Below are 56,711 nucleotides of genomic sequence, written 5' to 3'. Positions count from 1 at the left end.
CTTTCATAAAGTCTTTATCGGAGCTTCTGCCGAACTTAAACCCTGCATGCCAGCCTTCAACCCAGCCTCGTATGTAAATCCTTGAGTCTCTGGCATAGTCCGACACCTTAACATCACGATTTGTTTCCGTCTTAGCTTCTGCCCTAGTGTTTGGCGGCATATCTGTCTGTCCCCAAGTATCGCACTTGAAGGGTTTCTTCCTAGCTGCTCCCTGCTCCTGCACTGTATGTAACAGCTTGAGCGGGTTGGTGCCTATCTGCATTTCTATACCTTTTTCAATCCCTTGAGCTGTGCCTAGCTCTATGCCTGCATTGTAAGCCTCGTTTACTTCAGCCTGAGACTTCATCTTGTGTTCTTGATAGCCTCTCTGGTGTCCAATGCTCAGTCCGTTGTTAAGTGCCTTCGCCTGTCTCTCTTGCGATATGCTTGCTTCCATCTTGCTGTTGAGGCTGTGGAGTATAGGCGAACCTCCGTGCTTATCTATGTAGACTTTTAGCTGCAGATTTTCTGTCCTCATCTCTTCCATCTGCTCTCGCTGTTCAAGTACTGTCTGGTCTAAATGTCTTATCTCTGCCGCCATATGTGCGTCTGCGTCCTCTCTTAAGGCTTGGTTATCTCTTTCCGCAGCTGCGGCTAACGTAACGTCCTGAACCACCCATGCAGCGGAATTTCTCTGCCTGTTCATGCACCGCATTACACCTGTGTTGCCTTGTCCGTCCTGAGGCAAATGCAAGCCTATCCTTAAAGTCCCAAAGTCGGTGCCTACGTCGTTAGGCGTTCTGGTGTCGTCATGCGTGGACGTGTGAAACTGCCGCCTCAGCCATATCTCGTTCATAGCCTGTCCTGCTTCGTATCTTGTCAGAGGCACAGCGTCTTCTGGAAGCAGCATGTTATCCATTCCTCTTTTTATGCTCTCTGGCGGCAACCCTGCAAGCCTCATGGCATATAGGCGACTTTGTCGCACAGCCATATACCGCCCAAGTTTATCTTATGTGCTACGTTCTGGCAGTATTCGTTTCCGTTTTGCATTCCTACAAATATGCCCACGCAGTAAACCAGCAAGGCGGTTGCGGCTACGCCTATTGTGGTAAGTATAACCTTCTTCACTGTATGGCTCTCAGGCTTAGGCTCAGCACCTAACACAGGTCTGGGCGTATCGTTTAAGGCTTTAAGCAGGTTTTCGTTACGCTCTTCTAAGGCTTTAATATCCTGCTCGTATATTTCTTTCTGCTTATCCATTATTTCGTTCATTTCTATGGCTTCCAAATAAGGCTTACCGGCTTTTCCGCAGGCGGCAAACAACAAAACTGCTGTTAATAAAAGGCTTATTAGTTTTCTCATGCGTTCACCTTCCTCGTTATGTCTCTGATTGCAGACTTTTGCTGGAGGGTAAGAGAATTTATGCGCCTTCGGATTGGGTAGAAGCGTCTGTCAGTGATTGCGAACAAGAAGCCCGCCCTGCTTCATATGCGTTTGCCGCAAGTTGTCTACCTGCCTCTCGCAAGTCTGCAGGTATTCCTTCTAGCCTGCCCTTCCCCAGCCCCAACTGAAATCCGTATGTCTGTCCGGCGTCGCGTGCTTTTTGTATCCTTTCTCTGTTTGCGGCCTCATACATTTGCAGGGACGGATTTAAAAGACGAGAGTCTCCGTTGTGTTGCTCGATGTACCTTTGATGCTGGAGTGTACTTTGCTTAGCTTCATATACCTGTTGGTTAAGCACATTGTTTTCTCTTAACAGCTCTGCGTTTTGCTGTTGCAAGAAAGGGTCAGCGCCAGCTCTCAACGCTTCATTTTCTCTTCTTAACGCCGACGCAAGAGACATGTCGGCTTGTACCATATTAGCAGTACGACCTATTTCTTCAGCGTTGTCTTGGTTGTTCAAACGAACTATCCCTACGTGGTTCGCTTGAATTATGAATGTGTTTGCAGCTCGTTGAGCCACCTCGTCTTCTGCCTGCACATCAATACGTCCTCCGTTCCTGTTGAGATTGGTAAACGAAGTGTTTCTTTCTTCTTGCACCGCGTTTTGCACTGAGTTAACCAATTCTTCCTCTGTTATTTGTCTGGTGCCAGAAAATCTGTGTCCTAAGGTTATAAGTCCCCTGCCCATTGCATTCTGTATACCTACTCTGTTTTTCCAAGCATAAACGCATACTGACACTATCACCACAATATAAAACAGATTATTTACGATATTGGCGAGTCTTTTGCCCGTCCACTTGGATTTGGGCTTAGGTTCAACAGTCTGCAGAATTGGCTCTTCTGCTATTGTTTGTTCTTGCTTCGTTTCTGTCTCTTGCAATTCCTTCTCAACGGCTGTCTGCTCGGCAACTTTTGGGGCAACTGTCGGTTTTATCGTTGGTGAATGGGAAGGTGTTGGTATTGGTGTTGACTCGAGATTAACCTCTTTACCAATAGCATTAACAACAGTATCAGATTTGATACCACTCTGACGCTGTTTATCACAGCCCGAGATTAAGCTTACTATTAAGAACACTGCTATTAATCTCTTCACTCCTATCCTATCCTATCCTATCCTATCCTATCCTATCCTATCCTATCCTATCCTATCCTATGCGGACTACTCCGCTGAAATATTTTTTAAGTCTCTTTTTTTATAGTGTCATTCGTAGGTATAAATAACTGTTTTTAAAGTATCGATACCGAGCGCTTGCTTCTTGGTTTCTTTCTTAACCAATTTTTTACATCCTGCTGTCAGAACGAGACACAACAATACCGCAATTACTTTTTTCATTCTTATCCTATGCGGACTACTCCGCTGAAATATTTTTTAAGTCTCTTTTTTTACAGTGTTATTCGTAGGTATAATAAGTATGGATACCGAACGCGTACCCCCTGGTTTCTTTCTTAACCAATTTTTTACACCCTGCTGTCAGAACGAGGCACAACAATACCGCAATTACTTTTTTCATTCCTATCCTATACCAAATTGCCTTTTTCTAGTCTCACGCTCGGCTGCAACCAAAAAAATAAACGCAATGAAATCACCCGCTGCGTCTATTAAAAAGGATAATCTTGATGTAGCAAGGTTAACCATGATAGTCATTTCCATATATTCCATACCCGTTTTTCCTCATATACTCATCGAGCTCCCTAAGTTCTTTTTCACGTTTTGCTTCCAGACGGTCTGCTTCCTTATTACTATTTTTCTCACAATATAAGGCCTTCTGGTCATCGCAACAAATAAAGTGATGACACTTATCAACAATCGTATCTATGAACTCACGACCATCAACAAGACGAGCAAATGCAATTTGAGTAAAGAATACCAGACAGAGTAAAATTACAATATTTCTTTTTATTCTAATAGTCTCTTTTTTATTTCATCTTGACATCCCTCAGTCCTTAGAAGAACCAATACGATACACTGGATGATTTACCTGATGCCCAGCATGATTTATTTGGACTACCATCTTGGGCGCTTGAACTCTATCTCCCAAAGCTTTGCCTCACTATCAGACCGATAAATACCGTAACCCAAAGCAATAACACTAGCAATTGCAATTGCACACCCAACAATCCATTCCACGTCCCGCCAGAAGTAATTAGTATTATAAGCTTTCACTTCATTCTTTGGGTTACTTGCTTTGATATACGAAGTTATAGCAGGCGCTTCTTGTAACGGCTCTGTTTGTACTGATTCGGTAACATTTGTGACAGCGTCCAACGCGGATAGTTGACGAGGCAGAGAAACACAACCCGATATAAGCAACAGCGTTAATACAGCTGCTGATATTGCTTTTTTCACACCTATCCTATAATACCAGATTCCCTTTTTCTAGTCTCACGCTCGGCTGAGACCATGATAATCAATTATTAAAAAACCGAAGGTCGCCTTTTTTTCCAAAACCTGAGACCGATTTATGTCGCAACTGTATTTTAGCCAAAAAGTTGCAAAAAAGTCAAATTCTTGGTTTGTGCGTACAAAAAAAGGAGTAAAAAAAAGCGCGTGATTTGCGGTGTTTCTAAAGCAAATTAGAGGCAATCAATTCAAAAACACACGCCTTTTTTTGCTTCTTCCCAACACACGACAGCGATGTCCTTGTTATACCTACGTATATAGAGGTATCGCTGTCAAAATGGCAAGACGAAGTATCCGTTTTCGAAACAGTTGGTAACTATAGCGAGAAAGAAGATAAAGGCAAAGCTAAATACGACCAACGCGATGTCGAATAGTGGGCGTGGGCATGCTAGTTTGAGTATGGTAAATACTGCGTCTGAGGTGCTTGTGAATATTTCAGGTCGGTGGCGGTATATCGGCACGTCGTCGTCTAAGCAAGAATACAGTAAGGTGACACGGCATATTATCAAGATAAAAATCACGAGCGCCATGCCCAGAATGGCACGACACCATTTCCCGATTTTCTCTATGATTTTCTCTATCAGAACGTACACCAGCCCCGCAAGTTTGCGAATATTGCATCCCCCGCGGTCAATAATCGCCAAACCAAAGCCAACCTCTCGTTTCCTCTTATGCATTTAAATTACCATGTATTTGGCGGCTGTTATATCAGACTCTATCTTTGCAAACTGCGCATCGGATAAATATCCCGTTACGTTGTTTGTGATGGTAGTATTTGTTTCGGTTTTGGTGATGTTTGCAGGTACGTTTTCGCTCTTCGTTAAAGTCGGTTGCGTGTATCTTTCACACCCTGCAACAACTGCCAATGATAATAAAAATATAGATACTTTTTTCACTCCTATCCTATCAGGACAGTCGAGAGCAATAATGGATTTCCTTTTTTTTAGTTTCTCACTACTATATGACTAAAATAATCAATTACTATTTTTCCGAAGGTCGCCTTTTTTCCCAAAAACTGAAATCAGGTTGCTCTGTTTCGCACGCTCGCTACCAAAAAAATAAACGCAACGGAGTTACCCGCTGCGTCTATTCTGAAATAATAATAGGTTATCAGCGTAATCTTGCCATATTGTGAGAACAAGAGTACTATAATTATTATACAAGCTTTTACTAAAATTTTGTAATTATTTAGAGGAAAACTGTTTGATTGTCACAAATGAGAAAGGTGTGATTGGCTCGGCTTGCCTTAGACTCATAATGTATCCTTTATGTATCTTTTGCAGATACCAAAGTCTAGTCTAGTTTAAGTTGCCTCTGACACCTCTGCCTCTGCTTTGGTTCTCATTAGGCTGGGGGACTTAGTTTTCGGGCAAGACCCGAAACGGCACGGGGTTAGGCACCACAAAATCGGGGTTTGCCTGATGAGGAGGCAGGTTCGAATTGCCCCTGAGGTGGATTGAATTGAGGCGGAGGATTGAGTGGTGACGCTCCTATTTCGCCCTGTGGCACTCCCGCGGGCATGTTCGGATTCCATAAGTCCGGCGGTGGCGCTGGGTTAAGGTTAATCGGCGGAGCTGGTTGTGCAAATGGGTTCTGGCGTGGAGCTTGTGCTGGCTGAGCAGGCGCAAATAGGTTAGGCTGAGGGTTAGCAAATGGGTTATCCTGTGGCGGCGGTGCTGGCTGCTGTGCTATAAAAGGGTTAGGGTTTGGATGCCCTGCGTTAGTGTTAGGCTGAGGGTTAGAAAATGGGTTATCCTGTGGCGCTGGGTTTGGCTGTTGTAGTGGTGGCGGCGGTGCGGGCTGTACAGGTGGTGCAAATGGTGGCTGGTTGGGCTGGGCAGGTGGTATCTGATTTACAGGTGCTGGCTGATGATTTATTGTAGAGTCTCTACACAACGCATAACTGAAAACAATAACAGCAAGAATAACAGCATAAACGACAGCATTCAAAGCCCAATATGCAACTGGATTATCTACTAGGTTAATCGTAGGAACATATCCATACCAAGAAAACAAAGAAGAAGACACAGCACTATCGGGCAAGACTGGTGCCGTTTCTTTCGTCGAAGATGTTGGAATGGGAGTATTTGAAGGTTCAGGAGCGGGAACTTTTGGAGACTTAGGTGCAAGAGAGGTGGCATTTAAGGACTGTGGTGCTACAGGACTTACGATATCAGTTAGTTTATCACAACCTGAGATTAAACTCGCTATTAAGAACACAGCTATTAATCTTTTCATTCCTATCCTATCCTATCCTATCCTATCCTATCCGGACGGCAGGAGTAATAACGAATTGCCTTTTTTTGGCCGCTCGCTCCACTACAGCCAAAATAATCAATTATTATTTTTCTAAAGGCCGCCTTTTTCCAAAAGCTGAAATCGTTTTGCTCTGTTTCGCACGTTCGCAACAAAAAATAATAAATAATAAAAGGTCATTAGAGTAATCTTGTCATATTGTGAGAACAAGAATGTCTGTTATCATTATACAAGCATTTACTAAAATTTTACAACTATTTAGAGGAAAACTGTCTGAATGTCACAAATGGGAAACTTGGTATTTGTGAAAAGTCAGGAAAATTCGTCGCCGATAAACGTCTTTAGGTGCGATATTTCTTTCGTCATCTTCTTATCATATAAAACAAGCCGCTCCTGCCACTGTGCCAGTCGCTGCCGACAGTATAAAGAAAAGCTTCTCTATTCCGCCGTTGCTGCCCATGTCCCATGTGAAAATCTCGCCCTTACAAGCAAAAGCAAGCACACCTGCTACCGCCAGCCATGCTAAAGATATCACAGCTGTAGCCCACTTTCCTGCAGTCCATTTGTTCAAGCGAGCCTGCAGAATCTGAGCGTTAATCAGCTCGGTGTAGGCTTTAAGATTTTTTCTTTTGGCTTTCAGCATTGCAAGGGATTCGTCTGCTTTCTCTAGCACCTTGTCATGTGTTTCGTCTGCAGGCTGTACTCCTTCTTCTTTCTGCTCGGCGTCTGTCAGCGGCTTGGATACAACATTCTTCCCGCAACCGACAAGAAGCGTCAATGCAAGAACAAATGATATTGCCCTTTTCATTCTTTCCCCCCTTATTACTGCTGCTGTTCCTGTGAACGTTCTGTTCTTTATTCAATTTTTTCTTTTGCTTATCCGAGTCGCTGTTAGACTTATCTGAACCTAAATCAGCTTTTTTCGCAAAGAGCTTTCTATCCTTTTCAAACGAGAGCTTTACCATTTCCCATGTCCATTTCATTCCCTTTTTAGTCTTTTCCCACGCTTTGCCGTGCAGGTCGTACTTGTAAAGTATAACAGCAGTTGCTATCGTAGTCGCAGTTATTGTGATAGCTTTCCAATGAGCGACACTCCAGCTCATTCCTCTGTCAATGTAAGAAGCAACGCCATTAGAGACACCCACAGTACTATCCCCGTCAGTAGTATTCCCGCTGACGTCTCTTTCGTGGTTTGGGCTAGGACTAACCTCATGGGCTTCGGTTGGTACATCTGCGGACTTCGTCTGCTGTCCACAGCCTAACATCGTTATGCATAATAAAACAGTTATTGTTTTTCGTATTTACTTACTCCGTAACATGCCGGCTTTTCTTTTAAAAAGGCTAAAGCCGTCTCAGCTCTTACAACAATTACTTTCAGCGCTTCGTATAGTTTCATATCGTCGCTGTACTTAACAGAAACTAAATCCAGTACCTCTTTTATCTTCTTTACTTCTTCTGCGGTTAAGGCTTTTACATCTTCCATTGTTCCTCCTTACGCATTCGGTCTTACTGAAGCTGACGGCGACGGAGCTGGCTGGTTATTAGCATTTTTATTATCAGTTTTGTCAGGTTCAGATTGAGATTTGTTAAGCAGTCTATCACAGCTTAAGATTAAGATTACAGCTAACAATAACGATATACTTTTTTCATTCCTATCCTAATCGGGACGGCAGGAGATTTTTACATCTGGCAGTAATGGTATTACTGTGGAAGTAAGTCTTGTTTTTTATGAAATCCAATAGAAACCGCTGAAAGAACCTAAACACAATACCAAAACGAGTGCTTTAACGTACAAATTTGTTGGATTAAGATCTAGCGCACAAATCTCATTTTTTCCCAATTTAGTGGTATATGCAGCCACCGCAAAAGCGGCGAGGCTGATTACTGCCGTTACAATTCTGGCAGTGATACTTCTGTTGTCTTCTGCTGTCACAATGCCCGTCGTTAGGTTTGATGTCGGCGTCGGCGTTGGATTTGGCGTCGGTATCGGCGTTAGATTTTCCTGTTTAGCATTTTGAGTATCGGGCTTGGCAACTTCAGATTTAGATCTATTAAGCTGTTTATCACAGCCTGAGATTAAGATTACAGATAATAACAACGATATTACTTTTCTCATTTTGTTCCTATCCTATTTAGACGGCAGGAGTAATAACGGATTTCCTTTTTTGGGTTCTCGCTCCGATGCGATCAAAATAATCATTTATCATTTTTATCATTTTTTCGGAGGTCGGTTTTTTTTCCAAAACCTGAAATCGTTTTGTGTTGCAACTATACTTTAGCTAAAAAGCCGCAACCAAGTCAAACTTTTGGTTTGCGTGCAAAAAAAGCAGTAAAAAAGTTTACGGGATTTGCGGCGCCTCTAAGATATTTAGAGGCTCCGCTCCTTGTTCCATCGGCGACGCAGAATGTTTCATCTATTTCGCCGATTTGCAGACATCAATAAAAACAAGTTAAACCTTCTTCATCAACACTGAACTGCCGTCTTCATTGTCCGATATCCTATAGCCTTTTTCATTTATAAGCTTTCTAAGCCTGTCAGATTCAGTCCAGTTTTTATTCTTTCTCGCTTCATTTCTCTCTTTTAAAAGTCCATGTACAACTCTATCCGCATTATGCTCTTCAGGCAACGCAATACCCAAAGATGTTCCGGTAAAATCTTCAAAAAGTTTTCTCAATTGAGAAAGTCTTTCTCCGCCCGCGGTAAAAAGCTCTTTTAGCATAAGACTTTTCAATTCGTGAAGATAAGATAAGGCTTTTTCAGAGTTGAAATCATTGTCAAGCGCGCCTAAAAAATCTTTCTGCAAACCTGATAAATCTTTATCAGTTATTTCCGTCGCGGCTTCCTTAGCAGACGAAATAAGCTTCAGATAGGCGTCGTCCATTCCCTGTAAAGCGTTTTTTGCAGCCTCAATGCCATCGTCGGAAAAATCCAACGGACTCGAATAGCGCTGCGTTAAAAGATAATAACGCACGGCACGAGGATTGTATTTTTCAAAAACCGACTTTAACGTAAAAAAATTATTCAAGGATTTTGACATTTTCTCTTTGTTTACAGTGACAAATCCGTTATGTATCCAGTATATAACAAACCGTTTGCCGGTTTTTGATTCGCTCTGAGCAATTTCGTTTTCATGATGCGGAAATATCAAGTCCTGTCCGCCGCCGTGTATGTCTATTGTGTCGCCAAGCAACTCAGACGACATTACAGAACACTCGATATGCCAGCCCGGGCGACCTTCGCCCCACGGACTTTCCCACGCGACTTCGCGCGGCTCGTTTTCTTTTGTTCTTTTCCACAGCGTAAAATCAAACGCCGATGTTTTTTCGGCGCATATGCCTACTCTCGCTCCTGCTTTTAAATTTTTGAGTTTTCTTTTCGACAATTTCCCATAATCTTTAAACTTTTCAACAGAAAAGTAAACATCGCCGCCTGTTTCATAGGCAAAACCTCTATCAACAAGCTCTTTGATAAAATTGATTATTTCCGGCATCATCCGCGTGACGCGCGGGTATTCTTCAGCTCTTAAAATATTTAATTTGTCAGTTTGGACAAAATAATCGTCTATATAAATCTGCGCAAGCTGCGAAGGTTTCATATTTTTTTCCCGCGATCTTTTAATAATTTTGTCATCCACATCCGTAAAATTCTGCACGTGTTTTACTCTATAGCCCCTCCTCAAGAGATGTCTTTTCACAATATCAAACACCACATAAACTCTCGCGTGGCCCAAATGCACTTCATCATAGGGAGTTATGCCGCACACATACATAGAAACAAATTTTTCGTTCTGCGGATGAAATTCTTCTTTTTTATTTGAAAGGGTGTTATGGATTTTTATCGTCATATTTTCTCTCCCGTCGGATAGAAGCAACCGCCATCGCGGCTATGCCTTTGCCTCGTCCGAGAAAACCCATTTTTTCATTTGTAGTCGCCTTTATTCCGATTCTCTCTTTTTTCAATCCAATCGCTTTTGAAATATTTTCTTTCATGCCGTCAATAAAGAGACATATTTTCGGCGATTCGGCTATTACGGCAATATCAACATTATTAACAAAAAAGTTTTGACTCCTTAATTCTTTATAAACAAATTCTAAAAGAGAAATGCTTGAAATGTTTTTATATTTCGGATCTGTATTTGGAAAAAAATATCCTATATCGTTCAATCCCGCAGCGCCGAGCAACGCATCCATCAGAGCATGCGCGAGGACATCGGCATCGCTGTGTCCGTCAAGCCCTTTAGGACCTGCCATTTCGACACCGCCCAAAATAAGCTTCCTGCCTTTTTTAAATCTATGCACGTCATATCCGAACCCAACATACATTTCCATCGCCTTCCACCGCTATATAGAACCTACCGACAAAGAACCGCATTGATTTTTTAAACAACACTGCGCCCTGCGCAATAAATTCCGCGTTAAGTCAAAAATTAAGCATCCGTCCCGCACAACTTTTTTCTTCTTTTTACGAGAGAGCGTCAGGAGCCGCTCTCCGACGGTCAAAGCAGGCAGGGGCAACATAAGAAACAGCATGCCATCATTGCGGAACGGATATTTTCCTTTGCAAAACACAGACGCCGCGTCAAACACGCAACGATGTAAACAAACACCGAGCGGACGACAGAATTTAAAATTTTAATATTTTTTCCGCCAATTCAAAATCCCGTTTTGTCGTTATCTTAAAGTTTGGAAATTTTGTCTCGACGACGGAAACTCTAATTTTTAGATTTTCCACAAGCTTAGAATCGTCAGTCGTATCGGCGGATATTTTTCTAGAATAAGCCCTTTTAAGAAGCTGCGCTTCAAAAATCTGCGGCGTCTGCGCATTTCTTAAAACCGTTCTATCCAAAGTTTTTAATATGCGTCCGTCGGCAGATATTAATTTAACGGTATCTTTTATATTCTCAACCGCAACAGCCGCTTTTGTTTTTACAGCTTCTTTTAAAACCGACAAAATATCTTTTTTTGATATAAGCGGTCTCGCCGCATCGTGTACGGCTATAAAGTCAACATCGTCTTCAACAAGAGCAAGACCATTTTTTACTGAATCAAATCTCTCATTTCCGCCTGCCGCACAAACAAAATCCGCTCTATATTTTAAAGATAAAAACCCAACCTTATCAGACGGCGCAACTAAAATTATTTGCTTAAAACTTTTTATTGAAGCAAACGCTTCGACACTTCGCAAAAACACAGGTCTGCCGCCGAGATTTAAAAACTGTTTTAAAACTTTGCTGCCGAACCTTTTACTGGATCCTGCTGCTACTATTATTGCGGCGTTTTTCATTTAAACTTTCCCGAATATGTTACTCCTTGAGGAGCAAACGTCACGAACATAACCGCCAAAACGACATCTTTCCCGACAAAACTTGCTATGGCAAAAAATTCAGTATTCTTAAAACGGCAGCCGTACGCCGCAGGAAAAAGCGGACAGACACAAACGCCGACTATCCGATAAACTTCTTTAAAAGCTTTTCGGCAACTTCTATGTCGGGATATTTTCCCGTCCATATTTTAAATCCGCAGGCGCCCTGCTGTATAAGCATTCCGTCGCCTGTAAATATTTTCAATCCTTTATCTCCCGCAAGTCTTGTAAAAGGCGTCATCTTATTATAAATCAAATCGTATACGACCAAACTGCTTTTAACTTTATCAACCTTAAACGGAAGAACATCGGTTTTCTTCATCCCGCAGGCAGAAGTATTTACAAGCAAATCTATCTCAGGAAGCAGTTCTCCCGCCCTGCCTATATCAAAGACTTTTATTTTAAATATACTTGCAAGTTTTTCGGCTTTTTCTAACGTTCTGTTCGCTATGTACACATCTTTTGCGCCGCTGCTTACAAGAGCGTGCGCTATCGCTCTTGCTCCGCCACCCGCTCCGATTACTAAAACATTTTTATTCTTTAAATTGACTTTTTTTGCAGCTAAATCCTGACTAAAGCCCAAATGATCGGTATTATATCCGTAAAGTTTACCGTTTTTAAAAGCTATCGTATTTACGCTTCCTATTTTTTCTGCGGCTTCGTCTATAAAGTCAACATATTTCATCACTTCAACTTTATGCGGAATTGTCACATTAACGCCCTGAAACCCGAGAGTCTTTAAAGATTCTATTGCTCTTTCAAGATATTCAGGCGGCGGTTCAAAAGCAAGATAAATACAGTTTAATTTTTCTTTTTCAAACCATTTATTCTGCATTTGCGGCGAAAAGGAGTGCTTTACTGGATATCCTAAAATCGCAAATAACTTCGTTTCGGCATTTAGCATTTTAATCTCTGTATTTCCATATTATAGTAGAGTTAGAATTTCCACCGCATTATTTTACCATAAAGCCAAAACGATTATCAATTACAACGCTGACGAAGCGCGCATAAATTTAATTCCAAATTCCAATTTTACGTTATGGCGCGTTTCCAAACGTACACGCTTGCTAAAATAAATTAACTTTGCTAATATAATCTTAAAATATTTTATCAATGATTACGAATACTTTTTTTAATTCTACAAACTTTGATTTGCAAACTTTCATTACGACCGGCATTTGTATAGTTCTATTTATAGGAACGACTGTTCATATATTGTTGCATAAAGACGATATCAAAAGTTCAATAGGATGGATTGCGGTTGTTTTTTTTTCTCCGTTTATCGGCTCTATATTGTATATATTTTTAGGCATTAACAGAGTAAAAAGAAAAGGCGCGCGTTTAAGAAAAAAGATTATTGTATCCAGCAATTATTCTATAGAAAACGTTTACAAAAATTTACCGGTAAACTATAGGCAGTTTATAACTTTCGGATACAATGCATATCCTCAAAATTTTGTTTTCGGGAATTCGATAGAGCCTCTGCAAAACGGCGTTGAAGCCTACCCCGAAATGATAAAAACCATAAAAAACGCAAAAAAAGAAGTCTTAATCTCAAGTTATATTTTTGACTGCGATAGCGAAACGGATAAATTCCYAGAASCTTTCAAAAACGCAATTAAAAACGGCGCCGCGGTAAAGGTTCTGGTTGACGGCATAGGCACTTTGAAGTTTTTTCATCGCTCAATAGAAAAAAAACTCGTCAGAATCAAAGGTTTGGAATACGCCGTATTTCTGCCTCCGTATATTCCCGTGGCGATGCCTTTCGTAAATTTAAGAAACCATAGGAAAATTATGGTAATTGACGGAGAAACAGCCTTTTTTGGAGGAATGAATCTCTCAAAGAAAAACGTTTTAATCGACGACACCAAAAACGGTATTTTAGACATCACCTTTAAAGTTAAAGGGCATATCATAAATCAGATGTCGGAAGTATTCGAAGACGACTGGGAATTTGCCACCGGAAAAATTTTTCAGTCTTCGTCCAAACGTTTGCCTAATATTGAAGCGGATACAACCCCCGCAAGGATAATTCCCGACGGTCCCGACAATAAAAGCGGAATTATAGAACTTATCGCGCACGGAGCAATAAACGCTGCGACAAAAAAAATCCTCATAACTACGCCTTATTTCTTGCCGGAAAATAATATTTTGACGGCGATTGAAATGGCTGCTATGAGAGGCGTCGATGTTGATATAATAATTCCTGACAAGGGTGATTACGGTTTTATAAACCGGGCTGTCGAACCAAATTTTCTGCGTTTAATTAAAAGCGGCGTAAAAATTTACCGCACGCCGCGACCTTTCGATCACAGCAAAATTTTTGTAGTCGACGACGAGTGGATTTTTATAGGCTCGGCAAACTGGGACGTAAGAAGTTTTAAACTCAACTTTGAGTCTAACATAGAAATATTTAGCAAAAATTTGGCGAAAGAGCTTTCTGGCATTGCCGAATCAAAAAAGAGAAAGGCAAAACTTACTACGGCTCACGAATGTAAGACTCAGCCGCTTCTAAAACGCATCAGAAACAATGCGTGCCGGTTGTTGACGCCTTACGGCTAACGCTTTAAAGAATATGCTTTATTATTTTATAATTAATTATGGGTAATTTTTTCCTTGTTCTGAAGACGATTCCCCAAAAATTTAAGCCAGCGGATAATTTTCTCGATAAAACGAACGTCTGTTTTAATTTGACAATTGCCGTAATTTGACATTTATACAAACATCTCTCGCATACCAAGCCGCAAAGGGAAAAAATTATTGAAGGCTTACAGCAGCAAGACAAAAAAACAAGAGATAATTTAATAAACAATGGAAAACATAAAGACATTTGAGTACACCAGCATTTTAGGATGGTCTGCGTCAAGATACGAAACTTTTTCAAACTGCAAAAGGCAGTATTTCTACCATTACTATGCAAAGTTTGACAAAGAAATACCGTTTGAAAAAATACAGTTTTTAAAAAGTTTGACCTCTAAGAATTTAGAAATCGGAAATATTGTACACGACATCATAAGGGACCTGCTCAAAAGATATCAAAAAAGCACAAAAGAAATAAATAAAGAGAAATTTTTTAAATATTCTTTCGATATGACCGAAAAATATTGCGGCTCAAAAACTTTTTTTGAACATTATTATAACGGCGAAATTATTTCAACTTCTAAAATTTACGAAAAAATAAAAAGTATATTGGAAAATTTCCTTAACAATCCAATATTTACATGGATAGAAAAAAACGCCGCTCTTCAAAGTTCCAAGTGGATTATAGAACCCGGAGGATTCGGGGAAACCAGAATAAACGACTATAAAGCTTTTTGTAAAGTAGATTTTTTGTTTCCGCACGATGATAAAATGTATATTATAGATTGGAAAACAGGAAAACCTGACGACAAAAAACATTCAAAACAGCTTACGGGATATGCGCTTTGGGCAAATCACCATTTTGGTAAAAAAGTTAGCGACATTATCCCTATGATAATTTATCTTTATCCGCAATACAATGAAAACAAAGTTAAAGTCGACGACTATTTGATTGCAAAATTTGCAGATACCGTGATAAACGAAACGCAAGATATGTACGGATATCTCATAGACATAGAGAAAAATATCCCTAAAGACAAAAAAGAGTTCCCTTTAAGCGATAACGCATTTTTTTGCAGTTATTGCCATTATAAAGAAATTTGCCCCGAACGCGGAAAAATTTTATAAATCTTTGCGCGTTCCAGCATAGATAAAGAAGATTATCAATAAAAAATTCTTTGTCTTGCGGTATTATTTTGCCATATATACGCTACAGCACCTGCACTAAATTAAATCCTAAACCTAAAAATAACACTAGACTTGCGGTCGCTGCAAATAAAAGCACGCTTGAAAGACGTATAAATTTTTTTAGAAACATTGATAACAGAATTTGGATTATTATTGAGGCTGCCGCTACGTTTCCAGTCGTTTTAGTTGAAGCAGTACATTTGATTTTCTAGCTTACAAAATTTTAACGCTTTTTGAATACGGGAAAAACCTTACGCACAGACACTAACCAAGCTTTTATATGAACCAGCAAATTTAGCCTGTCCAGAAATTCGTTATCTCTATGAAAGTAAAAAATACACGTTCGGCAATAAGCGGATTGTGTGAGGAAAAATATCTTCAAAACTATTTTATATGTTTTAATTATCTAAAGAACACGGCAGAAGAACGGATCCCAGTTTATCAATAACGACACAGTAATATCAAGGTTTTGTCAAAAAACAATAAAAGAATTGTTTTTTTACGCGATGTTCTTAATAAAAAAGAGAGATATGAGCATAATAATTTCAATTTTACTTTTTCTGTTCGGAATTGCGGTGGGAGTTTGCTTATCTACATTAAAGTACATATCCTTATCAAAAGACAACGCTGCAAAAGAACAGAAAATAAACGACCTAACGGAAAATATTGAAAAACAAACTTGCCTCAGCAACAATTTAAAAATTGAATTTGAAAACATCGCATCAAAAGTATTGGAAGAAAAAAACGCAAAAATTACAAACATAAACTTAAACTCTCTGGAAAGCATTGTCGCTCCGGTTAAAGTGAAAATTGACGAGTTCAGAAATAAAATTGAAAATTTTCAGATTTACGAAGCTGAGAAAATATCCGGACTTCAAAAAGAACTGGAAAAATTGATAAGTCTCAACAAACAGGTAAGCGAAGAAGCAAACAACCTTGCCGGCGCTTTAAAAGGAGAAAATAAACTACAGGGAATATGGGGAGAACTCAGCATTGAGAGAATTTTTGAATACGTGGGACTGATCAAAGGCGTAAATTACGTATCGCAGAAACAATTTAAAACTGACGACGGCAAGAAAATTCCCGATTACACAGTAAATTTGCCAGATGAGAAACATATTATAATAGATGCAAAAACTTCGCTCACCGCTTATGAAAAATATTACAATTCGCAAGTAGAAGCCGATAAAAAAATTTATTTAAAAGAACATTCCGCAAGCGTAAAAAAACATATTGATGAGCTTGCCTCAAAAGATTATGACGATCTGTCCGATATCAACCATCCGGAATACGTATTGATGTTTGTTCCCTTAGAGGGAGCGGTTTCTCTCGCTCTTATTGACAAACCAGACCTTTTCGCATACGCTTTTAAAAAAAATATAGTAATCGTCACGCCGGCTACGCTTTTGGCCACATTAAAAACCGTCGAATATATATGGCGGCAGGAATACCAGAAGAAAAACGTGCTTGAAATAGCAAGACAAGGCGGCAGCCTTTACGATAAATTCGCAAGTTTTACCCAAACGCTAATAGAAGCAGATAAAAAAATATCGGAAGCGCAAAGCAAAACGCAGGAAGCCATAAAAAGACTTTCAGCAGCCGATAAAAAAGGCGACAGTCTTATAGAAAGAGCGCAGAGATTAAAAGACCTTGGCTCTCCAGCAAAAAAAGAAATACCCGGAATACTTTTAAAAAATATAGAAGAAGAACGGAGATAGAGTAATGACGCTATATAAAAAAGAACTCCGAAACAAAGCTTTAGAACTGCAAAATATGCTTGAAAAACAAAACATAAAAGTTTCTTTTAATAACAATTCTTTTAGAGATTATCTCATCAGACTTGCCGTCGCAGCAAACGACATACCCGGCGGAAACCTCTTAGTTTATTACAAACCCACAAAAAATACCTACTCTTTGAGAAAACAAATAAATAACTCCGAAATCGACACGATAATCGATTCGGTATGGAATAAAATAAACCGTTCGGAGACCTATCCCGCCGAAAGCGGCATATATGAAGCGTTTGTCGACGGCTCATATATTTCAGGCGTTACAGGCTACGGAGCAGCTATTTATCTTGGCAATGAGTTAAAAGCTGAAATTTCAGGCGCTATTTCAGACGCGCAATTTAGACAGTTCGACGGCGAACTGAAGTCAGTCGTTGAAACAATAAAATGGTGCAGGGATAATGGCATAAAAAAAATAAGAATCAATTACGATTATCAGGGTATAGAAAAATTCGCGACAGGCAAATGGAAAGCAGGCAACGACATTTCAAAAGAGTACGTAGATTTTATTCTCAAAGCGAAAATGGAAATCGAATGGCGGCATATAAAAAGCCATACCGGCAATCAAAAAAACAATAAAGCCGACTTTCTGGCAAAAAAAGCCGCATTAAGAAAGAAATAGAACATTGTTTTAAATCACAATTCATATCGCGGAAAGAAATTTCGGAAACATCAGTCAGATTCAAAAACCGACCTCAGAGTTTAGAAGCACGACGACAGTTAAAAAAACTTTTTTAGAACGCTTATATTGTCTTCTTTTTGTAAACGTTCTCAAAAGACGAGACTAGACTTTGAGTATTCAACGATAAGTTTTCTATAAGAATTTCCATATCTTAAAAATTTCTCCCCGCTTTTTGACGATTTTCGTTACTTGTCCTGCTCGTTCCAAGAACTTCTATTTCAGCTCCCTTCTTCGCTAACTAGATAGCAACGGCACGCTTTTATCTTCTCCGGCAGCTTTTTAACAGCGTAACGTCCCTTTGTTATTTTAAAAATCTTTGCTATAATAAGTATGTTCGATTTATTATTCCCCCTCGAGGTAAAAAACGTTTATCCTGCAGAGGAAATTTTTTGGATCTTATTAATGAAAAATTTTTCAGCGGTAATACTTGCGGCGGGACCAGGCACAAGAATGAAATCTTCTTTGCCTAAAGTTATGCACAGTCTTTCCGGCAAACCTTTAATAAAATGGGTTATAGATTCTGTTTCCGCTTTAAAACCTGACAATATAATCCTTGTGCTTGGACACGGCGCCGAACTCGTCAAAAAATCTTTGTCTGAAAGCAATATAAAAATTGTCTATCAGACAGAACGACTCGGTTCAGCACACGCGGCAATGCAGGCTGAAAAAGTTTTAAAAAATTATGAGGGCAATATCTTGGTCATAAGCGCGGACGTGCCTTTGATTAAACCTTCAACTTTATTGTCTTTAATAAATAACAATAAAAAAATCGGCGCTTCTATTACGGTTCTAACTGCGGAAGTTGAAAATCCTTTTGGATACGGCAGAATCGTAAAAAAAGGCGGCATTTTAGAAAAGATAGTTGAAGAAAAAGATGCAACTCCCGCTGAAAAACACATAAAAGAAATAAATTCAGGCATTTATTGTTTCGATAAAAATTTATGGACAGCCCTTTCAAAAGTAAAACCTGATAACGCAAAAAAAGAATATTATATAACCGACACCGTGTCTATACTCAAAGGATTCGGCAAAAAAGTTTCTTTAATTGCGGTTAAAGATAATTACGAAGTTAAAGGCATAAACAACAGAGCTGAACTCTCGCATGCAGAAAACATATTAAAAGACAGAAAAATTAAAGAACTTTTAAGCGACGGCGTCAGTATTATAGACACAAATAACGTGTATATATCTTACGACGCAAAAATTGGCGGCGATACCGTCGTATATCCAGGCGTTTTTATAGATACGGGCGTTTCGATAGGCAAAAGTTGTATAATAAAAGGCACAAGCTATATAATAAATTCCAAAATCGGCGACGCAAGCACCATATCGTATTCTTACATAGAAGGCGCAGTCATAGGCAAGAATGCCAAAGTAGGTCCTTTTTCGCATATAAGACAAGGGTCTGTGCTGAAGGAAAATGTTAGTATAGGCAATTTCTCCGAGACAAAAAAAGCTATTATAGCAAAAAATTCCAAAGCCAATCATCTCTCTTACATAGGCGACGCACGAGTGGGCGAAAATGTCAACATAGGAGCGGGAACAATAACCTGCAATTATGACGGGAAAAAGAAACATGAGACGATTATAGGCTCAGGATCATTTGTGGGTTCCAACGTGAATTTTATAGCTCCGGTTAAAATAGGACGTAGCGTTTTAGTTGCGGCGGGTTCGACTGTGACGCACAATGTTCCGTCTGGAAAACTTGTAATAGCAAGGGCAAAACAAGAACTTAAGCACAGAAAAATTGATGAATAAAACATTGACGCATTTTATTTAATCCGAACATTACAGTCCGAGACTTATTTTCAATAAACATAAAGAGGCATTATGAAGCTTAAAATTATTTCGGGCAACGCCAACCCCAAACTTGCAAAACATATCGGACAAAAACTCGGAGTTGAGTTGAGCGGAGCAAAAGTGGAACGTTTCAGCGACGGCGAGATACAGGTTAAAATTATTGACAGCGTAAGAGGAACGGATTGCTATATAATCCAGCCTACAAGTTTCCCCGTCAATGAGAATTTAATGGAACTTTTAATTATTGCGGACGCTTTAAAGAGAGCATCGGCAAAAAGAATAACGGCGGTCGTGCCTTATTACGGGTACGGCAGGCAGGATAGAAAATCCGAACCGAGAGTTCCAATTACAGCAAGACTTGTCGCAAATCTTTTTGCTACCGCGGGCATTACAAGAGTTTTGACTATGGATTTGCACGCGGGGCAGATTCAGGGTTTCTTCGACATTCCTGTTGATCATCTTTACAGCAGGCCGGTGATTCTAAGCTACCTTAAAGAGAAAAATCTGAAAGATGTCGCAATTGTTTCCCCTGATGCTGGCGGCGTGGAAAGAGCGAGATCTTTCGCTAAACATTTTAATGCAGAACTGGCGATTGTCGATAAAAGAAGACCGTGTCCCAACGAAGCGTCGGTAATGAATATTATCGGCAAAGTGAAAGATAAAAATTGTATAATTCTAGACGATTTAGTCGATACTGCGGGAACTTTGACAAAAGTAGCCGAGGCGATAAAAGCAAAAGGAGCAGCAAAAGTTTTTACGGCAGTGTCTCACGGAGTTCTTTCAGGAGACGCAAAACAGAAAATTCAGAATTCGTGCATAGAAGAACTCATCATAACGGATTCGATTCCATTGTCAAAAGACGGACCGACGAAAAAAGTAGTTGTTTTAAGCATTGCTCCGATTTTGGCGGAAGCTATAATGAGAATTTCAAATGACGAATCAATAAGCGCTCTTTTCTCATAAAAATAAAAAGAGGATATATGTCCGACTTAGATAAAAAAGCGTGACTGCGATTTATTTTTTGTCCGTTTTCTACAACTTCGGCGGATTTGTATCATAAAGCAGCGCGACTGTAACGACAATGTGGAGGATTTCAGTGAAGGAAGTAATTTTAGACGCGGAAGCGAGAACGACGGGATCAAAAGGGAACATTGCGGCTTTAAGAAAAAGCGGAAAAATTCCTGCGGTATTTTACGGAAAAGGCATTAAGTCTGAATCCATAGCTGTCAACTCAAAAGCTTTTGTTTCAATAATGGAAGCAAACGGAGCAAATGTCATTATAAATTTGAGCTTTAAGGACGGAAAGAAAGCGGCAATAGTAAAATCATTAGATAGAGATATTTTAACTAGGAATCCGGTGCATATAGATTTTCACGTAATTTCGCTTGAAGATAAAGTCGAAGTTTTGATTCCTATTCATATTGACGGTATTGCCGACGGGGTTAAAAATTTCGGCGGGGTTATGGAATTCATAGTCAGAGAAGTCAAAGTAGAGGCACTGCCTAAAAATATCCCTCAGAAAATCAGCATTGATGTCAGCGCATTGGGAATAGGACAGGAAATAACCGTCGCAGATTTGCCAGAATTAGACGGAATAAAATATATTCAGGATCCGTCAACGCTTATAGTCCACGTCATATCTGTCGCAGCCGAAGAGGAAAAACCTGAAGCGACAGCTGAAGCAGCGGATGCGGCGCAGCCTGAAGTAATCAACAAAGGGAAGAAAGATAAAGAAGCCGAAGAAGGAGCGGTAACAGACGCGGCGGCGACTGGCGGAACAAAAAAATAGGCGGATGCGAGGCTACTTTAATTTATGAGCGGGCAGATCAAGCTTTTCGTAGGACTCGGAAATCCCGGACGGAAATACGAAAATACTCGCCATAACTTGGGTTTTATTATTTTAAATGAAATAGCAGCATCAAAACGTCTGGAATTTAAAAAGTGGAATAATACGAGCGATATTTCTCTTTGCGGAGAGGCAGACAACAAAGTATGGTTTTTAAAACCTGCGAGTTTTATGAATCTCTCGGGAATAGCAGTTTCTTCTTTTTCAAAATATCATAAAATTAAACCTGAAGAGACATTTGTCTTTTATGACGATTTTTCAATACCTCTCGGCAGATATAGAATAAGAATGTCGGGATCGGCCGGCGGTCACAACGGAATAAACTCCATAATAGACTATATTCATACGGACAATTTCCCAAGAATGAAGCTTGGCACAGGTCCGCTCCCTAAATTTATTAACACGGCAGATTTTGTGTTGTCAGAATTCAAGCAGGAAGATAAAGAAAAAATAAATTTAATGAAAAAAACGGCTGTCAGTCTTTTTGATGAAATATGCATATCGGGACTTGATAAAGCGGTTTCAAAACTTACGAATACAAAATTATAATGATAGAAAAAAAACAACAAAGCAAAGTCTCAAAAGAATTGTATCCGAAATCGGGATGCGCCAAAGGTTTTGTCAACGGACCGTGCGGCGGATTCGCCAACGGTAAATGCGAGACAGACCATACAAAAGACTGCATGTGGGTTTTGATTTACGAAAAGTTAAAAAAGACTGGAAGGCTAGAAAACTTTCTCAATCAATATATAGAACCGAAAAAGACGCTATTTAAAAACTGACTCTTAACGACACCAATGCAATTCTCATTTTCTTATTCCTGTTTTTCACCCGCTTTTTTATACATATATTCGTTTATAGAGAAAATCATTTTCTATATTTGTGTCGCGGGAAACATCATGCATATGAGGTTTTTAATTCGCAAATTTTTAACGGTTTTTGTTCGCCCCGAAATATATAAAACTGCATTTTAACGACACATCTCTATTTCGTCAAATTACTTTTCCTCTTGCAATTCTCTCTTAGCACGAAAGGGAGAACTCTTTTTTTTCTTTTACTCCCGCAGGTAGAATAGAGCGGGCGTAAAAGTTAATATAGTCTGACAGTTTCAAGCTTTTTCCCGCGTTTACTGCAGGAAAGAGGAAAAAGTGCGTTGACATGCTGTCAAAAAAACACGCAACGGCAACGGAGCAACAAATGTAATACAGTTTTACGCACTAGCGGTTTTTTCAGCGCCGTCGCCTTAAGTCGCCATAAGCCGCCGACGTTAACTTAATTTAGACATACAATAATAAAGGAAAAATAAAAATTTGAAATTTAAAGAGAAACTAAAATCAGATAAATTTTTGATAACGGCGGAGCTGTATCCGCCTAAAGGCGTAGATACCTCTTCTTTTTTTCGCAGAGCAGCCTGTTTGTCCGGGCTTGACGCCGTAAATGTCACAGACAATCAAAGAGCTTCTATGAGAGCGGGTTCTCTTGCGATGAGCAAAATCCTGATAGACCATGCAATAGAGCCTATTTTACAGCTTACCGTAAGAGACAGGAACAGAATTGCATTACAGTCCGAATTGTTGAGCGCAAATATTTTAGGCGTAGAAAACGTTTTAATTTTAGGCGGCGACCACCCGTCTCTAGGCGAAAATCGCGAAGCAAAAGCAGTGTACGATTTGGACACTTTACAGCTTATAAAAACCGCTCGCCTTTTAGAAACAGGCGTAGATCTAGCGGGGAAAAAATTACGCGGCAATCCGAAATTCTGCGTTGGAGCAGTTGTAAACCCGTCGGCTCAACCAAGCGATTTACAAGCTTTAATGCTTGAAAAAAAAGCGAAAGCTGGAACCGAATTTTTTCAGACGCAGGCAATTTTTGACGCAGAGATATATAAGAATTTTTTTGATAAGGTGAAACATTTAAAAGTAAAAATTTTACCCGGAATAATTCTCATTAAATCCCTCGAATTTATGCAGTTTCTGCAGTCTTTATCCGGAATAAATATACCGATAGAAACACAGGACAGGATCAATTTTGCTTCCAACCCCTTGGCGGAAGGCATAAAAATTTGTTCTGAAATGATTAAAAAATTTCGTTCATTTGCAGACGGCGTCCATATAATGGCAATCGGCACGGAAGAATATATACCGGAAATAATAAAAAACAGCCTATAAACGGACAAAATGTATTGCGAGGGCGAATTATTTGACAAAGACAAAAAAGTTGAGGCAGTTCTGTTTATTCTTGTCGTTTTTATACGGACTTGCGGAAACAACTTTTTTAAATTTCTATAAAATATTCTGGAATGCGCTTCGGCAGTTTCAGTAAGATAGCAGCTTTCCGACATGAGAATGTTTCCTTAAATCCTTATATCCACATAGTTGATAAATACAGATATATTTGCTTTTGCTTACTCTCAAGACTTACGCTTTCTCCGCTTTCGCAAAAGTCATTCGTTTTGCTTTTGGGGGGAAGCAAACACCAAAGCAAAATATCTGATTTTTATTTCCCTCTCAAATCTTATACCTTCGTCTCCAAAGCGGACGCGCTTTTGTTTTCTGAGAAATGCGTAACAAAGCAAAACCATCAACTTATACTTTTGTTTCCAGCCAAAGATCACATCTGCCATTTCTACTTATGTCTTTGTTTACTCTTAAGACTTTTGCCTTTGTTCTCATATACAATAGACTCAGTTTTTAGGAAAAGCGAATAGGATAGAAAAATGATCAACTTATGTTTTTTGTTTCTGTTCAAAACTTATGTATGCGTTTCTTTACCAACCGTTTTTTTGCTTTCGGAGAAAATACGTAATAAAGCAGAAATAATTTGTTTTTGTCCATTCTCAAAGATTATATCTCCATTTCTATATATAGCAGATTTTACACCTATTTCCCCAGCAACTGTTTTTTTTGCTTTCAAGGAAGGCAAACAAAAGAGAAAAATGACTAGTTTACACATTTGTTTTTGCTCAAGTCTTATGCCCCTGCTTCCGCGGCAGCAGTTATAATTCGTTCAGTTTTTCATTTATATTGTTTTAAAAGATGAGACGCCGTTTTTAACGCGTAAATTGAAATCTATACGTCTGCGTTTACAGACTTAGTTAACTTTTGGAAGAATGGAATAATATGATATAATAAATAGTGAGAAAGTAAAAGAGGTCTTAAATGCTCTCGCTTATTTATTCCGCGACTATTAACGGCATAGAAGCAAACATAGTTGAAGTAGAAACATACATTTCATCTGGAATGCCTGTTTTTTCCATAGTAGGTCTTCCCGACGCTGTAGTCAGAGAATCGCGCGACAGAGTGGCAGCCGCAATGAAAAACTCGGGATTCGACTTTCCGTCAAAAAAAATTACCGTTAATTTAGCTCCGGCAGACATTAGAAAAGAGGGCGGCATTTTCGACTTGTCCATAGCTTTGGGGATACTTGCCGCAAATGGCAAAGTAAAAAAAGAGAACTTACAGAGATTTTGCGCCGTTGGCGAACTGTCTTTAGACGGTAAAATAAGGAAAGTTAAAGGCGTTCTGCCCATATCTTTAAGCTTGCAGGAAAACAAAATAAAAGATTTTATAGTGCCTGTCGCAAATAAACAGGAAGCCGCTGTTGCGGGAAAGGTAAATGTATTTCCCTTCAAGACTCTTGTTGAAATCGTCAAGTTTATTAACGGCGAATTGAATTGCGAACCCCATATTTACAACGCGACGGATTTAAGCGATGGCGTTGGCACAAATCATGATTTTGCCGACGTAAAAGGACAGAAAAACGCAAGACGGGCTGCTGAAATTGCGGCGGCGGGAAGCCATAATATAATAATGTCTGGTCCTCCCGGTTCGGGGAAAACTATGATAGCAAAACGTATTCCCGGAATACTCCCCCCTATGACTTTTGAAGAAGCTATCGAAACTACAAAAATATGGTCTGCCTCAGGTCGCACTTTTGCCGGCGGTTTGATAAAGCAACGCGCTTTTAGAAGCCCGCACCATACTTCCTCAGCCGTTGCTTTAGCCGGCGGCGGAGCATATCCCAAACCCGGCGAAGTGAGTCTTTCGCACAACGGAGTTCTTTTTTTAGACGAATTTGCAGAGTTCAGAAGAGATGCGCTTGAAGTTCTGCGGCAGCCTTTAGAGGACAAAAAGATAACCGTTTCAAGGTCAAAAGGCAGTCTTATTTTTCCGGCTTCTTTTATGCTTATCGCGGCAATGAATCCCTGCCCATGCGGAAATCTGGGACACAGAGAAAAAGAATGCGTGTGCAATCCTTATCAGATAAAAAAATATCAAAGCAGGGTTTCAGGTCCTTTGATGGACAGAATCGACATTCACGTTGAAGTTCCAGCTCTAAAATTTTCCGAGCTTGCAGCTTTAGACGACGATTGTGAGAATTCGGCAAGCATAAGAGAAAGAGTTATAAAGGCAAGAGAAATTCAGAATGCGAGATTTACGGGAAACGACATATACGCAAACGCTCAAATGGAATCAAAAGAAATAAAAAAATATTGCGTTTTAGACGACAAAGCTCATGAAACGTTTAAAATTGCGGCTGAAAAATTAAATTTCTCGGCAAGGTCCTACGATAAAATTTTAAAAGTTTCAAGAACGATCTCAGATTTAGACGGCAGCGATACGATTAAAACAAATCATATAGCGGAAGCCGTACAATATAGATTTTTTGACAGAACATAAGGCGGGCAGAACGGGATTTACAGCGAAAAGAAAAGTTGGTGGCAAAGACTTAAGATAGAACGCGGCGAAAAAATACATGAAAAAGCATTTAACGGAATTCGACAAGTTGATAGGCATATTTGCAACTTTGCGTTCTAAAAACGGATGTATGTGGGACAGAGAACAAACGCACAAATCTCTTATAAAACACCTGTTCTCCGAAGCCAAAGAAGTGAAAAAAGCCGTTGAAAATAAAGATATGGAAAATCTTGAGGAAGAACTCGGCGATATTTTGCTTCAGGTTGTATTTCACGCTCAGATTGCAAAAGAAAATAAAAACTTCAATATTGCGGGAGTAATAGAAAAGCTGAACAAAAAACTTGTCCGCAGACATCCGCACATATTCGGCAAATACAAGGTTAAAAATATAAGAGATATTGAAATTATGTGGAAAAAAATCAAAGAGCAAGAAAAAAACTTAAAAAAAATATAATACTAAGAAATAATTTCTTGGAGGAAATATGTTAAACAGAATTTTTTCATTGAAAAAAGTCGCAGCGGTTTTTACTTTCATGACCGCGTTTGCCAGTCGATCTTTTGCAAGCGAAGCAAATCTGATTATTCCAGATCTGTCTTCTGTCGGCTTTTTTGAAAATGCGGTTGACGGCAAAACGCTTTTGACAGCCGGTTTTTTTATTTGCGTTTGCGGTTTGCTATTCGGTCTTTACCATTTTATAAGCATCAAAAACTTGCCGGTTCACAAGTCGATGAAATCAATTTCAGAGCTTATATATGAAACCTGCAAAACATATCTTGTAACTCAGGGGAAATTTATATTTATACTCGAAATTCTGCTTGCGGCTATAATAGTTGTATATTTCGGATTGCTGCAACATTTTGAGGCAATTAAAGTCGTTACCATCGTGCTTTGCAGTATTGTAGGAATTCTCGGGAGCTGCACTGTAGCATGGTTCGGCATGAGAATTAATACTTTCGCAAATTCAAGAACCGCTTTTGCAAGTTTAAAAGGAAAACCTTTCCCTCTTTACGCTATACCGCTGCGGGCGGGCATGAGCATAGGAATGCTTTTGATAAGCATCGAACTTTTTATAATGCTCATAATTCTTCTTTTTATTCCCTCAGATTTTGCTGGAGCATGCTTTATAGGATTCGCAATCGGAGAATCTCTTGGCGCTTCGGTTCTTAGAATTGCGGGCGGAATATTTACAAAGATCGCAGACATCGGCTCGGATTTGATGAAAATTGTATTCAATATTAAAGAAGACGACGCGAGAAATCCGGGCGTTATTGCAGATTGTACGGGCGATAATGCCGGCGATTCGGTAGGACCTACTGCGGACGGTTTCGAAACTTACGGCGTCACCGGAGTCGCTTTGGTAACGTTTATAGTCCTTGCCGTAAGCGATCCCGTGTTACAGGTTAAGCTTCTAGTATGGATTTTCGTAATGCGTTTAATAATGCTCATAGCAAGCGCCCTTTCATATGGAATAAACTCGGTAATTGCAAAAGTGAGATACGCTACTGCGGATAAAATGAATTTTGAAACTCCTTTGACGTTTCTCGTATGGATAACGTCAATAGTATCAATTATATTTACTTTTGCAGTCTCTTACCTCATAATCGGCAATCTGGACGACGGAACCCTTTGGTGGAAACTTTCGCTTATTATAAGCTGCGGAACGATAGCGGGAGCGATAATACCCGAAATCGTAAAGATATTTACCTCCGTAAAAAGCGCTTTCGTACAGAACGTCGTTACTTCTTCAAAACACGGCGGCGCTTCGCTCAATGTTCTCGCAGGTCTTACGGCTGGAAATTTCAGCGCGTATTGGATGGGTGTCACAATAATAATCCTTATGGCTATCGCCTATGCAATCAGTCTGCAGGGACTAGACTCGATTATGATAGCTCCGGCAGTATTTGCTTTTGGTCTCGTGGCTTTCGGGTTCCTAGGTATGGGACCTGTTACAATTGCGGTCGATTCTTACGGACCCGTAACCGACAACGCACAGTCGGTATACGAGCTTTCGCTGATTGAAAATATTTCTAATATTGATAAAGAGATAGAGAAAGATTTTGGATTTAAACCGTCTTTCAGCAAATCAAAAATACTGCTTGAGGAAAACGACGGCGCTGGAAACACGTTTAAAGCTACGGCAAAACCCGTCCTTATAGGAACCGCCGTCGTAGGCGCGACGACAATGATATTTTCAACGATAGTTATGCTCACCGACGGTCTCACTATCGGGCTTGAAAATTTATCGATCCTGCACGCCCCTTTCCTATTGGGATTAATCGCCGGCGGAGCCGTGATTTACTGGTTTACTGGATCCTCTAACCACGCCGTAACAAGCGGCGCATATAAAGCCGTAGAATTTATAAAAAATAATATAAAACTTGACGGAAGCTCGGACAAAGCTTCAACTGAAGATTCCAAGAAAGTTGTTGAAATATGTACAAAATATGCACAAAAGGGTATGATAAATCTGTTCTTGGTCATTTTCTTTACGACGCTCGCTTTCGCATTCATAGAACCTTATTTCTTTATAGGCTATCTCATTTCAATAGCATTGTTTGGACTTTTTCAGGCGATATTTATGGCAAATGCCGGCGGCGCATGGGACAATGCAAAAAAATACGTTGAAGTTGATTTGCGCGAAAAAGGAACCGAACTTCATAAAGCTACCGTTGTCGGCGATACGGTCGGAGACCCGTTTAAAGACACTTCTTCCGTTGCGATGAACCCTATAATTAAATTCACAACGCTTTTCGGGCTTCTTGCGTTAGAACTTGCGCTAGTACTTGCAGAAAAAAAAGCACTAAACGCTGTTCTTGCGACGATATTTTTCGGCATCTCGGTTATATTCGTAGTAAGATCGTTTACGGATATGCGGACTAATGACGAAGAAAAATAATTGTTACTGTTCTTTTTTTCTGCATTTGTACGATAAAAGTGATAAGTTGGCGCAAAATGTCCGACAGCCGTCTTGGAAAAATATACCCCCCCTCCTCTCTCCTTCCAGCAGAGGAAGAGACGTTGGGGGGGGATAGCGTATGCGTATATTCTGTAAACGGATCAGTCTTTAAAAGAGGCAGTTTTTCAGCTGTTTCCATTTCTGGCAGCGCTTTTTGAATCTAAGATACTCAGTTTGTAAAGAGAGACTGGTTTCATTTGCGTTTATCAGGACAAGCAAAGCAAGCAGCCGCTATTTTCGCTCTCAAAATTCCCCCCTTTATTGCAGGTTCGGCCACAAAAACTTTTTGGCGTAAAGACGATAAAATGAAATTTTTTAAAAATACTTTTGCATTTTTACTAGTGCCTGCAGTCGCCGCTGCGGGATATACTCTTATTAAAAATCTTTTGCACTTTATGGTTTCAGCCGGAAATCAGTATATTCCGTTTTGGATAGGAATTTTATGTTATATAGCATTTCAAATTATCCTTTACAAACCGATGAAAACCTATGTATTCGGTCACGAACTTTCCCACGCGATAGCGGGAATATTAAGCGGCGCAAAGATTAAAAAATTTAATATTGGAGAAGAGTCCGGAAGCGTAGCCTTGACTAAAAGCAATATTTGGACAACGCTTGCTCCGTATTTCTTTCCGATATATACTTCCGCGATAATAATAATTTATATTTCTCTCGGCTGGTTTACCGACATAAAACAGTTTTACGGATACTTCCTTTTTCTTGTCGGTTTCTCAATAGCTTTTCACATTGCTCTGACAATATATATCCTCTCTATAGAACAGCCCGATTTGAGAATTCACGGAACTTTTTTTTCCTATGTTGTAATTTTTGCAGTAAACGCCGTAGTGTTTATTTTGCTTGCGGCTTTGATTTTTCCTGGCAAAATAACCGTAAGAGATATTTTATTGCAAATCTGCGGCAATACAGCGGGCATCTATAAATTTATATATACCGGAGCATTGGAAATATGTTCGGCATTCCGAGAGACGAAATAAAGAGAAAAGGGTTTCATTTGCTGTCTCTTATATATATATTTGGATATTGGCATCTTCCAAAAACTACAATCATCTGGGGTCTTGCCGTCGCAATCGCCATTGTCGTTCTATGCGAATGTTTAAGATTTAAAATCCCCAGATTCAACGATTTCTTCAAAAATAATTTTAAAGGTTTTTACAGACCTGAGGAAGCCGACAAAATCAGCGGTTTAATCGGCACGTTATCCGGCGCGCTGCTTACCGTTTTAATATTTCCGAACAGATATGCGGTGATCGCGAGTTTTCTTTATTTCGCGTTCGGCGATTCGGCGGCGGCTTTGGCGGGTAAAGCTCTCGGCAGACATAAGACTTTCGCGGAAAAAAGTTTGGAAGGCAGCTTGGCGTGTTTTGCAGTTTGCTTTACAATAGGACTTTTTATCTTCAATTGGCAGGTTGCGCTAATGGGAGCCGCCACAGCTATGATGGTTGAAGCAATCCCGTGGAAGATAAGCGATAATTTCTGGATGCAAATAATTAACGCAGGAATTTTAACGCTATTGTCAAATATAACGACGGCAAACTATAATCTTGCCGCATAAGATTTTTGAGAAATTTCACCTGTTTTGCAACTGTAATCCGCCGGCGACAGACAAAATCCGGCAAAGAGACAAAACTCTAAAAATTGTCCTTGCTTTCGCGATGGAAATAACGTATGTTTCACCGGATTTTCTGCCGTCAGAAATTGTCGCGTCTTTTCCAGTTCATTTCGCTATAGGGTTAAAAAAAACACGTTTAAAATGAAAAAATTTATAGTTTCGGCATTTATTTTATTTACAGTTATATGTTTTGCTCAGGCAAAAACATTTTATTCCGACGGACCTAAAGATATTAAGAAAGTTGCTTTAACTTTTGACGACGGTCCCGGCAAAGCAACCGAAAAAATATTAGAAATACTTAAAGAAAAAAACGTCAAAGCCACATTTTTTATGCTCGGCATAAGAGTACAGAACGATCCAGACGCTGCAAAAGCGGTTGCTGCGGCAGGACACGAGATTGCAAACCACACTTACGAACACATAAATTTCTACGCTTATAGAGGTAAAGATAAAACGGACAAAATAGAAAAAGAACTCTTGCGAGGCAACAATATAATCAAGAAAGCGACGGGCATTAAACCGTATTTACTCCGCTTTCCAAACGGCTATTCAAAACCCGACGCCGTAAAAGCGGCAAAAAAGCACAATTGCCATTTGATAAACTGGAGTTTCGGCTGCGATTGGAAAAATATGACCGCTGAAGAAATGCACGAGAAATACAAAAAAGCCGTAAAGAACGGCGCAATATTTTTAATGCACGATTTATGCAAAAATGAAAGAATACTGTCTTTTTTAAGCGACTTTATAGACGAGATTAAAAAAGCGGGTTACGAAATAGTTACTGTAAGCGAACTTTTAAATCTAAACCGCTGAACGATAGTTTTACAGCGGATATTTTTATCTGCAAGCTTAAAAGAAGAACTATCGTGGCAAGCAAAAGCAAAGGTTGTAAAAACCAGACAAGCTGACATTCTACAGCTTATAATAAATAATTCCCTATATTTAACATAAACTTCTTGAAACAACGAACAATCTAAAATCTTCCTTCTGTCCCGTCTGCTGAAATAAATTCTGCATACAATCCCTATTATTCTGCTGAAATTTTACGATGAATCCGCTTTGCCAGCCGATGCTTTTTTTCATCGAGCAATTTAAAATAGCAGCAAGTTCAACTGAAGAGTTCAAAAGAAAGGCTTTGCCCGGCAATGTTTTTGTAGAATAATTTAAAAGTCAATTGGACATAATATATTCAGTCGCAAGGATAACTATAGCGCCGGCAAACAGCATAAAAGGTACAAATCTGTTTTTACATTTGTGAGTTTCAGGAATTAAATCCGAAGCGGAAAGAAAAATAAAAGAGCCTGCCGTCAAGCCCAGCAGAGAACCTAGAACAGGCAGAGACATATTTTTAAACAAAATTCTCCCTAAAATTGCGCCTATAGGAGTAAAACAAGCCGTAAGAAGCGAAAAATTAAAGATTCTCTTTTTGGAAGCGCCTCTGTGCAGCAAAATACCTGAAATTGTTATTCCGTCAGGCAATTTGTGCAGCAAAATTGCAATTGCGGTGAGAATTCCTATACTATTATCCACTTCAAACCCTACGGCAATCATAAGTCCGTCAATCATAGAATGTAAAGACAATCCCACAATTGACGTCACGCCCATGTGTTTAGAGCATTCGTCATCGTGGCAGGGATGAAATAAGACAATAAACTGCAAAAAAAACATAATTAAGAATCCCAGAAGAACATAAACCATTGTCTTGGGATTCAAGCCCATACCTTCAGGTATTAAATGAGTAAACGCAAGCGTAAGCATCACGCCCGCTGAAAAATTTATTATAAAAAAAGAATTTTTTTCAGACCACTTATGGAACGCCAGCACTATAAGAGCGCCCAGCATTGCCGCGCTTGCGGCTATAAGCGAATAAATTACTTCCATTTTTTCTCCAGTTTGTTTATAGTCGTCTTATAATCTCGGATTGCGGTTTTTGCAGACGACAGACAGAGCCGTCTCATTTATTCTTCAATATTTTAACGGAATTTTTCATTAATAACACAGATTGCATCATAATTAAGATGGCAAAGAATACGCTTAAATAAGAATCTAAAAGAACTATTTTTTTTAAAACGGGAACTGAAAGCTCCATTATAATCAAAAGAGACAGCAACGCCGTAAAAATAAACTGTCCGTAAATGAAAAAACAGACAATAAGTCCGACAAACGCCGTAGACGCGGTTATTTCCGCAAGCGGTATATTTATAATTTTCGGCGGAGACGCCGCGCCGAGAGTTCTGCTTATCATAACTAAAGCCAAAATAAAAAGAACAGACGCGTTTAAAACAACCGAGACAAACTGTGCTTTTCTGAAACCCTCGTCCGTATCATTTAAATCCGCGAATTTCGTAAGAAGCGAAAAAGCGTCTGAAATAATCAAGCCCGCATAAGCGAACAAAGCAAAACTCTTAGAATAAAAAGCGCCTACCATTTGCAAGAATATCAATAAAAGACTAATATTCAAAACGGCAAGCAGATTTATAGATTCTTTCATTTTCTAAGCGGCAAACGGGTTTCTATTTTACTTCATTAAATTCATAGTCGTTTTTTTCGGTAAACTTTATAATATTTCCCATCATTTCCACAGCTTTATCGGGATACCGACCTACGGCTGTTTCCGCAGAAAGCATAACGTAATCAGTTCCATCTATAACGGCGTTTGCAACGTCGCTTACCTCCGCCCTTGTCGGTATAGGGTTTTTAATCATGCTTTCAAGCATTTGAGTTGCAGTTATTACAAATTTCTTTTTCTCTTTGCATTTCTTTATTATATATTTTTGCATTGAGGGAACCGTCCACAAAGGTATTGAAATTCCCATGTCGCCCCTTGCAACCATTATGCCGTCGCAGACTTCAAGAATCTCCATAAGATTGTCTATTCCCAATTTATCTTCAATTTTTGCAATAAGCCTGCATCTGGTATTTTTTTCCGATTTCAAAATATCCACCAACGGTTCCATGTCTGCGGCATTTCTGACAAAAGAATTTGCGATAAAATCCGCATTATGCTTTAACGCAAAAAGCATATCTTCGCGGTCTTTTTCCTCAATCAGCGGAAACTTAAGATCAGCCTGCGGAATATTTACGCCCTTATGCGTTCTTAAAAAGTAATCTATTTGAACTTCGGTAATAAGCTCGTCTTCTTTTGAAGATAAAACCTTAAGGCTAAGATTGCCGTCGTCGATAAAAATGGTAAATCCTTCTTTAATGTCGCAGAAAGAATTGTGGTAATCTATAGAAACTCTATTATTGTCTCCGACGATTTTCTTGTTTGTAAGAATAAGTTGCTGATTCTTTTTCAGCTCCACTTTGCCATCTTTAAGTTCACCTACTCTTATCCTATGCCCTTCAAGATCGGCAAGGATTTTTACATTCTTCTTATATTTCTCGTTTAAAGTTTTTACTAAAGAAAAATTTTCCTCATGTTCTTCGTAAGTTCCGTGTGAAAAATTAAGTCTCACTACAGTCATGCCGCTTTCGGACATTTTTTTCAAAATCTGAAGAGAATGCGTTGACGGTCCTATTGTACAAATAATTCCTGTCTTAGCCACTTTACAGCTCCTTTATATTTTTACTTTTATACACTCAACGACGGCAAACACTTCAAAACTTGTTTGAAATTTGAAATATATTTTCGCCGACGGAATTGAGTATATAAAAGCTTTTTAGGGCAGCTCTTAAAGACGGCGATAGCTTCCAGATTTTGCGGGGTTTGCGACCCGTCCGGAATATAAATAAATTTCCCGTTGTGCCGTTTTTTTAGAAAAATTTTTTCGTCCTTGCATCGCCTTTTCCCTTCGCCGCGTTAAAAAGGCGGACAGGATGCACAGACAGCTTCGACTACGCGGCGTATTGTCGTTTAAGCATATCTTTTTCTTTAGGAAAAATTCCTTTAGGCAGTATGAACTGTCTCCTAAAATATATTTTTCTACGGTTTTATTTAACGATAATACGTTTCTTTGCTATCAAAAATCCAGAGACTTGCAAGAATTGTTGAGTTGATTGAAAACAGCAAAAATCATTTTCTTTTAAAATTTATAATGGCGGTAAATGAAAAAAACACCATATAATTTGTAGTATTATATATAAATTGCAGTGTTAAAGTCAATTTTTCAAATTATATTATATTTTAGGTAAAAAGACACTGGAAAAACAAAAATATTGAAACTAAAGCGGCGAAAGTTCTTAAAACAAGAGAGGGACAAGCACTGCAAATTATAAAAAAAATGGAAATGCCGCGTTTCTGATCCGTCTTTGTAAAACCTGAAAAACTGTCGAGGAAAACACACCGCGCTCAAATCGAATTTTATTTATCAAAACTTTTTTTACTATAAGCCCCTATTATTTTTCGGCGGCACTTTTGTTATTTCCATCAACATCGTTTTTTTTAAGTTAACAGCATAGCTTCTTTATTTTATAGATTAAAATATAATTCTAAGCTTTTAAAATCCGTTTGATTCCCGCTGTTTTTTCACTATGATATTTCTATTTTTTTCTCATTTTTTTTAACGATTCGGCAGAAAGAAAATTAATTGGCAAACGACGGAAACCGCAAACACCAAAAAAAAGACTTTAGCAGCGCATTATTCACCGCCAAAGTCTTTAAAAAGATTATATTTTTAAATTTATTTTTATTTCTTGACGCTTTTCTTTGCCGCCTTTCTAGCGCCGACAGTTTTACTTGCAGTTTCCTTAGTCTTCTTAGTTTTATTTTTCTCACCTCTGCCCATAACAGCCCTTGAAATATCGCCTTGCACATCAAGAAAATAAAAATATCCACTTTCTTTCTTTAAGCCGAGCTTTTTCACTTTTGACGATTTACTGCTTTTCTTGTTTTTGCCTCTCGCCATCAAAGCTCTTGAAACATCGCCTTCTTTATCAATAAAATAAAGGTAGCCCGATTCTCTCTCTACTCCCACTTTCTGCACTTTTTCCGCCATTTGTAACCTCCTGTAAGCACAAACCTTTATTCACTTCAACCGCTTTTCGCACAGTCCGTACTTTCCTCAAAAATATTTTCTTTTTTTTACAGTTATTTTATCCTTAAGAAGTCCGCTGCTAACAATATCGCTAGGGAATTCACAATGTTCGCCAACTTCTAAAGTTGAATTTTTTCATTCCCGTCAAATTACATATTTTGGATTTTTTTGATCCTCCAAAATATTCAAAAAGTTTTTTTGTCCGCTATTTGATACCTTGCGCACATTTTCCACTCTTTATTCTTTTTTTATCGCTACTGTTCAACGACGAAGCCATATAAAATTTTATCATATTTTGTCAAACATTATTTTTTTAATACCAACACACAACGGCTGTAACTCTTTACTTTCTGCCGCCGTTTGACGCGCCTTAGATATTTCTAATATCAATTAATCATACACAATAAGTATCTTTTTTACCATTTTTCATAAAAATCTACTATAGCTTATAATCGGCGGGACTTTCCGCAGAGAACCGGCGCTTTTATCTACATAACAAAAGAAACTCAGGAATTCTCAAACAGACGTTTTAAAAGAAAAAACTGAAAGAGGCATAATTTTTGACGGCGGCATATTTAATTTTATTACAATGCCACAGCAAAAGATTCGCTTACTTTAGAACAGAACGGCAGCAATGAAAACACGGCTCTTATCGCAAAACGCGAACGATTTTTCGAACCTCGTTCTCGCTGGCAGTAAGTTTAAAAACAGACGCGGCGGACATTGACAATTCCTTTCTGTATCAAACTGCCGAAACAAAGCAAGCCCGCTTAATGCAAAATACCAGCTTCATTTTCATTAAGCTGGCGCTTGCGCAATATAACGCGTCAATATATTTATGAAAACTATTATTCAGCGAATATTCTTCTTTTAAGGAAACGCTTTATCATTCAGAACTTTTTCAAGCTCTTCATTTTAATTTTCTGTAATCGTTCTCTATTTGTTGTAGGCGTCCAAAATAACACGCTTTTATTTTATCAAGACTTTGCTCCGCCAAACCTTGATAAAAAAAGAACTAATTTAAAACTCTTTGACATTCTGCGTTTATCCGCCGATTCTCTCGTTCCAGCGACATGATTTTTGGAGTTTTTCTTGTTTTGGCGGCATAACTTTTTAGTTCAGCTCGCCGCTTTTTTGCTTCAGAAAGTTTATCTGATTATCTTTAGGTTGGTTACCCCGCGCGCAACACGGCTAATCGTCGCTCTCGGCGCAACGCGGACAACTCTTTGTTTCCTTCCCCCGACGAAATGACTTCGCTTTCGCTTTCTTTAAGCTTGTCGGGTAATGAGACTGACAGTTTGTTTTCTTGCGACAGACTTTCATTTTCTTTTTTCACCCGTTCACATTCGTTTCTAGAGCTTATACAAGAAACAGCTTAAACCGCCAATCGCTGCTAGCAATGTCATTCCAAAACCTATTTGCGCGATTTGCGACAGCCGGCGGCCAGCCGTTCGGCGATTTACTAGCCAGCGCGCGACATGCGTTTACCCGAAAGTACTGTATTCGTACACAAAAAGCTCTATCATATCCACACCTTTCCTATACATATTGGCAAATATATACTTTGCAACCGAGAACATTGTCAAAACGTCCGCCATTGCTCTGTGGCTTAATTCAACCTCAACGCCTATGGCATCCGCTATATCCGCAAGTCTATTCGAATCAAAGCTGAAATACTGTCTCGCGAGTTTTAAAGTGTCTATATAATAGACATTATTTACAGGCATTCCAGCCTGATAAAGTTCTCTGTGGACAAAAAGTAAATCAAAAGAAGCGTTATGACACACAACGGCATTGTTTCCAATAAAAGAAATCACATCTTCCGCAATCTCGGCAAAAGACGGCGAATTTCTCACCATATCATCGCAAATGGAGTGGATTTTAGAGCATTCTGGAGGTATAGGCTGACCTGGATTTACAAGACTTTCATACCTTTCTTCAACGCCGTTACATACTTTAAGCATTGCAATTTCAACTATTCTCGCGCCTTTTACGGGATCAAGCCCCGTAGTTTCAATATCCAAAAAAACTAAATTATCCGGCAATTTTGTAAAAAACAGTTTTACGGCAGACTGATATTTCATTTAATATTCCGCAGCTTTAAGAAAAATAACAAACATTGCCAAATAATTAAGCGCCATAGAAATTATTCGGAAATTTTTTGAAATTACGGCAGTTCCCGATTCTTCCGTTTTAAATATTGGGCAGCCTGCAGCGCAAGATCGTTTAAACAAAAGCGAAAGCATTAAGCAACGCTATAAAACAAGAGACGGAAGCGATATTAAAAATTATAAACCGTCTCAAAATAAACACAGATATTTCGCTCTGCAAAAACAGCTTGTTGACAAAACAGCAAAATGCTCGCCAAACAGACAATCACAAAAAAAACAATTCGCCGTTATTTTTATCCCAAATCAATTTCGCCGCCCGCGGCTAACTCGCAGACGGAATTCCCGCAGGCGCAAAATACCGCTTCTTTGAGATATTTCAATGCGTTTCTTTTTCTATCCACAGCTCTACGCGACGCGGCGGAAATGAAACTGCTCCCGACGGCGGGATATATTTTAACGCTTTTAAACATCTTTTTTCCATTCTGGCGAAGCCGTTTCCCGCCATAACTTGCACTATATAAAGCTTTTTTTGATTTTTATCGTTTTCAAGGAAACCTAATAACGCCTTTTCGCAGGCATCCAATTTTAAAACACATGCCGATGACGCAGTTACGCGACAACAAAATAACGCCTGTTCTTATAATGCCGTCCGCTTTTTTAAGAACGGTTTAAATTTTCGGCGACGCATATTCATATTCTCGTTAAGGCAAAAACAAAATACGTCGTTATTACCGCATTGCGTCTCAAGTTTTTATCAGGAATCTTGAAAACATATTGAAATCCTATTTTATCGATTGTCCGCTCTTTGCGCCGTTTACTTTCTCCCAGCCTTTACTCTTTAAGAGTTTTACCATATCCTGCGTATTTTTCTCGCTCGAGTGTATCACGTATATTTCAACGTTTTTATTCTGTTTTGAAAGCCATTTTTGCAACATCTTAAAATTCGCATGATCCGAAAAAGCATCGTACTTTTTTATTTCCGCGCGACTTTCCACATCGGAACGCGCCTTTTTATTTTGAAGCAGAAGTCCCGCGTTACTTTCAGTATCCACATAATTTACTATCATTATAAAAACGTCCTTTCTCGGCAGCATCTCAGGGATAAGCTGCTCCGACTTTCCTTTGCTCATATCGCCGCTTGCAGAAATTAAAATCATCTGCAAACCATAATTTCTTATTGTTCGAAGCCTTACATTTTCAGGCAGAATCGAGCCTTTCCGATACACGTCGTCTAAAAACCAGTCCGCGCGGGCCGGCGTCCCTTCGGACTCCGCCTTTTTTTTCGCAACTTCTTTCTGATATAAAACCGTTACGGCGTTGGCGGAGGGAGAAACAGAATAAATCGGTATTTTTTTTGACAATTCGCCGTCATCTTGCATAAGCTTTAGCTCGTACAAAACCTTCTGCGTTCTGTTAAAAGATAAAGCTGGGATCCAAACAGTTTTTCCCGCGGTAAGAGCTTTTTTCAAATCATTTCTGAAAAGTTTGTATTGTTTAACGCCGCCTTTAACGCATTCGCAGGCACAAGTTGCTTCCATAAAGATCAAATCAACTTTTTCAGGAACATCAAACATACCGTTAAATCTTGAATAACCGCTCCCCAAATCTCCTGAAAACAAAACTTTTTGATTGTCAATCGTGAAAATAAAACCTGCGGAACCCGGGACATGTCCGGCATTTATAAATTTTACCGTAAAGCTATCAGAAATCTTAACGTCTTTGTTATACTCTGCCGTGACAAACCGATTTTCTATTTTTTTAGTTTCTTCCTTGCAGCATTTTTTACATAACAAAAATTTAACGTTTTTTTCTTCCAAATCCTTTAAAAGAATTTCGCCGTCGGAATACTCGGCGGACTCTATATTTTTTTTACAAGCGTTCGTCCAGTGCGCCATAACTTTGCCGTTATTATATCGCGCTTTTTCTATCCGGCTTTTTGACCAGAACCACTTTCTCTTTATCAGGTCAAACCCCGCTCCGCCTCTAAAAAGAGCCAAAACAAGTTCTTTTGTGGCTTCGGTAGAATAAATTTTACCTTTAAAACCTTTATGCACCAAAAGCGGGATTCTGCCGCTGTGGTCTAAATGAGCATGCGTTAAGAAAAGAGCTTTCGCTCTAATAAGCTCAGGTTGAATTCGCAGGTTTTTTAACTCCGCAGTTTCAACGTCGGCACTGACGCCGTCGACTGCAGAGTCGGCTTTTTCAGACATAAATAGACCGCAGTCAACAATGAATTTTGAATTTTTTGTCTCCAAAAGAAAACAACTGCCGGAAACAGTTGAAGCCGCTCCGTAAGGAGTTACAGACGCGCCGGCAAAAACCGCCGACACAGACAAAAAGATGGAAAAGATTACTGAAACTATTTTTCGCATCTTACCAGAGATACTTCCAATTCTCTCAGCATATCAAATGTATCAAGGCACTCAATTTCAAACTCTTTGCAGACGTTGGGTATCGGTATAGCACACTTCTTTTCCAAATTAAGTTTTTCCATTGTAACCAGCTTATACTTATTTTTTAAAGCAAACGCTATTAGCCACGGGTCGGCATTATCATAACGCGCAAATTCTTCTATTGCCGATTCTTTATACCGCTCTTTTTGCTCTGCAGCCCACTTCTGAATTTCTCCATAAGTTTCTATAGCTCCGCCTTCCGTCAAAAAAAACTCCGGGTCTAATTTTTTTATCCACTCCTTTAATTCATCTTTTCCTTTGAGAATTTCCTCTCTTACACACTGCAAGCTAAACAACTTTCCATTTTTATGTTCGGTTTTAATAGTTTCCCAGAATCCTGAGACTATATCGAAACCATAATATTTTTGAGATTCCATAAATACATTAGCGTCTAATAAATATTTCGCAGCGTTCATAATGTCTCAAACTCCTTCCTCGAAATATTTATCAAATGTTTTGCCGTACAATCCCGTCAAATTATAAGCGTCCCTATAAAGCAAAGATCCGTCGGCAACAGCGTTTTTTATCGCAGCAGATAAATTCTTACCTATTTTGTAACACTGCGTTGCATAAAAATTTCCGCCTTTGTTTTCCTTATTTTTCCTTTCTAATTCTTCAGCATATTTTTTATAAAAATCATCAAAACATTTCTTAAGAATCAATTTAAGATTTAACGCTCGTATCGCGCAAACTATAGGACTCACTTTAAAATGTTTCGCTATATCATCAAAATTCTCTCTATATTCATCCCACTGTTTTAAGAATTCAGATTTTGGAACTAAGAATTCAGCCGCAATCTTATTGCACTTTACCTCGATTTCTTTTACGTCAGACTGCATTTTACCAAGATTAAATATTCCGCCGTCTGCGCTTAACCACAAATGCGCAAGTTCGTGGGCAACGGTAAACATCTGCGCCGCCTTAGCATCAGAATTATTAACAAATATCAAAGGAGCATACTTATCGGACAACACAAATCCTCTAAATTCTTTAACAAGCAATTTTCTAGATGTGTTGTTCCCAACAATTCCGTTAAAAATCAGCACAATTCCAATATCCTCAATTTTATCGTTTAACAGTTTAAGAGCTTCGTTCCAGTCCTTACATTTTCTCGACCAGCCGCAGTCAAGTTTCAATGTTTCTCTTATATTTTTCGCAATTTCGATCTCATCGATTTTATCTGATTTTGAAAAAGAAGCCACAAAATCCAGCGGTTCGCCGCCATTTTCAATTCGATAAGAACGCAGCCAATCCTGCCTTCTCTGCATTAAATATATTGTTTCAAGCAGTTCGGGACTCGGGTTGCCTACAGGTTCGTTGCCGGCAGTGCGATAATCTGTCATCGGCAGCTTTTCAGCAAAAGGTTCTTCCAAAAATAAATATCCGAAGGGAATATTTGCTTTTCTAGAAAAATCTTGAATCTGCTTTAGAGTAGGTTTAATTTCTTCTCCCCAAGAATCGAGTTTAGGAAACTCTCTTAAAAAAAAATCCCGACCTTTGCCCGAACGCTCTACAGCCCAATCTATTATTGGCTTCTTTATATCTATTCTGTTGCCCATAGTATTTTCTCTGTATTTTTATTCATTTACAAACAACAATTTCCCAAATTTCTTTTAACTATAAATCTTTTTTTTGCCACATCAGAGCATAATAAACATATGGAAAGCAGCGGCGTTAAAAAAGCAAATAACGAGAATTTAAACTTTAAGGCTTTGCCGTTTTAGAAGCGTCTGCAAGAACGCCTTCTTATGTCATATCCCGCCAAAATGGAATTCCGCTTTTTAACAATCAAAAACAACAGCGTTTCGGAGACATACGTTTTCGCAAGGAGCGATACGCTGGCAATTTCTGTTTACATCTTATCTTAAGGGAGCTGAGGTATGCGGCGCGGCAATAATTTTGTCTTACATTTTATCAGGCGAGGAAACGCCCAAAAGATTTAATCCGTTTTTAATTATTATCATAACGCCTTCAACAAGCTTGAGTCTTGCAGAAGTAAGTTCTGCGTTATCGGTTAACACGCGGCATTTCTCATAGAATTTGTGGTATATGTCGGCAAGTTCAGTTAAATAAACCGCGAAATAATGCGGACTCATAGTTTTTTCAGACAGCGCAAGCGTATCGCAAAACGCCGCAAGCTGTTTTATTAAATTTCTTTCTTCTTTAGTATTAAGCAAACTAAAATCTATATTTCCGATATCCGCAACAATATCGCTTCTAGCCTTACTCTGCCCAATAATAGAACTACACCGCGCATTGACATATTGAACGTAAAAAACAGGGTTTTCGCTTGACTGTTTTTTTGCAAGCTCTAAATCAAACTCAAGCTGCGAATCGGGAGAACGCAGTAAAAAGAAAAATCTGCACGCATCTTTTCCAACTTCGTTTACAACCTCTTTTAAAGTTACAAACTCGCCTGAGCGCGTCGACATAGCCGCGGGTTTTCCGTTTCTTAAAAGCGAAACAAGCTGATAAAGAATAACATTTAACGTTTCCTTGCTATAACCCAACATCTGCGCGCAGGCTTTTATTCTCGCGACATATCCGTGATGGTCTGTTCCCCAGAGATTGACAAGTTTTGTAAAACCTCTTTCAAACTTGTTCTTATGATACGCTATATCCGAAGCAAGATAAGTATATCCGCCGGCGCTTCTCTTTAAAACTCTGTCTTTATCGTCGCCAAATTTTGTCGAAGCAAGCCATAAAGCTCCGTCCTTTACATAAGCGGCGTCTTTTGCAAGCAGATATTCGCATATTTTATCAACTTCCGTCCTGCCGTTTTTATCTTTATCAACAGCTATCTCCCCTTCAGAAAACCAGCTGTCAAATTCTACTGCGAAATCTTTTAAATCTTTTTTAATCTCGGACAGAATACCCTTTACAGCTTCATATTTAAAATTTATCTCATCAATATCTCTGTTTTCGGAAACCAGACGTCTCGCGATATCAACAATATAACTGCCCTGATAGCAATCTAGAGGGAAATCAATTTTTTCGCCTTTGAGCCGCCTGAAACGAATCTCCACAGATTTTGCCAAAACAAGCATTTGATTTCCGACATCGTTTAAATAATATTCTTTCGCAACATCATATCCCAAATATTTTAATATTCTCGCAAGAGAATCGCCTATTGCGGCGCCGCGTCCATGCCCGACATGCAAAGGTCCGGTAGGATTTGCCGAAACAAACTCCACTAGAATTTTCTTTTTATTGTTTTCAGAAAAACTGCCGTATTTATCTTTTTCTTTAAGAATTTTCTCAAGTTCTTTGTAAAGAACTTCATTTTTAACGCAGAGATTAATAAAACCCGCCCCGGCTATTTCAGCTTTTTCTATAAGTTCCGGAATTTCCTTAACCGCTACATCTATCAGTTCCCGAGCGACGGCTCTTGGATTTTTTTTAACTTTTTTTGCCAAAAGCATCGCCGCATTTAAGGCAAAATCGGCGCCAATATTTTTCGGCGCAGCTTCTACGGTAAAATTCAGGCTGTCCGTTATTCCTTGCTCCCGCAAATACTTTGCGAATATATCATTTAAAGCGTTTTTTAAATCTTGTTTTATCATTTCCAAGCTTCATACTTAATCTTTTCAGGCTGCCAGCCATTTTTCGGCAGATTATTGTCAGCCGATTTGCCTACAACAACAAGAGAAAAAGCTCTTATGTTTTCAGGGAGATTGAAAAGTTTTTCTATAGCCTCTGATCTTTCTTCATCCGAGTAAACGCCGCACCAAACCGAACCATATCCTTTAGCGGCAGCCGCAAGAAGGATATTTTGCGTCGCCGCCGCGCAGTCTTGCGGCAAATATTTTTTATAGGCAATATTTTGATCCCCTACAACTAAAATCGCCAAAGGAGCCTGCAAAATCATCTGCGCGGCGCGGTGTACCGCAGCAATCTTTTGATGCGTTTCTTTATCCTTTACTACTATAAAAGAGTAACATCTTGTATTTCTTGCCGTAGGAGCAGACATAGCGGCGAGCAGAATATAATCTAAATCCTCTTTTTTAACGTCTTCATCCGTATATTTGCGAACGCTTTTTCTTTCAAGCAAAATATCCATTCTATTCCTCCCGCGAGACTTCAATATTATTTCCGGTTTTTTTATCATACCGACGAGATTTTACAACCGAAATACGCCGTCTCTTGCTTTTTCTTTCTGAATTTTTCTAAAGCAGCGTTTTCTTGAAAATGGCAGGCAACATCAAAAAATTCTCTTAACACGCATATATCATCTTGTCTTGGAATTATACCAAAATTTTTATAAGTCATACCATACATATCTCTTTCATCTTTTCAAGATAAGCGACAGACAATTCTTTGCTATAATATACACGCGCGAAAATCCGCCGCGGTATGCAGTTAAAACTTTTTAACGAAAGAATATTCCGCGACTATTCCGCCCGTAAATATCGGGCAAATTTTAAGACCGGCGGCGAGAAACAAACAAAACAAATAAATTAAAAAGGCAAAAAAGGCGTAAAGTTTACAGACAAAACATTTAATCTATCCTTTTATCTTTCAGCAGAAAAAGGCAGAAACTGGATAAAACGCACAAGAAATGAAAGAAATATTAACTAAAAATTTAAATCCTTCCCAATCGGAAGCCGTCCTTTGCACCGAGGGACCTCTGATAATCTTTGCCGGAGCAGGAACAGGCAAAACCAGAGTTATCACGCACAGAATCGCGTATCTGCTTTCTCTAGGCGTTAAGCCGTGGTCTATTTTAGCCGTCACATTCACCAACAAAGCCGCCGCAGAAATGAAAAAAAGAGTAGCCGGTTTGATTCCCCAGTCGGGAGCAGACGTATGGATATCGACATTTCACTCATTTTGCGCATATTTTCTGCGCGTTGAAGCTTCAAAAGTCAATTTAAACCCCGACTTTTTAATATATGATTTCGCCGATCAGAAAAACGTAGTCAAAGACTGCATGAAAGAACTAAATATCGACGATAAAAAATTCAAAATTTCAACAATAACAGATAAAATAAGCCGCGCAAAAGACGATTTAAAATTTCCGTCCGATGTGGCGGCAGAAGCTGAACGCGCGGGCAATTTTTTGGGAGCCGCAACGGCAAAAATTTATGAACTTTACCAGAAAAAACTAGAAAGAGCAGGCGTCATGGATTTCGGCGATCTGATAATGCGCGCTGTCTCGTCCCTGCGGAAATACCCGGAACTGCTAAAGCATTACCGGGAAAAATACAAATATATTATGGTTGACGAATATCAGGACACAAACCATGCGCAGTATATGCTTATAAAACTGATGGCGGGCGGACATAGCAATATATGCGTCGTCGGAGACGACGATCAGTCGGTATATTCGTGGAGAGGAGCCGATATAAACAATATTCTGGATTTTGAAAAAGATTATCCGAACGCAAAATCGGTAAAATTAGAACAGAATTACAGGTCAACTCCAAAAATTCTGTCTGCGGCTACCCAAGTTGTAAAACACAACAACGCAAGAATATCCAAACGGCTATGGACGCAAAATCCCGACAGCGAATCCGTATCAGTTTTAAAAGCCTTAAATGAAAACGACGAAGCGGAAAAAATCGCCGACTTAATTTATCCAAACACATACAACAACAAATATAAACTCTCAGATTTTGCGGTTTTCTACAGGATAAACGCGCAGTCCCGCGCTATTGAAGACGCTTTTAGAAGATTTCGCATACCTTACGCCATTAGAGGCACGCTTCGATTTTATGACCGCGCGGAAATCAAAGACATTATGGCTTACTTAAAACTTATACACAATCCAAACGACAACATCAGTTTCAAAAGGGTTATAAACATTCCAAAAAGAGGCATTGGAAAAACATCTGTAGAAACACTTGAAAAATTTGCGCTACTTAAAAATATGTCTATCTGGCAGGCTATGCCTTTTGCTCAGGAAGCAGGCTTAAATAAAGGACCGATAAAAGCTTTAAATTCTTTTGCGCAACTTATAAAAAATTTTTCCGGATTAAAAGAAAACAATTCCGTTAAATCGCTTGCCGAAAAAGTCATAAAAGATTCGGGATATTTAGAAGAACTTGAAACGGAAAACACGCCCGAATCTAAGGTAAAAATAGAAAATATACAAGAGTTGATTTCCGCTATCGATGATTTTGAAAGCAGTTCGTCGAACGATAAATCGCTAGCGGGATACTTAACACAGATTTCTCTGATAAGCGATATAGATTCCCTTGACGAGTCGAACGGCAGAGTTACTTTAATGACCCTGCATTTAGCTAAAGGGTTAGAGTTTGACAATGTTTTTATATGCGGACTTGAAGAAGGATTGTTCCCGATAGGAGAATCCGCTTTTAACCACAAAGAACTCGAAGAAGAAAGAAGGCTCATGTACGTGGGAATGACAAGAGCAAGAAAACGTCTGCATTTATGCTGGTCGGCAGAAAGAAAGATTTTCGGTAAAACAATATGGAATATGCCGTCGCGTTTCATTGCGGAAGCTGGATTCAAAGACGAATTTAACGAAACGGAATACAATCAAAAACAAAGTTTGCGGAGTTTTAATAGAAAACCCTTAAAAGCCGAAATAATATGCGGAGACGGCGGCGCGCCGTCTGATTGCGAGATAACAAAAGACGAGCCGCTTTACGCTTCCGACAGGGATTCAAGCCCGTACAAAATAGGGACGTTGGTCCTGCATCCCGTTTTTGGCAACGGCAAAATTGTCGAAAAAAGCGGAATAGGAAACGATTTAAAACTTGTAGTTTTATTTGAAAACGGACAGTGGAAAAAACTGCTCGCAAGAATAGCTAAGCTCACTTTAATTTAAACATCGCAGTTTTCTTACTGTTTCCCGCCGGATTACGTTAATAAATAAAAACATACAACTTTTCAGAAATAATTTTTGTTTAAACACCAGCGGCTTAGAGAGAAGCCAAAACGTTGAAAATTCAATGCGTTCTTGAGCAGGTTAGCATATAGAAACACGTAAACCGGCATATGATTTAACGTATTTTTGCACGCGAATTAACGTATTCCGTCAACACAAAAAAATAAACGCAGCAGAGTTACTCGTTGCGTTTAACCTAGAAGACAAAATCTTATGCATAAGATTATCCGCTTATATGTATGCAAGCCCGCTGAACAGAGCGGGCTTGCAAGAAGATAAAATCTTAAATGCAAAAAAATCTATTTCTATCGTACAAATTAAAATTATTATTCAAATTTGCAACTACTTTCTTAACCAGAACCAGAGCAACTGCCTAGTCCAGCGGCTATAGAAAACTCTTGGTTTACCTTTTTTATCAAGGCCTTCTCTATCATAGTCATCTTTATAATGATAGCCGTCCTTTTTATAGCCGTCTTTATCGCGGCCTTTTTTATTAAAGCCGTCTTTATCATAGCCAGATTTATGAAAGCCAGCTTGATCATAGCCGCCTTTATTATAGCCGTCTTGATCATAGCCGTCTTTATCATAGCCGTCTTGATTATAGCCATCTTTATTATAGCCTCTTTTATTATAGCCTGCTCTATTATAGCCAGCTTTATAGCCAGTTCTATCATAGCCTTCTCTATCATAGCCATCTTTATTATAGCCAGTTCTATCATAGCCTTCTCTATCATAGCCAGCTTTATTATAGCCTGTTTTATCATAGCCAGCTTTATCATAGCCTTCTCTATCATAGCCAGCTTTATCATACATTGGCGTTGGATTTGGATTTGGCGTTGACATCGGCGCTGGATTAACTTGCTCAACCTTTTCAGTAAAATCATTCACAGGTCTTACATGATTAGGCAAACTACCACAGCCAGACGACAAGAATACACACAAACACATCCATATAATTTTCTTCATATTATCTCCTAGTTACTAGGTGCAGACTTATAAATACAAAACAATCTAAAAGACAATTCATTTAAAACAGGCGCTTCTTTAATCTGTTTTAGTGTAATAGAGTCATAATAAAGCCAGAGACGAGTTACTTCTTTAAGAATGAGACTGTTCCAGCCTTGCCCGATACGAGCAATCTGTATTAATCGTATCGGGCAAGGCTGGAACAGTCTCATTCTGCTCAGGCGTTGGATTTGGCGTAAATGTCGGTTCAGGTGCGGGAGCTTTTAAAGGCTCAAGAATTGGAATATTTTCCCCGCTGCCAGCAACAACGCCCGCAGGTCTTATGCTATCAGCCAGTCTGCCACAGCCAGAGATTAAGCTTGGCAATCAAGAACAGCGATATTATTCTTTTCATTTTTTTTGCAGGGTTTTCCCAATACTTCAATTCCTATTGAGGAACATAATTATCATATCTATCAGAACCATTTTTAATCAAACAAAAAATGACACGCTCTCTTTAAAGGCATAATTGCCAAACCTGTCATAGCAACTTTCATCATAGTAGACATCTCTATGGCCATTTCTATCACAGCAAAATCTATCATAGCCACGTCTATCATAGCCAAATCTATCATAGCCATATTTGTCATAGCCATATTTATCATATCTTGAACAGCCAGAGATTAAGACTGCTATTAAGAACAGCGATATTATTCTTTTCATTTTCTTGCAGGGTTTTCCCAATACTTCAATTCCTATTGAGGAACATAATTATCATATCTATCAGAACCATTTTTAGTCAAGCTCTCTCTTTAAAGACATAATTGCCAAATCTATCATAGCCCTGCCTATCATAGCCGCGTTTATTAAAACCTGTTTTATTATAGCCATATCTGTCATAGCCACTTCTATCATAGCCATTTTTGTCATAACCATATTTATCATAACCATCTTTATGCAAGCCTTCTATATCATAGCCATATTTGTCATAACCGTCTCTATTATAGCCACTTATGCTATAGCCAGCTCTGTCATAGCCATCTTTATCATAGCCATTTATATTATAACCACTTCTATCATAGCCATTTTTGCCATAACCATATATATCATAACCAGCTTTATGAAAGCCTTCTATATCATAGCCACATTTGTCATAGCCATATTTATGATATTTTGAACAGCCAGAGATTAAGACTGCTATTAAGAACAGCGATATTATTTTTTTCATTTTTTTGTAATTAGTCCCCTTGTACTATCTATCTTAAGAAAACAGTACGCGTTTCAGATAATTCAGCAAACAGATACGAGCGGACAATCCTTTTGCTGCTTTCTCTCAGTCTATTCGATTTCAAACCGCTCTTTGTATTGTTTGTTAATATCTCCCGTACTGTTCTCTCTGTATATGGATGTTCTGCTCTCAGCGTCTCTATCTCCTCAAAACGTTCAACGGCTTTCCCGCGATTGTCTTCGAATTTATCCAGCGTATCGGCATATAATTTGGAGTCCGACTGCTCTAATTCTTTCTTGTTTAGCCCAGCTTTCCTCTCCCTTGAATCAAGACTTTCCGCCCTGCTTTTGTACCGCAAATCCCTATCGCAAGAACCGCCGCAGACAACACATATACAGCGGTTGCGGGCAACAACTGATATACGTTTATTACAGATTGTGCAGGGACTCCGCGCTCTCAACCATCTATTCTACTATCACTGTTTCTTGGGCTTTACGATTTTCGCCACACTGCCCGTCTGCGGCTGGCAACCAGCCATCAACGCGCAACACAACACGACTGCAGATACTCTTTCCATTTTGCGCTCCTTGCCAGCGTGAAGGAAGCAGGTTGTCTCTCCCCTCCGCGGCGACTTGGAACTCCGCAGCTATATAAGAAACTAACATGCAGTTCTCTGTAGTTCAACCGCCCATTCTGCGGCTGCGCCCGCGCGGACGGGTAATGCCGCTATCCGCTCATTTCTTTTATCTGTCCTGCTGCCCCTCATTTAATCTTTCGAGTTCGACGTCAATTCTGTCTTGCTGCGCGTCAGGGCAAACGTCTGCGGCTACGTTTTTACCGCCTCGCAGATTGCGGCCGGATTTGTGTTTACATCTATGCTCTGGGCAGTCTGGTTTGCTATTTCAAATGTAAATACTGCGGGTTTCTTTTAAAATGCCTTCAACATATCTCTCAATGTTTTCAGGCATTATATTTCCTCTTTGAACACTCGTCCGAATATCGCTGCGGCTAACTGAGAAGATAGAATCTTGACGCGGCAAGACTAATCATTAGTTTATCATAGTCTTTAAAAGCCAATTTTTTTATCCTACATCATAACCATCTTCGTTTTTCATTATTCTACCTGCTCTACGCTGACTACTTGAATACGTCTAAACTCTTTTTTAAAATCTTTATCATAGCCTTGCCTATTATAGCCGCGTTTATTAAAACCTGTTTTATCATAGCCCTGCCTGTCATAACCATCTTTATTAAAACCTGTTTTATCATAGCCCTGTCTATCATAGCCGACTCTGTCAAAGCCATCTACATCAAAACCATATATATCATAGTCTTCTCTATCATAACCAAAGATGTCAAAGCCGCTTTTACTATAGCCTTGCCTGTCATAACCATCTTTATTAAAACCTGTTTTATCATAGCCCTGCCTGTCATAGCCACGCTTATCATAACCATATCTGTCACAACCATACTCATCAAAGCCGTCTTTATTATAGCCGCCTCTATTAAAACCTTTTTTATCGTAGCCATCTCTATCGTAGCCGTCTTTATTATAGCCGACTCTCACAAGACCATCTATATCGACGCCATCTATATCATAACCGCATTTATCAAAACCATCTTTATCAAAACCAGCTTCATCAAAACCACATACATCATAACCAGCTCTGTCATAGCCTTTTCTATCGTAGCCATCTCTATCGTAGCCATCTTTACTATAGCCGTCTTCATTATATGTTACACAGCCAGAAATTAAACTTACAATTAAAAACAAAGCTGTTACTTTTTTCATTTTTTCAAATTAACCTCAATTCTAGAGATTGAATTTATTATAATCTTATATTTTTGATTATATATTATATTTTCGCACAGCTCAATCAACTCTCTCGGAAACTCGTCAAACTTACCGCATAACCGCTTTATTAACGACTGTGCGGAAATGCAGATATTGCGTGTTTCCTTTAAAATGTCTTCTGTAACGCTCTCAACGTTCTCGGGCATTCTAGGCTCCTATATTGCAAACTTTTTAAATACGGGTGTTTTAATTCCGAATATCTTCCTCAACAGAGGTTTCAGCTTTGACGGATTAGGTATATAGCAGTAAGCACTTTTAAGCCCATTAACCTTAACAGGTATTTCGTCAATATATTTACTTGAAACACTAGAAAAAAAATGACCATCTTGAAAATGACATAGTGCATAATTTCCCATAATATTTTCAACAACCTTCAATTTATCTACAGAGATAGACTTAATATCTGCAAATCTATAAAGCGAACTATAACCGCCATAACATACGCCAACAAGAGCAAGAGCATAAACAGCAATATTCAAAGCATAATTCGCAATTATATTACCTGTATTAATCGTAGGAAAATACCAATGCCAAGAAAACCAAGAGGAAGACACAGCACTATCAGACAAAGGCTGAGGCTCAGGTGTTGAAGCGGAAGCATTTGAAGTATCTGACGCCAGCGAATGCGGTGCTTCGCTTCCTTTATCCTCAACAACAGTACTCGCAGGTCTTCCATGACTAAGCAGCTTATCACAGCCAGACATCAGGCATATACATAAACACACACATACACATATAATTTTTCTCATTTTATACTCCAACGTTGGAAATTGAGAACCAGATATGAGGATACGCAATTACTCGGACAAACTCAAAAATAAACTGAACAGCAAGAACTAAAGCCGTAACCTTTGCAACCTTAAGATTTATTAACGATAGCAATGTATCTGCAGCCAAAAAGGCTAAACTTATTTTTGACTTAAGCAAAAGAGAATGATTTGTAAGAGCTACATGTACAGGAAAACTAAAAACGGAACTCATTCTTAATATCCCCAAAAACTTACCAAGTTCTTCATTAAACTGCGCCGACCAAACAAGGAGAGTTGTATTTACAGCATAGGATAACGCAGAATGCAAAAAATACGGGTAAACATTTCCCTTACCGCACAATTCCTCTAAATGGTCTGAGTTAGGCTTAGAGCGTACTGTTGGAGTTGGCGTCGGTGTTGGCTGTAGTGCAGAAGCGGGAGCATTTGAAGTATCTGACGCCAGCGAATGCGTTTCAACGCATTCGCTTCCTTTATCCTCAACAACAGCATTCGCAGGTCTTCCATGATTAAACGACTTATCACAGCCAGACATCAGACATATATACAAACATACAGATATAATTTTTTTCACTTCCATATTGTACCTTTTATAACATGAAAACCAAAAGAAAAAACAGCCAATGTATGAGAGGATACGCGACAAATCGGACAGCCTCAAGAACACTCTGAGTTTTATCAAATATATCATTGATTGAGGTGTTTTTTGTTATAAGCCTGTATAACGATACCAACGTATCCACAGTCAAAGAGGCTAAACTTATTTTTGGCTTAGACAAAAAAGAGGGATTTGTAAGATACACATGTACAGGAAAACTAAAAACGGAAAACATTCTAAAAAGCTTACTAAGGTTCAAACTACCTGCAGAGCAATTCACAGAGAAATGCGGTGTAGTAAGCATTGAATTTACAGCACAAGATAACACAGAATGTAAAACATACGAGATAACATTTTTTTTATTACCGCACAATTCCTCTACAGGGTCTAAGTCAAGATTAGAGCGTACTGTTGGAGTTGGTGTCGGCGGTGTTGGAACGAGCAAATTCGCAGGGTCGGACGACAGAGGCGTGTGGTTTGACTACTCTGCTGGTATCATCAAATTTTTTCAGCGTTTTCGCCGCTTTGGAGCTGCCGCGACCAGAGACTAAGCTTGCCGCCAAAAACAGCGGTATTATTCTTTTCATTTCCTTATAATTATTCCCTTCGTATTATTTATGTTGGATACGTTGGAATAGTATGCATTTCAAATAATTCGGAAATCTGTTACGCACGGACAATCCTTGCATAGGATTGTTCTGTTTCATCAGATATAAGAATCTTCCTAAAATTCATCGTTAAAAGACGAAGGCAAACTTTTCGGAATACTTCCCAGAATTGTTATATCTGCAGGAAAAATAAAAGCTAGAACTTTATCAAGTACCTCTTTGGCAGTTTTATCATAGAGTGCTGACCTCTCAGGGTCTGTTTCTATTTCAAGAGGGTCGAGCTGATTTTCTCTAACTAGGGTTATGCGTATCAGTACAATTCGAGAGGAAATATCCAACCGCAGAACCAAAAACAAAAAGAGCAACCAAACCACCAACAATTTTACAGACCAATTTGCACGACCAGAATAACCAGAATAATGAAGAGCTTTCCGATGGAACAGGCATTACCAACGGGCTAGGTGTGAGCGTTGGACTTGGAACGGGTGTCGGTATAGGCATTGAATTAATCTGTTCAGGCTTTTGAGCGACAGTTGTTGGCAACTTCAGATTTAGCATTATTAAGCGGTTTACCGCAGCCTGAGATTAAGACCATAATTAAGAACAGCGATATCGCTTTTTTCGCTGACTTATAGAGGTCATCGAAAAACATCAATTATCTTCCTGCTAAAACAGCATTTATCCCGCTCGCAAGCCATAGGCATATCAAAACGGCATTAGAAACAAGTTTAGGAACAGTCAATTCAAAGTCTTTTAGTCCTAAAGATACTGCCATCGCGATAAATGCAACAGTTACATAGCTGGCTTGTTTTTCAAGTGCCTTAGTGGATATTTCAACCTTCTCAAGGTTAACTTGTGCTTGTGTCGGAGGCAGGTTCACGGGGGTAGGAGATACGTTCACAACAGGAACCTGATTTGGCATAGCCTTACCACAACCTATAAACATCATACAGCATACTACCAAACTAACTATTCTTTTCATTTTATACTTATCCTATCCTATCCTATCCTATCCTATCCTATCCCATCGGGACGGCAGGAGTAATAACGAATTTCTTTATATTATATATTATTTTTTTAGTGAGATTGGAACTGCTTAAATCCTTCTTTGATTATTGGGCTTGGTCGCCAATATCGTCGTCTCAATCAGGTCTCTGGGAGGCTCGTCAAACTTACCGCATAACCGCCTTATTAACGACTGTGCGGAAATGTAGATGTTGCGTGTTTCCTTTAAAATGTCTTCTGTAACGCTCTCAACGTTTTCTGCCATTCTATTCTCCGAAATACTAATATCGTGCTACAGGTGTACTACAGGTGTTTTAATTCCGAGTATCTTCCTCAACCAAGTTTTCAGAGGTTTCAACTTTGACGGATTAGGTAAGTACCAGCAAATAAAATAAGAGCCTTCTTTAACAATAGGTATTTCATCAATACATTCATTTGTTTCATTATCAAAAGAATGATAGCCATAAAAATAACATTTTCTATAACCTTCAGGAATATCTTTAACAACAGACAGTTTATTTCTGCTGTCAATAGATGTAAAGCTTGCAAATCTATAAAGCAACTTATAACCGCCATAACATACGAAAGCAAAAGCAACAGTATAACCGACATATTTCCAAACTGAGCTACCTGTATCAGCAGTATCAGACGCAGGCTGAGCCTCAGGTGTTGAAGCGGAAGCATTTGAAGTATCTGACGTCAGCGGCGAATGCGTTGAAACGCCTTCGCTTCCTTTATCCTCAGCAACAGCATTCACAGGTCTTCCATGCCTAAGCGACTTACCACAGCCAGACATCAGGCATATACATATACATATACATATAGTTTTTTTCATTTCAATATTGCCCTTTTTATAAGATGAAAATCAAGAGAGAACATACCCCGAATATGAGGATACGCAACTACTCGGAAAACCTCAAGAATAAACTGAGCATACCAAATACAAGAAATCACTGAAGGATTTTTTGTTACAAACCACAATAACGATAAACATGTATCTACAGCCAAGAGGGATAAACTTGCTTTTGACTTAGACAAGAAAGAGGGATTTGTAAGATACACATATACAGGAAAACTAAAAACGGAAAACATTCTTAATATCCTAAGAAACATACTCGCACAATGCGAGGAACACTCTATTGAAATGAGAACTGAATTTATAACAGAAGATAACGCAGAATAACAAAAATACGGGACACCATTTCCCTTACCGCAAAATTCATCTAAAAAGGCTATGTCACGATTAGATTGTACTGTTGGATTTGGTATTGGCGGTGGTGTTGGAACGGGCAAATTTGCAGGGTCGGACGATAGAGGTGTGTGTTTGACTACTCTGCTGGTATCATCAAGATTTTCAGCGTTTCCGCCGCTTTGGAGCCTGCCACAGCCAAACGACGAACATATACATATACATATACATATACATATAATTTTTTTCATTTTTATTCGGACAAGCTCATAATTATCTCGTAAATCTTAGGGTTATGATATTTGTGATACACCTGCCACAATCCCAAAATCTTTTTTGGTCATCATTCCGCTTTACTTATTTTTTTGCTTCAGGGCTATATTCTCAATGTTCAAAAAATGTATTTGCTCGTTCGCAACCCTGAGCTGGTTTTCCAGCGTTGCAATTTTTGACTGAAGGTTAAAAAGATAACTATCCTTTGATATGTCGGTAGATAAATCTTTTCGGTGTTGGTTCGCTAAGTCAATATTAACCTTGTTTAATTCATTAAGCTGTTCTTGTTTACTTTGATTCGAATTTGTGAGAGCAAGATTCTGTTCATTTACTTTTGCTAATTCTGCTTTTAGTCCTGTAATTTCTAACCCCAAATTGATTTTCTCTGCGTCCTTAAACTTCACCGCATTCTCTAGCATTTCAATTTTGTTCTCAAGATTGAATATAGTTACATTCTTGTCGTCCAAAGCTGCCTGCATAGTATCTATTAATCCGGTGGTTTTGTTAGCTTCGGCGGGCTTATAGGAGGGTTTTTTTTATAGGCGCAGAAGTTCTGCTTTTAACGCCGGAAAGAATATATATAGGCGGTTTGGCACTAGATTTGGAACTAAGTACTGCCGGTTTAGGAACCGAATGTCTAAGCTCCATTTTCACTCCTACCTCTTGGTTAAACGGGATAAAGACATTGTCCCCTTCTTCCCTTTCGTGCATGACAACATATTCGTCCTTACCTTCATATTCTCGTGAGACTTTTGGCACATCTGATATTAATGGTTTTGGTTCTTTATCTGTTTTATCTTCCTCTTCGTTTATTTCCTCAGAATAAGAGCTGGTTGTATCTTTTGGTTCTTTTGTAGAAGGAGTTTCAGATGGTGTTTTAGGTATAACTACAGGTTCTGGTTCCTTGTCAGGTTCAGCGGGTGTTTTAGGTGTCTTTTTCTTATCGGTGTCTGCGGACTTAGATTCAGGAGCTTTCTTGAACTTGCTCGTTATCCAGCCCCATGCACCTTTTGCTTTCTCGGGTACCTTAGCTATTCCCTCGTACATATGCTGATGAACGCCATAGTGATATCCAACAGCACAAAGCACAGCAGCAACAATAACAGCCGTGAGTGGCTTCCAATGATTTCTTGCAAATCCATAACCTGATTCAAGATAACTTTTTGAGGTTTCCAATACTTCGGACGCCTCCTCTTGTAATTTCTCAACAGAAGCAGATTCTTTATTGTTACCTAGCGGAGC

68 protein-coding genes and 1 pseudogene (1 of these 69 running past the window's edge) are annotated in these 56,711 nt (G+C 39.1%); 21 read left to right on the top strand and 48 right to left on the bottom strand.

The features are described 5' to 3' along the window. From LE179_RS05370 to aroE, 17 genes are all read right to left on the bottom strand, one after another. Nucleotides 1-970: the 5' portion of a hypothetical protein gene (locus LE179_RS05370; RefSeq protein ID WP_374129350.1), read on the bottom strand. It extends 95 nt beyond the left edge of the window; only the first 970 of its 1,065 coding nucleotides appear in the window; its start codon is at nt 968-970; the stop codon falls past the left edge of the window. Next, nucleotides 937-1,341: a hypothetical protein gene (locus LE179_RS05365; RefSeq protein ID WP_374129349.1), complete on the bottom strand. Its 405-nt coding sequence runs from the start codon at nt 1,339-1,341 to the stop codon at nt 937-939. The genes LE179_RS05370 and LE179_RS05365 overlap by 34 nt, the downstream gene beginning before the upstream one ends. A gap of 58 nt (nt 1,342-1,399) precedes the next feature. Beyond that, nucleotides 1,400-2,515 (bottom strand): hypothetical protein, encoded by a 1,116-nt coding sequence (locus LE179_RS05360; RefSeq protein ID WP_374129348.1) that lies wholly within the window; start codon nt 2,513-2,515, stop codon nt 1,400-1,402. A gap of 108 nt (nt 2,516-2,623) precedes the next feature. Further along, complete coding sequence (locus tag LE179_RS05355; RefSeq protein ID WP_374129347.1) at nt 2,624-2,755, bottom strand: hypothetical protein; 132 nt, start codon at nt 2,753-2,755, stop codon at nt 2,624-2,626. Between the two features lie 180 nt (nt 2,756-2,935). Then, entirely contained in the window at nt 2,936-3,082 is a 147-nt protein-coding gene (locus tag LE179_RS05350; protein WP_374129346.1) for a hypothetical protein, read from the bottom strand. A gap of 345 nt (nt 3,083-3,427) precedes the next feature. Further along, complete coding sequence (locus LE179_RS05345) at nt 3,428-3,769, bottom strand: hypothetical protein (protein WP_374129345.1); 342 nt, start codon at nt 3,767-3,769, stop codon at nt 3,428-3,430. A gap of 731 nt (nt 3,770-4,500) precedes the next feature. After that, entirely contained in the window at nt 4,501-4,719 is a 219-nt protein-coding gene (locus tag LE179_RS05340; RefSeq protein ID WP_374129344.1) for a hypothetical protein, read from the bottom strand. Nucleotides 4,720-5,215: 496 nt separating this feature from the next. Further along, nucleotides 5,216-6,061 carry a hypothetical protein gene (locus tag LE179_RS05335; RefSeq protein ID WP_374129343.1) on the bottom strand — a complete coding sequence of 282 codons (846 nt, stop codon included), beginning with the start codon at nt 6,059-6,061 and terminating at the stop codon, nt 5,216-5,218. A 391-nt stretch (nt 6,062-6,452) separates the two neighbouring features. Further along, nucleotides 6,453-6,752, bottom strand: a complete 300-nt coding sequence (locus tag LE179_RS05330) for a hypothetical protein (RefSeq protein ID WP_374129342.1) — start codon at nt 6,750-6,752, stop codon at nt 6,453-6,455. Nucleotides 6,753-6,756: 4 nt separating this feature from the next. Beyond that, on the bottom strand, nt 6,757-7,344 hold the full coding sequence (locus LE179_RS05325) for a hypothetical protein (RefSeq protein WP_374129341.1): 588 nt from the start codon (nt 7,342-7,344) through the stop codon (nt 6,757-6,759). A gap of 20 nt (nt 7,345-7,364) precedes the next feature. Beyond that, nucleotides 7,365-7,562 carry a hypothetical protein gene (locus tag LE179_RS05320; protein WP_374129340.1) on the bottom strand — a complete coding sequence of 66 codons (198 nt, stop codon included), beginning with the start codon at nt 7,560-7,562 and terminating at the stop codon, nt 7,365-7,367. A gap of 9 nt (nt 7,563-7,571) precedes the next feature. Further along, a complete protein-coding gene (locus LE179_RS05315; protein WP_374129339.1) occupies nt 7,572-7,709 on the bottom strand; it encodes a hypothetical protein in 138 nt (45 codons plus the stop codon). A 96-nt stretch (nt 7,710-7,805) separates the two neighbouring features. Next, nucleotides 7,806-8,195, bottom strand: coding sequence for a hypothetical protein (locus LE179_RS05310; RefSeq protein ID WP_374129338.1), 390 nt, complete (start codon nt 8,193-8,195; stop codon nt 7,806-7,808). A 334-nt stretch (nt 8,196-8,529) separates the two neighbouring features. Beyond that, nucleotides 8,530-9,924 (bottom strand): cysteine--tRNA ligase, encoded by a 1,395-nt coding sequence (gene cysS / locus LE179_RS05305; RefSeq protein ID WP_374129337.1) that lies wholly within the window; start codon nt 9,922-9,924, stop codon nt 8,530-8,532. Continuing rightward, entirely contained in the window at nt 9,905-10,408 is a 504-nt protein-coding gene (gene ispF, locus LE179_RS05300; RefSeq protein ID WP_374129336.1) for a 2-C-methyl-D-erythritol 2,4-cyclodiphosphate synthase, read from the bottom strand. The genes cysS and ispF overlap by 20 nt, the downstream gene beginning before the upstream one ends. Before the next feature lie 295 nt (nt 10,409-10,703). Next, nucleotides 10,704-11,363 (bottom strand): 2-C-methyl-D-erythritol 4-phosphate cytidylyltransferase, encoded by a 660-nt coding sequence (gene ispD / locus LE179_RS05295; protein ID WP_374129335.1) that lies wholly within the window; start codon nt 11,361-11,363, stop codon nt 10,704-10,706. A 160-nt stretch (nt 11,364-11,523) separates the two neighbouring features. After that, entirely contained in the window at nt 11,524-12,345 is an 822-nt protein-coding gene (aroE, locus tag LE179_RS05290; RefSeq protein ID WP_374129334.1) for a shikimate dehydrogenase, read from the bottom strand. A 209-nt stretch (nt 12,346-12,554) separates the two neighbouring features. Between aroE and LE179_RS05285 the strand changes: the two genes are divergently transcribed. From LE179_RS05285 to LE179_RS05235, 11 genes are all read left to right on the top strand, one after another. Next, nucleotides 12,555-14,003 carry a phospholipase D-like domain-containing protein gene (locus tag LE179_RS05285; protein ID WP_374129333.1) on the top strand — a complete coding sequence of 483 codons (1,449 nt, stop codon included), beginning with the start codon at nt 12,555-12,557 and terminating at the stop codon, nt 14,001-14,003. Between the two features lie 249 nt (nt 14,004-14,252). After that, on the top strand, nt 14,253-15,149 hold the full coding sequence (locus tag LE179_RS05280; protein ID WP_374129332.1) for a PD-(D/E)XK nuclease family protein: 897 nt from the start codon (nt 14,253-14,255) through the stop codon (nt 15,147-15,149). A gap of 68 nt (nt 15,150-15,217) precedes the next feature. Beyond that, on the top strand, nt 15,218-15,421 hold the full coding sequence (locus LE179_RS05275; protein ID WP_374129331.1) for a hypothetical protein: 204 nt from the start codon (nt 15,218-15,220) through the stop codon (nt 15,419-15,421). Between the two features lie 318 nt (nt 15,422-15,739). Further along, nucleotides 15,740-16,927, top strand: a complete 1,188-nt coding sequence (locus tag LE179_RS05270) for a DNA recombination protein RmuC (RefSeq protein ID WP_374129330.1) — start codon at nt 15,740-15,742, stop codon at nt 16,925-16,927. Nucleotides 16,928-16,931: 4 nt separating this feature from the next. Next, the gene (locus LE179_RS05265; protein ID WP_374129329.1) at nt 16,932-17,618 is read left to right on the top strand and encodes an RNase H family protein; all 687 of its coding nucleotides are present in this window, start codon (nt 16,932-16,934) and stop codon (nt 17,616-17,618) included. A 462-nt stretch (nt 17,619-18,080) separates the two neighbouring features. Then, nucleotides 18,081-19,436: a bifunctional UDP-N-acetylglucosamine diphosphorylase/glucosamine-1-phosphate N-acetyltransferase GlmU gene (gene glmU / locus LE179_RS05260; RefSeq protein ID WP_374129328.1), complete on the top strand. Its 1,356-nt coding sequence runs from the start codon at nt 18,081-18,083 to the stop codon at nt 19,434-19,436. A 72-nt stretch (nt 19,437-19,508) separates the two neighbouring features. Then, complete coding sequence (locus tag LE179_RS05255) at nt 19,509-20,441, top strand: ribose-phosphate diphosphokinase (RefSeq protein WP_374129327.1); 933 nt, start codon at nt 19,509-19,511, stop codon at nt 20,439-20,441. Between the two features lie 133 nt (nt 20,442-20,574). Beyond that, entirely contained in the window at nt 20,575-21,267 is a 693-nt protein-coding gene (locus tag LE179_RS05250; protein WP_374129326.1) for a 50S ribosomal protein L25, read from the top strand. 24 nt (nt 21,268-21,291) lie between these two features. Beyond that, entirely contained in the window at nt 21,292-21,873 is a 582-nt protein-coding gene (gene pth / locus LE179_RS05245; protein WP_374129325.1) for an aminoacyl-tRNA hydrolase, read from the top strand. Next, on the top strand, nt 21,873-22,106 hold the full coding sequence (locus LE179_RS05240; RefSeq protein WP_374129324.1) for a methylenetetrahydrofolate reductase C-terminal domain-containing protein: 234 nt from the start codon (nt 21,873-21,875) through the stop codon (nt 22,104-22,106). Before pth ends, LE179_RS05240 begins: the two co-directional genes overlap by 1 nt. A gap of 528 nt (nt 22,107-22,634) precedes the next feature. Then, nucleotides 22,635-23,492: a methylenetetrahydrofolate reductase gene (locus LE179_RS05235; RefSeq protein WP_374129323.1), complete on the top strand. Its 858-nt coding sequence runs from the start codon at nt 22,635-22,637 to the stop codon at nt 23,490-23,492. Nucleotides 23,493-24,075: 583 nt separating this feature from the next. Here the strand turns inward: LE179_RS05235 and LE179_RS05230 are convergent. Further along, complete coding sequence (locus LE179_RS05230) at nt 24,076-24,276, bottom strand: hypothetical protein (protein WP_374129322.1); 201 nt, start codon at nt 24,274-24,276, stop codon at nt 24,076-24,078. A 206-nt stretch (nt 24,277-24,482) separates the two neighbouring features. Between LE179_RS05230 and LE179_RS05225 the strand changes: the two genes are divergently transcribed. From LE179_RS05225 to LE179_RS05195, 7 genes are all read left to right on the top strand, one after another. Next, complete coding sequence (locus tag LE179_RS05225) at nt 24,483-26,003, top strand: YifB family Mg chelatase-like AAA ATPase (RefSeq protein ID WP_374129321.1); 1,521 nt, start codon at nt 24,483-24,485, stop codon at nt 26,001-26,003. Nucleotides 26,004-26,079: 76 nt separating this feature from the next. Then, nucleotides 26,080-26,475, top strand: a complete 396-nt coding sequence (locus LE179_RS05220; protein WP_374129320.1) for a MazG nucleotide pyrophosphohydrolase domain-containing protein — start codon at nt 26,080-26,082, stop codon at nt 26,473-26,475. 28 nt (nt 26,476-26,503) lie between these two features. After that, complete coding sequence (locus tag LE179_RS05215) at nt 26,504-28,918, top strand: sodium-translocating pyrophosphatase (protein ID WP_374129319.1); 2,415 nt, start codon at nt 26,504-26,506, stop codon at nt 28,916-28,918. 56 nt (nt 28,919-28,974) lie between these two features. Beyond that, complete coding sequence (locus tag LE179_RS05210) at nt 28,975-29,136, top strand: hypothetical protein (protein ID WP_374129318.1); 162 nt, start codon at nt 28,975-28,977, stop codon at nt 29,134-29,136. Nucleotides 29,137-29,283: 147 nt separating this feature from the next. Further along, nucleotides 29,284-29,973, top strand: coding sequence for a hypothetical protein (locus tag LE179_RS05205; protein WP_374129317.1), 690 nt, complete (start codon nt 29,284-29,286; stop codon nt 29,971-29,973). Then, nucleotides 29,946-30,551, top strand: a complete 606-nt coding sequence (locus LE179_RS05200; protein ID WP_374129316.1) for a diacylglycerol/polyprenol kinase family protein — start codon at nt 29,946-29,948, stop codon at nt 30,549-30,551. Before LE179_RS05205 ends, LE179_RS05200 begins: the two co-directional genes overlap by 28 nt. A gap of 198 nt (nt 30,552-30,749) precedes the next feature. After that, complete coding sequence (locus tag LE179_RS05195; protein ID WP_374129315.1) at nt 30,750-31,421, top strand: polysaccharide deacetylase family protein; 672 nt, start codon at nt 30,750-30,752, stop codon at nt 31,419-31,421. A 357-nt stretch (nt 31,422-31,778) separates the two neighbouring features. Here the strand turns inward: LE179_RS05195 and LE179_RS05190 are convergent, their stop codons facing one another. The 12 genes from LE179_RS05190 to LE179_RS05135 all read right to left on the bottom strand — a co-directional run bounded on the left by LE179_RS05190 (nt 31,779) and on the right by LE179_RS05135 (nt 44,417). Beyond that, nucleotides 31,779-32,489 carry a ZIP family metal transporter gene (locus LE179_RS05190; RefSeq protein WP_374129314.1) on the bottom strand — a complete coding sequence of 237 codons (711 nt, stop codon included), beginning with the start codon at nt 32,487-32,489 and terminating at the stop codon, nt 31,779-31,781. 73 nt (nt 32,490-32,562) lie between these two features. Next, complete coding sequence (locus tag LE179_RS05185; RefSeq protein WP_374129313.1) at nt 32,563-33,099, bottom strand: hypothetical protein; 537 nt, start codon at nt 33,097-33,099, stop codon at nt 32,563-32,565. Nucleotides 33,100-33,121: 22 nt separating this feature from the next. Next, nucleotides 33,122-34,156: a pyruvate kinase gene (gene pyk / locus LE179_RS05180; RefSeq protein WP_374129312.1), complete on the bottom strand. Its 1,035-nt coding sequence runs from the start codon at nt 34,154-34,156 to the stop codon at nt 33,122-33,124. Between the two features lie 1,080 nt (nt 34,157-35,236). Continuing rightward, a complete protein-coding gene (locus LE179_RS05175) occupies nt 35,237-35,545 on the bottom strand; it encodes a hypothetical protein (RefSeq protein WP_374129311.1) in 309 nt (102 codons plus the stop codon). Nucleotides 35,546-37,068: 1,523 nt separating this feature from the next. Further along, nucleotides 37,069-37,668, bottom strand: coding sequence for a PolC-type DNA polymerase III (locus LE179_RS05170; RefSeq protein WP_374129310.1), 600 nt, complete (start codon nt 37,666-37,668; stop codon nt 37,069-37,071). A gap of 320 nt (nt 37,669-37,988) precedes the next feature. Then, entirely contained in the window at nt 37,989-38,165 is a 177-nt protein-coding gene (locus LE179_RS05165) for a hypothetical protein (RefSeq protein ID WP_374129309.1), read from the bottom strand. A 312-nt stretch (nt 38,166-38,477) separates the two neighbouring features. Beyond that, nucleotides 38,478-40,067, bottom strand: coding sequence for an MBL fold metallo-hydrolase (locus tag LE179_RS05160; RefSeq protein WP_374129308.1), 1,590 nt, complete (start codon nt 40,065-40,067; stop codon nt 38,478-38,480). Next, on the bottom strand, nt 40,055-40,564 hold the full coding sequence (locus LE179_RS05155) for a DUF4411 family protein (RefSeq protein ID WP_374129307.1): 510 nt from the start codon (nt 40,562-40,564) through the stop codon (nt 40,055-40,057). The genes LE179_RS05160 and LE179_RS05155 overlap by 13 nt, the downstream gene beginning before the upstream one ends. A 6-nt stretch (nt 40,565-40,570) precedes the next feature. Next, nucleotides 40,571-41,707: an ImmA/IrrE family metallo-endopeptidase gene (locus LE179_RS05150; RefSeq protein ID WP_374129306.1), complete on the bottom strand. Its 1,137-nt coding sequence runs from the start codon at nt 41,705-41,707 to the stop codon at nt 40,571-40,573. A 345-nt stretch (nt 41,708-42,052) separates the two neighbouring features. After that, nucleotides 42,053-43,711, bottom strand: a complete 1,659-nt coding sequence (gene argS, locus LE179_RS05145) for an arginine--tRNA ligase (RefSeq protein WP_374129305.1) — start codon at nt 43,709-43,711, stop codon at nt 42,053-42,055. Next, the gene (locus LE179_RS05140; protein WP_374129304.1) at nt 43,708-44,208 is read right to left on the bottom strand and encodes a nitroreductase family protein; all 501 of its coding nucleotides are present in this window, start codon (nt 44,206-44,208) and stop codon (nt 43,708-43,710) included. The genes argS and LE179_RS05140 overlap by 4 nt, the downstream gene beginning before the upstream one ends. 44 nt (nt 44,209-44,252) lie before the next feature. Next, nucleotides 44,253-44,417 carry a hypothetical protein gene (locus LE179_RS05135; RefSeq protein WP_374129303.1) on the bottom strand — a complete coding sequence of 55 codons (165 nt, stop codon included), beginning with the start codon at nt 44,415-44,417 and terminating at the stop codon, nt 44,253-44,255. Nucleotides 44,418-44,706: 289 nt separating this feature from the next. Between LE179_RS05135 and LE179_RS05130 the strand changes: the two genes are divergently transcribed. Next, entirely contained in the window at nt 44,707-46,941 is a 2,235-nt protein-coding gene (locus LE179_RS05130) for an ATP-dependent helicase (protein ID WP_374129302.1), read from the top strand. A gap of 402 nt (nt 46,942-47,343) precedes the next feature. Here LE179_RS05130 and LE179_RS05125 read toward each other — a convergent pair whose 3' ends face one another. The 10 genes from LE179_RS05125 to LE179_RS05080 all read right to left on the bottom strand — a co-directional run bounded on the left by LE179_RS05125 (nt 47,344) and on the right by LE179_RS05080 (nt 52,376). Further along, nucleotides 47,344-47,967 carry a hypothetical protein gene (locus LE179_RS05125; RefSeq protein ID WP_374129301.1) on the bottom strand — a complete coding sequence of 208 codons (624 nt, stop codon included), beginning with the start codon at nt 47,965-47,967 and terminating at the stop codon, nt 47,344-47,346. A gap of 132 nt (nt 47,968-48,099) precedes the next feature. Further along, nucleotides 48,100-48,333 (bottom strand): hypothetical protein, encoded by a 234-nt coding sequence (locus LE179_RS05120; protein WP_374129300.1) that lies wholly within the window; start codon nt 48,331-48,333, stop codon nt 48,100-48,102. 105 nt (nt 48,334-48,438) lie between these two features. Then, complete coding sequence (locus tag LE179_RS05115; RefSeq protein ID WP_374129299.1) at nt 48,439-48,669, bottom strand: membrane lipoprotein lipid attachment site-containing protein; 231 nt, start codon at nt 48,667-48,669, stop codon at nt 48,439-48,441. 76 nt (nt 48,670-48,745) lie between these two features. After that, nucleotides 48,746-49,174: a lipoprotein gene (locus LE179_RS05110; RefSeq protein ID WP_374129298.1), complete on the bottom strand. Its 429-nt coding sequence runs from the start codon at nt 49,172-49,174 to the stop codon at nt 48,746-48,748. A gap of 28 nt (nt 49,175-49,202) precedes the next feature. Beyond that, complete coding sequence (locus LE179_RS05105) at nt 49,203-49,634, bottom strand: hypothetical protein (RefSeq protein ID WP_374129297.1); 432 nt, start codon at nt 49,632-49,634, stop codon at nt 49,203-49,205. Nucleotides 49,635-49,638: 4 nt separating this feature from the next. Beyond that, nucleotides 49,639-49,839 (bottom strand): hypothetical protein, encoded by a 201-nt coding sequence (locus tag LE179_RS05100; RefSeq protein WP_374129296.1) that lies wholly within the window; start codon nt 49,837-49,839, stop codon nt 49,639-49,641. Nucleotides 49,840-50,288: 449 nt separating this feature from the next. Continuing rightward, nucleotides 50,289-50,966 (bottom strand): hypothetical protein, encoded by a 678-nt coding sequence (locus LE179_RS05095; protein ID WP_374129295.1) that lies wholly within the window; start codon nt 50,964-50,966, stop codon nt 50,289-50,291. Then, entirely contained in the window at nt 50,963-51,175 is a 213-nt protein-coding gene (locus LE179_RS05090; protein ID WP_374129294.1) for a hypothetical protein, read from the bottom strand. Before LE179_RS05090 ends, LE179_RS05095 begins: the two co-directional genes overlap by 4 nt. Before the next feature lie 9 nt (nt 51,176-51,184). Next, complete coding sequence (locus tag LE179_RS05085; protein WP_374129293.1) at nt 51,185-51,778, bottom strand: hypothetical protein; 594 nt, start codon at nt 51,776-51,778, stop codon at nt 51,185-51,187. A 1-nt stretch (nt 51,779) separates the two neighbouring features. Continuing rightward, a complete protein-coding gene (locus tag LE179_RS05080; RefSeq protein ID WP_374129292.1) occupies nt 51,780-52,376 on the bottom strand; it encodes a hypothetical protein in 597 nt (198 codons plus the stop codon). 110 nt (nt 52,377-52,486) lie between these two features. On the opposite strand from LE179_RS05080, the gene LE179_RS05075 reads away from it, so the two are divergent. Continuing rightward, nucleotides 52,487-52,945: a hypothetical protein gene (locus tag LE179_RS05075; RefSeq protein ID WP_374129291.1), complete on the top strand. Its 459-nt coding sequence runs from the start codon at nt 52,487-52,489 to the stop codon at nt 52,943-52,945. 173 nt (nt 52,946-53,118) lie between these two features. Here the strand turns inward: LE179_RS05075 and LE179_RS05070 are convergent, their stop codons facing one another. Next, entirely contained in the window at nt 53,119-53,352 is a 234-nt protein-coding gene (locus tag LE179_RS05070; RefSeq protein WP_374129290.1) for a hypothetical protein, read from the bottom strand. 44 nt (nt 53,353-53,396) lie between these two features. Between LE179_RS05070 and LE179_RS05065 the strand changes: the two genes are divergently transcribed. Next, complete coding sequence (locus tag LE179_RS05065; protein WP_374129289.1) at nt 53,397-53,528, top strand: hypothetical protein; 132 nt, start codon at nt 53,397-53,399, stop codon at nt 53,526-53,528. On the opposite strand, the gene LE179_RS05060 is transcribed toward LE179_RS05065, so the two are convergent. The 7 genes and pseudogenes from LE179_RS05060 to LE179_RS05030 all read right to left on the bottom strand — a co-directional run. Continuing rightward, the gene (locus tag LE179_RS05060) at nt 53,517-53,654 is read right to left on the bottom strand and encodes a hypothetical protein (protein WP_374129288.1); all 138 of its coding nucleotides are present in this window, start codon (nt 53,652-53,654) and stop codon (nt 53,517-53,519) included. The genes LE179_RS05065 and LE179_RS05060 overlap by 12 nt on opposite strands. A gap of 3 nt (nt 53,655-53,657) precedes the next feature. Next, nucleotides 53,658-53,984: a hypothetical protein gene (locus LE179_RS05055; protein WP_374129287.1), complete on the bottom strand. Its 327-nt coding sequence runs from the start codon at nt 53,982-53,984 to the stop codon at nt 53,658-53,660. Between the two features lie 114 nt (nt 53,985-54,098). After that, on the bottom strand, nt 54,099-54,272 hold the full coding sequence (locus tag LE179_RS05050) for a hypothetical protein (RefSeq protein WP_374129286.1): 174 nt from the start codon (nt 54,270-54,272) through the stop codon (nt 54,099-54,101). A 27-nt stretch (nt 54,273-54,299) separates the two neighbouring features. Continuing rightward, nucleotides 54,300-54,842: a hypothetical protein gene (locus LE179_RS05045; protein WP_374129285.1), complete on the bottom strand. Its 543-nt coding sequence runs from the start codon at nt 54,840-54,842 to the stop codon at nt 54,300-54,302. Next, nucleotides 54,839-55,447 carry a hypothetical protein gene (locus LE179_RS05040; RefSeq protein WP_374129284.1) on the bottom strand — a complete coding sequence of 203 codons (609 nt, stop codon included), beginning with the start codon at nt 55,445-55,447 and terminating at the stop codon, nt 54,839-54,841. Before LE179_RS05040 ends, LE179_RS05045 begins: the two co-directional genes overlap by 4 nt. Nucleotides 55,448-55,549: 102 nt before the next feature. Continuing rightward, nucleotides 55,550-55,936: a hypothetical protein gene (locus LE179_RS05035; protein WP_374129283.1), complete on the bottom strand. Its 387-nt coding sequence runs from the start codon at nt 55,934-55,936 to the stop codon at nt 55,550-55,552. A 52-nt stretch (nt 55,937-55,988) separates the two neighbouring features. Continuing rightward, nucleotides 55,989-56,711 (bottom strand): annotated as a pseudogene (locus LE179_RS05030) (hypothetical protein); the annotation flags it as partial.

This window comes from Candidatus Endomicrobiellum agilis (assembly GCF_020328115.1).
GTDB classification, from domain to species: Bacteria; Elusimicrobiota; Endomicrobiia; order Endomicrobiales; family Endomicrobiaceae; genus Endomicrobiellum; species Endomicrobiellum agilis.
Note: the sequence above shows the minus strand (reverse complement) of the source record. Positions and strands in the feature narration are given on the sequence as shown.

Bases quoted from the DNA above. Each gene is read 5' to 3' on its own strand.
- LE179_RS05365 (WP_374129349.1), bottom strand. From the start codon at position 1,341: ATGAGAAAACTAATAAGCCTTTTATTAACAGCAGTTTTGTTGTTTGCC.
- LE179_RS05355 (WP_374129347.1), bottom strand. From the start codon at position 2,755: ATGAAAAAAGTAATTGCGGTATTGTTGTGTCTCGTTCTGACAGCAGGA.
- LE179_RS05350 (WP_374129346.1), bottom strand. From the start codon at position 3,082: ATGGAATATATGGAAATGACTATCATGGTTAACCTTGCTACATCAAGA.
- LE179_RS05335 (WP_374129343.1), bottom strand. From the start codon at position 6,061: ATGAAAAGATTAATAGCTGTGTTCTTAATAGCGAGTTTAATCTCAGGT.
- LE179_RS05325 (WP_374129341.1), bottom strand. From the start codon at position 7,344: ATGTTAGGCTGTGGACAGCAGACGAAGTCCGCAGATGTACCAACCGAA.
- LE179_RS05320 (WP_374129340.1), bottom strand. From the start codon at position 7,562: ATGGAAGATGTAAAAGCCTTAACCGCAGAAGAAGTAAAGAAGATAAAA.
- LE179_RS05310 (WP_374129338.1), bottom strand. From the start codon at position 8,195: ATGAGAAAAGTAATATCGTTGTTATTATCTGTAATCTTAATCTCAGGC.
- cysS (WP_374129337.1), bottom strand. From the start codon at position 9,924: ATGACGATAAAAATCCATAACACCCTTTCAAATAAAAAAGAAGAATTT.
- ispF (WP_374129336.1), bottom strand. From the start codon at position 10,408: ATGGAAATGTATGTTGGGTTCGGATATGACGTGCATAGATTTAAAAAA.
- ispD (WP_374129335.1), bottom strand. From the start codon at position 11,363: ATGAAAAACGCCGCAATAATAGTAGCAGCAGGATCCAGTAAAAGGTTC.
- aroE (WP_374129334.1), bottom strand. From the start codon at position 12,345: ATGCTAAATGCCGAAACGAAGTTATTTGCGATTTTAGGATATCCAGTA.
- LE179_RS05280 (WP_374129332.1), top strand. From the start codon at position 14,253: ATGGAAAACATAAAGACATTTGAGTACACCAGCATTTTAGGATGGTCT.
- LE179_RS05270 (WP_374129330.1), top strand. From the start codon at position 15,740: ATGAGCATAATAATTTCAATTTTACTTTTTCTGTTCGGAATTGCGGTG.
- LE179_RS05265 (WP_374129329.1), top strand. From the start codon at position 16,932: ATGACGCTATATAAAAAAGAACTCCGAAACAAAGCTTTAGAACTGCAA.
- glmU (WP_374129328.1), top strand. From the start codon at position 18,081: ATGAAAAATTTTTCAGCGGTAATACTTGCGGCGGGACCAGGCACAAGA.
- LE179_RS05255 (WP_374129327.1), top strand. From the start codon at position 19,509: ATGAAGCTTAAAATTATTTCGGGCAACGCCAACCCCAAACTTGCAAAA.
- pth (WP_374129325.1), top strand. From the start codon at position 21,292: ATGAGCGGGCAGATCAAGCTTTTCGTAGGACTCGGAAATCCCGGACGG.
- LE179_RS05240 (WP_374129324.1), top strand. From the start codon at position 21,873: ATGATAGAAAAAAAACAACAAAGCAAAGTCTCAAAAGAATTGTATCCG.
- LE179_RS05230 (WP_374129322.1), bottom strand. From the start codon at position 24,276: ATGTGTAAACTAGTCATTTTTCTCTTTTGTTTGCCTTCCTTGAAAGCA.
- LE179_RS05225 (WP_374129321.1), top strand. From the start codon at position 24,483: ATGCTCTCGCTTATTTATTCCGCGACTATTAACGGCATAGAAGCAAAC.
- LE179_RS05220 (WP_374129320.1), top strand. From the start codon at position 26,080: ATGAAAAAGCATTTAACGGAATTCGACAAGTTGATAGGCATATTTGCA.
- LE179_RS05215 (WP_374129319.1), top strand. From the start codon at position 26,504: ATGTTAAACAGAATTTTTTCATTGAAAAAAGTCGCAGCGGTTTTTACT.
- LE179_RS05210 (WP_374129318.1), top strand. From the start codon at position 28,975: ATGTCCGACAGCCGTCTTGGAAAAATATACCCCCCCTCCTCTCTCCTT.
- LE179_RS05205 (WP_374129317.1), top strand. From the start codon at position 29,284: ATGAAATTTTTTAAAAATACTTTTGCATTTTTACTAGTGCCTGCAGTC.
- LE179_RS05200 (WP_374129316.1), top strand. From the start codon at position 29,946: ATGTTCGGCATTCCGAGAGACGAAATAAAGAGAAAAGGGTTTCATTTG.
- LE179_RS05195 (WP_374129315.1), top strand. From the start codon at position 30,750: ATGAAAAAATTTATAGTTTCGGCATTTATTTTATTTACAGTTATATGT.
- LE179_RS05190 (WP_374129314.1), bottom strand. From the start codon at position 32,489: ATGGAAGTAATTTATTCGCTTATAGCCGCAAGCGCGGCAATGCTGGGC.
- LE179_RS05185 (WP_374129313.1), bottom strand. From the start codon at position 33,099: ATGAAAGAATCTATAAATCTGCTTGCCGTTTTGAATATTAGTCTTTTA.
- LE179_RS05175 (WP_374129311.1), bottom strand. From the start codon at position 35,545: ATGGCGGAAAAAGTGCAGAAAGTGGGAGTAGAGAGAGAATCGGGCTAC.
- LE179_RS05170 (WP_374129310.1), bottom strand. From the start codon at position 37,668: ATGAAATATCAGTCTGCCGTAAAACTGTTTTTTACAAAATTGCCGGAT.
- LE179_RS05165 (WP_374129309.1), bottom strand. From the start codon at position 38,165: ATGTTTAAAAGCGTTAAAATATATCCCGCCGTCGGGAGCAGTTTCATT.
- LE179_RS05160 (WP_374129308.1), bottom strand. From the start codon at position 40,067: ATGCGAAAAATAGTTTCAGTAATCTTTTCCATCTTTTTGTCTGTGTCG.
- LE179_RS05155 (WP_374129307.1), bottom strand. From the start codon at position 40,564: ATGAACGCTGCGAAATATTTATTAGACGCTAATGTATTTATGGAATCT.
- LE179_RS05150 (WP_374129306.1), bottom strand. From the start codon at position 41,707: ATGGGCAACAGAATAGATATAAAGAAGCCAATAATAGATTGGGCTGTA.
- argS (WP_374129305.1), bottom strand. From the start codon at position 43,711: ATGATAAAACAAGATTTAAAAAACGCTTTAAATGATATATTCGCAAAG.
- LE179_RS05140 (WP_374129304.1), bottom strand. From the start codon at position 44,208: ATGGATATTTTGCTTGAAAGAAAAAGCGTTCGCAAATATACGGATGAA.
- LE179_RS05135 (WP_374129303.1), bottom strand. From the start codon at position 44,417: ATGACTTATAAAAATTTTGGTATAATTCCAAGACAAGATGATATATGC.
- LE179_RS05130 (WP_374129302.1), top strand. From the start codon at position 44,707: ATGAAAGAAATATTAACTAAAAATTTAAATCCTTCCCAATCGGAAGCC.
- LE179_RS05125 (WP_374129301.1), bottom strand. From the start codon at position 47,967: ATGAAGAAAATTATATGGATGTGTTTGTGTGTATTCTTGTCGTCTGGC.
- LE179_RS05115 (WP_374129299.1), bottom strand. From the start codon at position 48,669: ATGAAAAGAATAATATCGCTGTTCTTAATAGCAGTCTTAATCTCTGGC.
- LE179_RS05110 (WP_374129298.1), bottom strand. From the start codon at position 49,174: ATGAAAAAAATAATATCGCTGTTCTTAATAGCAGTCTTAATCTCTGGC.
- LE179_RS05100 (WP_374129296.1), bottom strand. From the start codon at position 49,839: ATGTTAGTTTCTTATATAGCTGCGGAGTTCCAAGTCGCCGCGGAGGGG.
- LE179_RS05095 (WP_374129295.1), bottom strand. From the start codon at position 50,966: ATGAAAAAAGTAACAGCTTTGTTTTTAATTGTAAGTTTAATTTCTGGC.
- LE179_RS05090 (WP_374129294.1), bottom strand. From the start codon at position 51,175: ATGCCCGAGAACGTTGAGAGCGTTACAGAAGACATTTTAAAGGAAACA.
- LE179_RS05085 (WP_374129293.1), bottom strand. From the start codon at position 51,778: ATGAGAAAAATTATATGTGTATGTGTGTGTTTATGTATATGCCTGATG.
- LE179_RS05080 (WP_374129292.1), bottom strand. From the start codon at position 52,376: ATGGAAGTGAAAAAAATTATATCTGTATGTTTGTATATATGTCTGATG.
- LE179_RS05060 (WP_374129288.1), bottom strand. From the start codon at position 53,654: ATGTTTTTCGATGACCTCTATAAGTCAGCGAAAAAAGCGATATCGCTG.
- LE179_RS05055 (WP_374129287.1), bottom strand. From the start codon at position 53,984: ATGAAAAGAATAGTTAGTTTGGTAGTATGCTGTATGATGTTTATAGGT.
- LE179_RS05050 (WP_374129286.1), bottom strand. From the start codon at position 54,272: ATGGCAGAAAACGTTGAGAGCGTTACAGAAGACATTTTAAAGGAAACA.
- LE179_RS05045 (WP_374129285.1), bottom strand. From the start codon at position 54,842: ATGAAAAAAACTATATGTATATGTATATGTATATGCCTGATGTCTGGC.
- LE179_RS05040 (WP_374129284.1), bottom strand. From the start codon at position 55,447: ATGAAAAAAATTATATGTATATGTATATGTATATGTATATGTTCGTCG.